This is a genomic window from Kluyvera intermedia, from assembly GCF_021440345.1.
Classification (GTDB): Bacteria; Pseudomonadota; Gammaproteobacteria; order Enterobacterales; family Enterobacteriaceae; genus Kluyvera; species Kluyvera intermedia_A.
In genome coordinates, this window is the sequence record NZ_JAKCNS010000001.1 from 1 (window position 1) to 41,569 (window position 41,569).

Below are 41,569 nucleotides of genomic sequence, written 5' to 3' on the forward strand. Positions count from 1 at the left end.
ACTGGGTTCGCTAAAAGCGAATTCTGATTCTCCCGCCCCCTGAACTTCTCCCACTCCGGGAGAAGGTTTGTTTTACCCTCCCCCCTTACCCGCAAAATTGGCCCAACCAATTTAACAACCAAATCTCTATTGGTTCACAATTCCATCATCAAACATCACATTACCATTGCCAATAAATAACATTTGGTTAACCATTTGTTGTCATTACCCCTACACAACCCAATTGGCAGGGCCAATTTTACACAAACTGTGACGCAGAGATGAGCTGAGACTCACCGCGAATCGGCGCGTAAGGCCCCCTGGAGACCTGCATGAGCCTCTGGCAACAAAACTACGATCCGGCCGGCAATATCTGGCTATCGAGCCTGATCGCATCGCTCCCGATCCTGTTTTTCTTCTTCGCACTGATTAAACTCAAGCTGAAAGGTTACGTTGCCGCCAGCTGGACGGTAGGCATCGCCCTCGCCGTCGCCCTGCTGTTCTACAAAATGCCGGTCGACCGCGCGCTGGCCTCGGTGGTTTACGGCTTCTTCTACGGCCTGTGGCCCATCGCCTGGATTATTATCGCCGCCGTCTTCGTCTACAAAATTTCGGTGAAGACCGGGCAGTTCGACATTATTCGCTCGTCGATTCTCTCCATTACCCCCGACCAGCGCCTGCAGATGCTGATCGTCGGTTTCTCCTTCGGTGCCTTCCTCGAAGGGGCAGCCGGGTTCGGCGCGCCGGTGGCGATTACCGCGGCACTGCTGGTTGGCCTCGGCTTTAATCCGCTGTACGCGGCGGGGCTGTGTCTGATCGTCAATACCGCACCGGTTGCCTTTGGCGCGATGGGGATTCCAATTCTGGTTGCCGGCCAGGTGACCGGGCTGGATAGCTTTGAAATCGGTCAGATGGTCGGCCGTCAGCTGCCGTTCCTGACCATTATCGTCCTGTTCTGGATCATGGCGATTATGGATGGCTGGCGCGGCATCAAAGAGACCTGGCCTGCAGTGATGGTAGCCGGCGGTTCGTTTGCTATCGCGCAGTATCTCAGCTCCAACTTCCTCGGCCCTGAGCTGCCGGACATTATCTCATCGCTGGTTTCGCTGGTCTGTCTGACGCTGTTCCTCAAACGCTGGCAGCCGGTGCGTATTTTCCGCTTTGGCGATATGGGTGCATCGCAGGTCGATATGGACCTCTCGCGCACCCGCTACAACGCCGGGCAGATTATTCGCGCCTGGTCGCCGTTCCTGTTCCTGACCGCCACCGTAACCCTGTGGAGCGTGCCGCCGTTTAAAGCGCTGTTCGCCCCGGGTGGCGCATTGTATGAGCTGGTGATTAATATTCCGGTTCCGTACCTCGACAAGCTTGTCGCACGCATGCCGCCGGTGGTCAATCAAGCCACTGCCTACGCTGCGGTCTATAAGTTCGACTGGCTTTCCGCCACCGGCACCGCAATCCTGTTTGCCGCGCTGCTGTCTATCGTCTGGCTGCGCATGAAGCCAAAAGATGCCATCAACACCTTCGGTTCCACGCTCAAAGAGCTGGCGCTGCCGATTTACTCCATCGGGATGGTCCTGGCATTTGCCTTTATCTCTAACTACTCGGGTCTGTCTTCAACGCTGGCACTGGCGCTGGCGCATACCGGCCACGCGTTCACCTTCTTCTCGCCGTTCCTTGGCTGGCTTGGGGTGTTCCTGACCGGTTCAGATACCTCCTCCAACGCCTTGTTCGCCGCGCTGCAGGCCACTGCCGCACAGCAAATTGGCGTCTCGGACGTGCTGCTGGTTGCCGCCAACACCACCGGTGGCGTGACCGGGAAAATGATTTCGCCACAGTCCATCGCGATTGCTTGTGCAGCGGTAGGTCTGGTGGGTAAAGAGTCCGACCTGTTCCGCTTCACCGTGAAGCACAGCCTGATATTCACCTGCATGGTGGGCGTGATCACCACGCTGCAGGCTTACGTCTTAACGTGGATGATCCCGTGATAACACTGCCCAAACGTCTGTCAGACGATGTCGCCTGCCGCGTGCGGGCGCTGATTGAAGAACAACAGCTGGAAGCGGGCATGCGTTTGCCCGCAGAAAGAAAGCTGGCAAGCAAGCTCGGCGTCTCGCGCAATTCACTGCGCGAAGCGCTGGCGAAACTGGTAAGCGAAGGATTGTTGCTGAGCCGTCGCGGCGGCGGCACCTTCGTGCGCTGGCAGCATGAAGGCTGGTCTGAACAGAATATTGTGCAACCGCTGAAAACCTTGCTGGCTGACGATCCCGACTACAGCTTCGACATTCTTGAAGCCCGTCATGCTATCGAAGCCAGCACCGCGTGGTACGCCGCAATGCGAGCGACCGACGCGGATAAAGAAAAAATCCGCCTCTGCTTTGAAGCCACCCAGAGTGATGACCCCGACCTCGCCTCACAGGCCGACGTGCGGTTTCATCTGGCGATTGCCGAGGCGTCCCACAACGTGGTGCTGCTGCAAACCATGCGCGGCTTTTTCGACCTGCTGCAATCCTCGGTGATCCAAAGCCGCGAGCGGATGTATCTGGTGCCGCCGGTCTTTGCGAAGCTCACCGAACAGCATCTGGCGGTGCTGAATGCGATTACCGCCGGTGACGCCGAAGGAGCCCGTCAGGCCATGATGGCGCACCTTGGGTTTGTCCACACCACGATTAAACGTTTTGATGAAGACCTGGCCCGCCAGGCGCGGATCACCCGCTTGCCCGACGACCACACTGATATTTCCAGGGAGAAAAAAGCATGATTATTTCCGCCGCGAGTGACTACCGCGCCGCCGCCCAGCGCATTCTGCCGCCGTTCTTGTTCCACTACATCGACGGAGGTGCCTATGCAGAACACACTCTGCGTCGCAACGTGGAAGATCTGTCGGACGTGGCGCTGCGCCAGCGGGTGCTGAAAAATATGTCTGACCTGAGCCTGGAAACCACGCTGTTTAAAGAGCAGCTCTCCATGCCGGTGGCGCTGGCCCCTGTCGGCCTGTGCGGCATGTACGCCCGCCGTGGCGAGGTTCAGGCAGCCGCCGCAGCGGATGCCAAAGGCATTCCATTCACGCTCTCTACCGTATCGGTGTGTCCGATTGAAGAAGTGGCGCCCACCATCAAACGCCCAATGTGGTTCCAGCTGTACGTGCTGCGCGACCGTGGTTTTATGCGTAACGCGCTGGAACGCGCCAAAGCGGCCGGTTGTTCCACGCTGGTGTTTACCGTCGATATGCCAACGCCGGGCGCACGCTACCGCGATGCCCATTCCGGGATGAGCGGCCCGAACGCCGCGATGCGTCGCTACTGGCAGGCGGCAACTCACCCGCAGTGGGCGTGGGATGTGGGCCTGAACGGTCGTCCGCACGATTTAGGTAATATCTCCGCCTATCTGGGCAAGCCAACCGGGCTGGAAGATTACATCGGCTGGCTGGCAAATAACTTCGATCCGTCAATCTCCTGGAAAGACCTCGAATGGATCCGCGAATTCTGGGACGGTCCAATGGTGATCAAAGGGATCCTCGATCCACAAGATGCCCGCGACGCGGTGCGCTTTGGCGCAGATGGTATCGTCGTTTCCAACCACGGCGGCCGCCAGCTTGACGGCGTACTCTCTTCCGCACGCGCCCTGCCGGCAATTGCTGATGCGGTGAAAGGCGATATTACTATTCTCGCCGACAGCGGGATCCGCAACGGGCTCGACGTGGTGCGCATGATTGCGCTGGGTGCCGATAGCGTGCTGTTGGGCCGCGCGTATCTGTATGCGCTGGCCACGCACGGCCAGGCCGGGGTGGCTAATCTGCTGAATCTGGTTGAGAAAGAGATGAAGGTCGCCATGACGCTGACCGGTGCGAAATCCATTAAAGAGATTAGCCGCGATTCACTGGTGCAGAGCGCCGAGGTGACGCAGATGTTCCAGGCCATTAAGCAGGGTAGCGCAGCGTAAGTTTGTGCGTTTTTTCCCCCTCACCCTAACCCTCTCCCCCGCAGGGGCGAGGGGATCGTTTTGCATCGTTTGAATGTTCACAGACCTGCTCTGCGTCCTCTCCCTTTTCGGGTGAGGGCCGGGGTGAGGGTTTCGCCAAATTCTGCTATCCTGCCCGCGCAATCCAAGGGGGCAGTATGCTTAACATCGTTTTATTCGAACCTGAAATCCCGCCGAATACCGGGAACATCATCCGTCTGTGCGCTAATACCGGCTTTAATCTGCATATTATCGAACCCATGGGCTTTGCCTGGGATGATAAGCGCTTGCGCCGCGCGGGGCTGGATTACCATGAATTTACCGCCGTCCAGCGCCACGCTGATTACGCCGCATTCGTGGAAAGCGCAAAACCACAGCGTTTATTTGCCCTGACGACTAAAGGTACACCGGCGCATAGTGCGGTGAGCTATCAGGACGGTGATTTTTTGCTGTTTGGCCCGGAAACCCGTGGGCTGCCAGCGACCATTCTGGACGCGCTGCCGCCTGAGCAAAAAATTCGTATTCCGATGATGCCGGACAGCCGCAGTATGAACCTGTCAAACGCGGTATCGGTGGTGGTGTACGAGGCATGGCGCCAGCTGGGATATCCCGGCGCAATCTTGCGTAGTTGATACATGATGGGCCGGATGGCACCCTAAGGTTACCTTCCGGCTAGAACATTCACGGATTAAATCCCGTCGCCGTACTCAAATCCGTGGTTAATACCATTGAAGTGCTGGTCCATATCCATCGCCGGTTTGTCCGACTCCGGCTTGCCGACGATGCGCGCCGGAACCCCTGCCGCCGTAGTATGCGGTGGCACGGGCTGCAGAACCACAGAACCGGCACCGATTTTCGCACCGCGCCCCACTTCGATATTGCCGAGGATTTTCGCCCCGGCGCCAATCATCACGCCTTCACGAATTTTCGGGTGACGGTCGCCGCTGGTTTTGCCGGTACCGCCGAGGGTCACGGACTGCAGAATCGACACGTCGTCTTCAATCACCGCCGTTTCACCCACCACGATGCCGGTCGCGTGGTCGAGCATGATGCCGCGGCCGATTTTCGCCGCCGGGTGGATATCCACCTGGAAAGAGACCGACACCTGGTTTTGCAGGAAAATCGCCAGCGCGCGACGCCCCTGTCCCCATAGCCAATGGCCGATACGATAAGCCTGTAGCGCGTGGAAACCTTTCAGATACAGCAGCGGGGTGGAATATTTATCGACCGCCGGGTCACGGGTACGCACAGCCTGAATATCACAGGCTGCAGCGGCAATCATTTCCGGGTCAGCGGCGTAGGCTTCTTCGACGACTTCACGAATGGCGATGGCGGGCATAATGGAAGAGGCCAGCTTGTTAGCCAGCATGTAGCTTAATGCACTGCCCAGATTTTCATGCTTGAGTAGCGTCGCGTGATAGAAGCTGGCGAGCATAGGCTCGCAGTCCGCCAAGGCTCGGGCTTCGGCTTTAATATTGTTCCAGACAATTTCCAGTTCTTCACACGACATTGCATACTCCAGACGTATTGGAACGATCGGCCAGTCTACGCTCGCCGGATCGTTGCGATGACAAAGGTTTCCTGCGTTTTAGTTGCCGCTATGCTCATCCTTGCGTGCACGACCTAATAAGGTCAATGCTGCCTCGCGCGCACTTTTTCCGCAATATAATACCTGATAAATTTCCTCGGTTATTGGCATTTCGACACCTACGCGGTGCGCCAACTCGCGAACTTCTTTGGTATTACGATAACCTTCGACCACCTGGCCAATTTTGTCCTGCGCTTCCTGCACCTGCGCACCCTGTCCCAGCGCCATGCCGAAACGACGGTTACGCGACTGATTGTCGGTACAGGTCAACACTAAATCACCCAGCCCTGCCATGCCCATAAAGGTCACCGGATCGGCCCCCAGCGCCACGCCAAGACGCGACATTTCGGTCAAACCGCGGGTGATCAATGCCGTACGGGCGTTCGCGCCAAAGCCGATGCCGTCGGAAATACCGGCGCCAATCGCAATCACGTTTTTCACCGCACCGCCCAGCTGGACGCCGATGAAGTCCGGATTGCTGTATACGCGGAAGCTCTTGCCGCAGTGCAGCAGTTGCTGCAAATCGTCAGCAAAGACCGGGTCGGTCGCCGCCAGCGAGATAGCCGTCGGTAAACCCGCCGCCAGCTCTTTGGCAAACGTTGGGCCTGAAATCACCGCCAGCGGGATATCATCGCCCAGCGCTTCGCGCGCGACTTCCTGCAGCAGGCGGCCGGTTTCAGCCTCCAGCCCTTTTGTCGCCCACACCACCCGTGCGTCAGGACGCAGCAGCGGCTTCATCTGGCGAAGTACATCACCAAATACGTGGCTTGGCACCACAACCAGAATATCGCGGCTGGCGGCCAGTGCGGTCGCGAGGTCGCTTTCCAGGTGCAGCGTGTCAGGGAACGGAACGTCAGGAAGGAATGCCGCGTTGCAGCGATCGTGCTGGAGCGTCGCGACATGTTTAGGATCATGGCCCCAGAGTACAACCGGGTGGCCATTTCTTGCCACGGTGATGGCAAGAGCGGTGCCGTAAGAGCCGGCACCGATCACAGTCATTGAAGCATTAAGTGCGTTCATCAGGCATCCTGATGTTGTTCTGCACCTTCGCCAGCCTGCTGCTGCAGATAGTTCATAAACAGCGCATCAAAGTTTACCGGCGCAAGGTTCAGCTGTGGGAAGGTCCCACGGGAAACCAGGCTGGTGATGCATTCACGCGCATACGGGAACAGGATGTTCGGGCAGTATGCACCCAGGCAATGGGCCATCTGAGTCCCTTCGATACCTTCAATGGAGAAGATACCCGCCTGCTGAGTTTCGCACAGGAACGCAGTTTCTTCGCCCAGAGTCGCCGTTACGGTGACACGCAGCACCACTTCATACACGCCTTCAGCCAGCTGGTTGGATGCGGTATCAAGATCAAGTTTAACCTCTGGTTGCCAATCTTTCTGGAAAACCTGAGGTGCATTTGGCGCTTCGAAAGAAACGTCTTTGGTGTAGATGCGTTGGATCTGGAAAGCCATTTCTGCGTTGTTTTGTTCTGACATGTGTAAAAACCCTTTCGTGTTGTCCTTAAAATAGGCGGTATGCCTCACGCCCGCAAAGGGCAGGCGCGAGCGCTTCTAAAGCATTAGCTCAGCAGCGGATCGAGTCCACCACGAGCATCAAGCGCATACAAGTCGTCACAGCCGCCAATGTGCTGTGCATCAATAAAAATCTGCGGAACCGTAGTACGGCCACTGCGCTGAATCATCTCTTCGCGCTTTTCTGCATTACCGTCGATAGGCAGTTCTTCAAAAGAAACGCCTTTCTCAGACAGCAGCGCTTTTGCACGGTGGCAATAAGGGCATGTCGCTTTGGTATAGATTTCAATCTTCGCCATTACAGCTCTCCTGACGTTACCCAATAAGTGAGCAGGTCTTACTTACCGCGAACCAAAGGCAGGTTTTCACCGCTCCAGCCTGCGATACCTTCTTTCAGTACGAAGACTTTCTCAAAGCCCGCTTTCAACAGCAAGGTGGCGGACTCGGTTGCCTGCATACCGGAACCATCGGTCACAATAACCGGCTTATCTTTATGCTTTTCCAGCTCGCCGACGTTGTTGGCTTTGATTTCAGTTGGCAGCAGGTTCAGGGAACCGGCGATATGCCCTTTACGGAAATCATCACGCTGGCGCAGGTCAACGACTACCGCGTCTTCTTTGTTAATCAAACGCGTCGCTTCGCCGCGATTGATGACTTTAACTTTGGACATCAGCCCTTTAAAGGTAGTGAACAGCACGGCCGCCAGCAGCGCGATCCACGCGATGCTCAGGACAGGGTGACGACCAACAAATTGCATAATCTCTTGCATGGGGGGTAACAGCTCCCGACGTGTAATGTTTAAAAACCAGGGAAGGAGTATACCTGCGGCGTGGCGCAAATACAGCCAGCGCAGGTGATGTAATGCGTTTTCTGCGGAGCGCTACAGAAAAAAAGCGGGCAAATGTGCGCTTTTCACCCACCATCTCCCCGCTTTCTTTGATCTCTCGTTGTTATTTTATCGATTCAGCTGTAGTAAAATTACGCAAATTTTCTGTCTTTAGAGCATGAGGTTGTCGCAATGTCGGTTTCTAAAAAACCTATGGTACTGGTGATCCTGGATGGCTACGGCTACCGCGAAGAGCAGCAGGATAACGCTATTTTCACTGCAAAAACTCCGGTTATGGATGCGCTGTGGGCAAAACGTCCGCATACCCTGATCCAGGCTTCTGGCCTGGAAGTGGGTCTGCCGGATGGTCAGATGGGTAACTCCGAAGTCGGTCACGTTAACCTGGGCGCGGGTCGTATCGTCTACCAGGATCTGACCCGCCTCGATGTTGAAATTAAAGAACGTACTTTCTTCGCTAACCCAGTCCTGTCCGGTGCGGTCGATAAAGCCGTTGCCGCTGGCAAAGCCGTGCACATCATGGGCCTGCTGTCTGCCGGTGGCGTTCACAGCCACGAAGATCACATCATGGCGATGGTTGAGCTGGCCGCCGAACGCGGTGCAGAAAAAATCTACCTGCACGCCTTCCTTGATGGCCGTGACACCCCGCCGCGTAGCGCTAAAGGCTCCCTGCAGCAATTCGAAGAGAAATTTGCCGCACTGGGCAAAGGTCGCGTCGCGTCCATCATTGGTCGTTACTACGCAATGGACCGTGACAACCGTTGGGATCGCGTTGAACAAGCCTACAACCTGCTGGTTGAAGCAAAAGGCGAATTCCAGGCAGAAACCGCCGTTGCCGCACTTGAAGCCGCTTATGCGCGCGACGAGAACGACGAATTCGTGAAAGCGACCGTAATCCGCGCAGCCGGCCAGGCCGATGCTGCCATGGAAGACGGCGACGCGCTGATCTTCATGAACTTCCGTGCCGACCGTGCGCGTGAAATCACCCGTGCCTTCGTGAACGCAGACTTCGACGGCTTCGCCCGTCGCAAAGAAGTGAAGCTGGGCGATTTCATCATGCTGACCGAATACGCCGCGGACATCAAAGCACCTTGCGCTTACCCACCAGCCTCACTGGAAAACACCTTTGGTGAGTGGATGGCCAAGCACGATAAAACCCAGCTGCGCATCTCTGAAACTGAGAAATACGCACACGTCACCTTCTTCTTCAACGGCGGCGTAGAAGACCCATTCAAAGGCGAAGATCGCATCCTGATCAACTCGCCGAAAGTGGCGACCTATGACCTGCAGCCGGAAATGAGCTCCGCTGAGCTGACCGAGAAGCTGGTTGCGGCCATCGAAAGCGGCAAGTACGACACCATTATCTGTAACTACCCGAACGGCGATATGGTTGGTCATACCGGCGTGATGGAAGCGGCAGTTAAAGCGGTTGAAGCCCTGGATCACTGCCTGAGTGAAGTGACCCAGGCAATCGAAAAAGTCGGCGGCCAGATGCTGGTAACTGCTGACCACGGCAACGCTGAGCAGATGCGTGACCCGGCTACCGGCCAGGCGCACACGGCGCACACCAGCCTGCCGGTTCCGCTGATCTACGTTGGCGACAAAAACCTGAAAGCGGTAGAAGGTGGCAAGCTTTCCGATCTCGCGCCAACCATGCTGTCGCTGATGGGGATGGAAATCCCGCAACAGATGACTGGTAAGCCGCTGTTCATCGTGGAATAATCCCTCCCCATGAGGGGAAAGGCGATTTATTCTATTAAATGGGCCGGAGCAACGCTTCGGTCCTCGTTCTACGCCAGCGCGCTCAGCGCTGGCGTATTGCTGTGCGCCGCGCCCGCCCATGCGGACGACCGCTCACAGCTGCAATCCATTCAGGCTGATATCGCCGCCAAAGAGCGCGCGGTGCGCCAACAGCAACAACAGCGTTCTACTCTCCTCGCCCAGCTAAAAGCTCAAGAACAGGCTATCTCCGTCGCCGCGCGCCAACTGCGTGAAACGCAAAACTCGCTGGCACAGCTCAATGCACAGATTGCGGAAATGAACGCCTCTATCGCCAAGCTGGAAAAGCAGCGACAAATGCAGGAGCGTAACCTGGCCGCACAGCTCGACGCCGCGTTTCGCCAGGGCGAACACACCGGCATTCAGCTGATCCTCAGCGGTGAAGAGAGTCAGCGCGGGCAGCGCTTACAAGCCTATTTCGGCTATCTGAACCAGGCGCGTCAGGAGACCATCGCCGAGCTCAAAGAGACGCGCGAACAGGTTGCCGCGCAAAAAACCGAGCTTGAAGAGAAGCAGAGCCAACAGCAAACGCTGCTCTATGAACAACGCGCCCAGCAAACCAAGCTGGAGCAGGCGCGTAACGAACGTCAGAAGACCCTTTCCGGACTCGAATCCTCTATTCAGCAGGGCCAGCAGCAGCTAGGCGAACTGCGCGCCAACGAATCTCGTCTGCGTAACAGCATTGCGCGTGCGGAAGCCGCGGCGAAAGCCCGCGCCGAGCGTGAAGCCAAAGAGGCTGAAGCAGTACGTGGCCGCCAGCAAGAAGCCACCCGCAAAGGCACCACCTATAAACCGTCTGAAAGCGAACGTTCGTTGATGTCACGTACCGGCGGTCTTGGCGCACCGCGCGGCCAGGCCTATTGGCCGGTTCGCGGCACCACGCTGCATCGTTATGGCGAACAGCTACAAGGTGAGCTACGTTGGAAGGGGATGGTGATTAGCGCTTCGGAAGGTACCGAGGTGAAAGCCATCGCCGACGGTCGCGTCATCCTTGCCGACTGGCTACAGGGCTACGGCCTGGTCGTGGTGGTTGAGCACGGTAAAGGCGATATGAGCCTGTATGGTTACAACCAGAGTGCGCTGGTGAGCGTGGGTACGCAGGTGCGTGCCGGGCAGCCGATTGCTCTGGTGGGCAACAGTGGCGGCCAGGGCCGGCCTTCACTCTATTTCGAAATTCGCCGCCAGGGTCAGGCGGTCAATCCACTACCGTGGTTGGGAAGATAAGTTTTGCTTCAATTTCGCCAGTTCGTTCTTCTTAGTTCACTGGCATTAGCTGCACCAGGCTATGCCGGTAAACTCGCTATCGTTATCGATGATTTTGGCTATCGCCCACACCAGGAAAACCAGGTGTTGGCAATGCCGTCCGCTATTTCCGTCGCCGTTTTGCCCAATGCGCCTCACGCGCGTGAAATGGCCACCAAAGCCCACAACAGCGGGCATGAAGTGCTGATTCACCTGCCGATGGCACCGCTTAGCAAACAGCCGCTGGAAAAAGATACTCTGCGTCCGGATATGAGCAGCGATGAAATCGAGCGCATCATCCGTGAAGCCGTGGATAAAGTGCCGTATGCCGTAGGTCTTAATAACCATATGGGCAGCGCCATGACCTCCAGCCTGTTTGGCATGCAGAAAGTGATGCAGGCGCTGGGCCGCTACAATCTCTATTTCCTCGACAGCATGACGATTGGCAATAGCCAGGCCATGCGCGCGGCGAATGGTACCAGCGTGAAGGTCATTAAGCGTCGGGTATTCCTGGACGATACGCAAAACGAAGCGGATATCCGCGTTCAGTTCAACCGGGCTATCGATCTGGCGCGGCGCAACGGCTCGGCGATTGCGATTGGTCATCCGCACCCGACAACCGTGCGGGTACTGCAGCAGATGGTCTATAACCTGCCGTCAGATATCACGCTGGTTCGTCCGAGCAGTCTGCTCAACGAACCGCAGGTTGATACTTCAAGGCCTAACAGCGGTCTACCATCACAAGTCCAGCCAACCGCACCGCGTAACCCATTCCGCGGCGTTAAGCTCTGCAAACCGAAGAAACCGCTGGAGCCGGTCTACGCCAGCCGCTTCTTCAACGTATTAAGCGAGAGCATCACCCACAGCACGCTGGTGCAATATATGCAGCTGCAGTGGCAGGGGTGGCAGAGCTAGTCTTTCAGTCCCAAGGTGAGATGGGCCAGACGACGCGGGGTGAGTGATTTATCACGCATCTTGTTGAAGCGAATGGCCCACAGCATCACCTGATACGCCAGCTTCACGCTGCAAATGTTGCTGACCATCCGCTTAAACATGCCGGAAACTTCGGCCTCAGCGACCATGCGCTCGCGGATCTTCTGATCCGGCTCTTTGCGAATGCAGTGGCACACGCGCATCGCTTCGTAAATCACCTGCTGTTTAAACTCAGGATAAATCGGAATACGCCCAGCGTAGTCGCGATTCATCTTGTCGAGCAGACGGGTAATTTTGATGTAGTGACGCTGATAGGCGAGGTTTTTAAGCCCGGTACGCGGCAGGCGGCTAACCGATGCGCCGTGCAGGAAGTATTTGTACAGCGGCACTTCGGTATAACGCGCACGTTTGGCGTTAAACATAAATTCGGTTGACCAGATGATATCCTGGTGATGCAGGCCTGGAATAAAGCTCAGCCCTGCGTCGACGATGGTTTGATGACGATAAACCCCCATCCACACCACGTGACGCCAGCGGCGGCTTGCCAACCCCTTGCGCAGCCAGTCTGGCCCGGTCATCACCTCGGTCGAGCGAATGCGTTCAGGAGGAATCGAGGCCCAGGTTTTCCCCGTTTCAGCAATGCACCAGTCGGCGTTGCACTGCGCGACGTCCAGATTGTCCGTCAGCGCCATATTCATCAGCGTTTCGTACATTTCCGGATAGGCAAGATCATCGCCATCAACGTAAGCAATGTACTCCCCCTTCGCTGTCTCCATCCCGGTATTTCGCGCCGCGGAAACACCCGCATTACGCTGGTGCAGCAGATGGACATGCGGATAGCGATCCACATACGCCTGGGCAAGCTCTGCCGAGTTATCCGTCGAGCCATCGTTAACGATGATTATCTCGATATTCTTCCAGGTTTGCGCAATCAGCGAGTCCATACAGGCAATAAACGGCTCGCCCGTATTGTAAAGCGGCATAATGACGCTCAGGAGACCGGGGGTGTAGGTCATATAAAATCCTGCCAAACAGTATAATTAACGGCAATATTTAACATATTGGAGGGTAAAAGGTCAGCGAAAGTTATTGCTGTCTTTTACGCGATAGGGCAAAAAAATCCCCGGATATTTAACGCTATTAAACATCCGGGGACAACATACACTTACCAGTAGGTTTGGACGATTAATCCCAGCTCAGCACCACTTTGCCGGACTGACCGGAACGCATGGCGTCGAAGCCCTTCTGGAAATCGTCAATGCTGAAACGGTGGGTGATGATCGGGGAAAGATCCAGACCAGACTGAATCAGTGCCGCCATCTTGTACCAGGTTTCAAACATTTCACGACCGTAGATACCTTTAATAAACAGACCCTTAAAGATAACTTTAGTCCAGTCGATCGACATATCCGACGGTGGAATACCCAGCATCGCAATACGGCCACCGTGGTTCATGGTGTCGAGCATTGTGCGGAACGCCGGTGGCGCACCGGACATTTCCAGACCCACGTCGAAGCCTTCGGTCATGCCCAGTTCAGCCATCACGTCGTTGAGGTTTTCTTTCGACACGTTGACCGCGCGGGTTACGCCCATTTTGCGCGCCAGCTCCAGGCGGTATTCGTTGACGTCGGTGATCACCACGTTACGTGCGCCAACGTGTTTGGCTACTGCCGCCGCCATCACACCAATTGGGCCAGCCCCTGACACCAGCACATCTTCACCGACGAGGTCGAAAGAGAGCGCGGTATGCACGGCGTTGCCAAACGGGTCGAAGATTGAAGCCAGTTCATCGGAGATATTGTCCGGGATTTTGAAGGCGTTGAAGGCCGGGATCACCAGATACTCCGCAAAACAACCCTCACGGTTTACGCCAACACCAATGGTATTACGGCACAGGTGCGTACGGCCGCCACGGCAGTTACGACAGTGCCCACAGGTGATGTGGCCTTCGCCAGAAACGCGATCGCCCAGCTTAAAACCGCGCACTTCCTGGCCAATACCGACGATTTCACCTACGTATTCATGACCCACCACCATCGGGACCGGAATGGTTTTCTGCGACCATTCATCCCAGTTGTAGATATGCACGTCGGTGCCGCAAATTGCGGTTTTGCGGATCTTAATCAGCAGGTCATTATGGCCCAGTTCCGGTTCCGGAACGTCGGTCATCCAGATGCCTTCTTCTGCTTTCAGTTTAGATAACGCTTTCATCTCACACCCTTAGGCAATGACGCCCAGTTGTTTACCGATGCGGGTAAAGGCTGCCACCGCACGTTCAATTTGTTCCGTCGTATGCGCCGCCGACATCTGGGTGCGAATACGCGCCTGACCTTTTGGTACCACCGGGAAGAAGAACCCGGTCACGTAGATCCCTTCTTTTTGCAATTCACGCGCAAAGTTCTGTGCGATCACCGCGTCGCCCAGCATCACCGGGATGATTGCGTGGTCGGCACCCGCGAGGGTAAAGCCCGCTGCGCTCATTTTTTCGCGGAACAGACGCGCATTGGCCCACAGCTTATCGCGCAGCTCGCTGCCCTCTTCCACCATCTCCAGCACTTTAATGGAGGCGGCAACAATCGCCGGAGCCAGCGAGTTGGAGAACAGGTACGGGCGGGAGCGCTGACGCAGCCACTCAACCACCTCTTTGCGCGCGGCGGTATAGCCGCCTGACGCGCCGCCCAGGGCTTTGCCCAGGGTACCGGTGATGATGTCCACGCGGCCCATCACTTCGCAGTATTCATGTGAACCGCGACCGTTTTCACCAACGAAACCGACAGCGTGAGAATCATCGACCATCACCAGCGCGTCGTATTTGTCCGCCAGATCACATACACCTTTCAGGTTGGCGATAACGCCGTCCATGGAGAAGACGCCGTCGGTGGCGATCAACACGTGGCGCGCACCAGCTTCACGCGCTTCTTTCAGGCGGGCTTCCAGTTCTTGCATGTCGTTGTTGGCGTAGCGGAAACGCTTCGCTTTGCACAGACGCACGCCATCGATGATCGAAGCATGGTTCAGGGCATCGGAGATAATGGCGTCTTCAGCGCCGAGCAGCGTTTCAAACAGACCGCCGTTGGCATCGAAACAAGAGGAGTACAGGATGGCATCTTCCATGCCGAGGAAACCGGCCAGCTTCTGCTCCAGCGCTTTATGGCTGTCCTGGGTACCGCAGATGAAGCGGACGGAAGCCATACCAAAGCCGTGGCTGTCCATACCCGCTTTCGCCGCCTTAATCAGTTCAGGATGGTTCGCCAGGCCAAGGTAGTTGTTGGCGCAGAAGTTGATCACGTGACTACCGTCACCGACCGTGATATCCGCCTGCTGAGCGGAAGTAATGATACGTTCTTCTTTGAACAGACCCTCGGCACGCGCGGTCTCCAGGTCGTTCGTTAACTGTTTGTAGAAATCACCACGCATTGCAACTCTCCAGATTCGGTAAAATTTGGCACATATTACCCAAAGCTATACGCTGATACGAGATGATGCATGTCTGAATGAATTATTTGCAGCATAAATCACGTGGCTTAAGCTCTCCTTATGGTGAAAGGCTGAAGGCTTAGCAATGTGATGATATGATAAGAGGTATTAGCGCCCTGGATAGTCCAGGGTCCTCACATTTCAAAGGTTACAGTTATGATCATCGTTACCGGCGGCGCTGGCTTCATCGGCAGCAACATCGTGAAAGCGCTCAATGACAAAGGCATCACCGATATTCTGGTGGTGGATAACCTGAAAGACGGCACCAAGTTCGTCAACCTGGTCGATCTGGATATCACCGATTATATGGATAAAGAAGATTTTCTAATCCAGATTATGGCCGGTGAAGAGTTCGGCGACATCGAAGCCGTGTTCCACGAAGGCGCTTGCTCCTCCACCACCGAGTGGGATGGTAAGTACGTGATGGATAACAACTATCAGTACTCCAAAGAGCTGCTGCACTACTGCCTGGAGCGTGAAATTCCGTTCCTGTATGCCTCTTCCGCTGCCACCTACGGCGGCCGCACCAGCGACTTTATTGAGTCCCGCGAATTTGAAAAACCGCTGAACGTTTACGGCTACTCCAAATTCCTGTTTGACGAATACGTCCGCCGCATCATGCCAGAAGTGGATTCCCCAATCGTTGGCTTCCGTTACTTCAACGTCTATGGCCCGCGCGAAGGCCATAAAGGCAGCATGGCGAGCGTGGCTTTCCACCTCAACACGCAGTTGAACAATGGCGAAAGTCCGAAACTGTTCGAAGGCAGCGATGGCTTCAAGCGTGATTTCGTCTACGTGGGTGATGTCGCTGCGGTGAATCTGTGGTTCTGGGAAAACAGCGTATCCGGTATCTTCAACCTCGGTACCGGCCGTGCAGAATCCTTCCAGGCCGTGGCTGACGCGACGCTGGCGTACCACAAAAAAGGCAGCATTGAGTACATTCCATTCCCGGATAAACTCAAAGGCCGCTACCAGGCGTTTACTCAGGCCGATCTGACTAACCTGCGTGCCGCAGGCTACGATAAGCCATTCAAGACCGTCGCCGAAGGCGTAACGGAATATATGGCCTGGTTGAACCGCGACGCGTAAGAAGTCAGCATGAAAATACTGGTGGTCGGCCCGTCATGGGTGGGCGACATGATGATGTCGCAAAGTCTCTATCGCACGCTCAAGGCGCGCTTTCCCCAGGCGATAATCGATGTGATGGCACCCGCGTGGTGCCGTCCGTTGTTATCACGTATGCCGGAAGTCAACGATGCGATCGCCATGCCTCTTGGGCACGGCGCGCTGGAAATTGGCGAACGGCGCAAACTCGGCCATAGCCTGCGCGAGCGGCGCTATGACCGAGCCTACGTCCTGCCTAACTCCTTTAAATCAGCGCTGGTACCATTCTTTGCCGGCATTCCGCTGCGTACCGGTTGGCGCGGAGAAATGCGCTACGGTCTGTTGAACGACGCTCGGGTGCTGGACAAAGACGCCTGGCCGTTGATGGTCGAGCGCTACGTGGCGCTGGCCTACGATAAAGGCGTGATGCGCTGCGCCAAAGATCTGCCGCAGCCGCTGCTGTGGCCGCAGCTACAGGTCAACGACGGCGAAAAATCCCTCACCTGCAATGCGTTCTCTCTGTCAAACGATCGCCCAATGATTGGCTTCTGCCCAGGCGCTGAATTTGGTCCGGCCAAACGCTGGCCGCATTATCACTACGCCGCGCTGGCGAAACAGCTGATTGATGAGGGCAACCAGATTGTTCTTTTCGGCTCCGCGAAAGATAACGATGCGGGCAATGAGATCATCGCCGCACTGAGCGAAGAACAGAAAGCCTGGTGCCGCAATCTGGCCGGGGAAACCCAGCTAGAGCAGGCGGTGATTCTGCTGGCTGCCTGTAAAGCCGTGGTCACTAACGACTCCGGCCTGATGCACGTCGCCGCCGCGCTGAACCGCCCTCTGGTGGCGCTGTATGGCCCAAGCAGCCCGGACTTTACCCCGCCGCTGTCGAATAAGGCGCGCGTCATCCGCCTTATCACCGGCTATCATAAAGTACGTAAAGGCGATTCCGCTCAGGGCTATCACCAGAGCCTTATCGACATCACCCCAGGCCGCGTGCTGGAAGAGCTTAATGCTCTTATGTCGAGTGAGGAAGTCTGACGCATGCGGGTTCTGATTGTTAAAACCTCTTCTATGGGCGATGTCCTGCATACGCTGCCGGCACTAACCGATGCGATGCGCGCCATTCCCGGCATTCGTTTTGATTGGGTGGTGGAAGAAGGCTTCGCGCAAATTCCCTCCTGGCATGAAGCCGTAGACCGCGTCATCCCGGTGGCGATTCGTCGCTGGCGCAAGGCGTGGTTTTCCGCACCGATTAAAGCCGAACGTAAAGCCTTTCGCGATGCAGTACAGTCGGTGAAATACGACGCCATCATCGATGCCCAGGGGCTGGTCAAAAGCGCTGCACTAGTCACCCGATTAGCGCACGGCATCAAGCATGGCATGGATTGGCAGACCGCCCGCGAACCGCTGGCCAGTCTGTTCTACAACCGTCGCCACCATATTGCTAAGCAACAGCACGCCGTTGAACGTACCCGTGAGCTGTTTGCTAAAAGCCTGGGATACGCCAAACCTGAATCACAGGGTGATTATGCCATCGCACAGCATTTCCTCAGCGAGAGCACACCCGATGGCACGCCTTACTGTGTCTTCCTGCATGCCACCACCCGTGATGATAAGCATTGGCCGGAAAGCCATTGGCGCGAATTGATTGGTCTATTGCAGGAAAGTGGTCTGCGCATCAAGCTGCCGTGGGGAGCTCCTCATGAAGAAGCCAGAGCACAGCGTTTAGCTCAAGGGTTTGATTATGTTGACGTGCTGCCGCGACTGAGCCTTGAGAAAATCGCGCACGTGTTGGCAGAAGCGAAATTTGTTGTTTCGGTGGATACCGGGTTAAGTCATTTAACTGCGGCGTTGGATCGCCCGAATATCACGCTGTATGGACCAACCGACCCGGGATTGATTGGCGGGTATGGGAAGAATCAGGTCGCGTGCTGTTCAGAATCAAAAGATTTATCCGACCTCAACGCGCCCGTTGTTATTCGCGAGCTGCACAAGATTATGCATTAGTAGTTCTTATTAAGGTATGTTAATGACTTCATCCAATACATTGATGCAAAAGAATTTTTGCTGGAAGTCCATTTGGAATCGTGGATTAGTATCGCTGTTTATTATCATGTTTTTCTTCGATAATATTACACGTTACAAACATATTGTCGGCGGGTTAATGCTTATCACCGCCCTCTATTATGTGGCGCAGAAAAGAAGTGCGCTGTTACAGATTTTCAAAAATAATCTCACCTACTCGCTCTTTGTTTTTGTAATTGTCTGTTTCTACGCCGTACTGATCTCAATCGACCCTTCTTATAGCTTCAAGAAATTTGCCAATACGATTCTTGAAAAACTATTGCTGACAACCCTGGTCATTCCCATTCTGTTACACGATGAGAACAAAGAAGATATAGCCAAAACACTTATCTACTCGCTTATCGCCGGGATTTTGCCATTAGCTCTCGTAGACGGCTGGCAATATTATCGTGAATATCAACAGGGCATCATGCCATTTTCTGGGTTCACGCATAAATACAAATCTGACATTTTAATCTTTATGACGCCAGCATTTTTACTGCTGTGGAATTTCAAATCCGCGAAAATACGCGTTCTTTTCTTCGCTATTGCCTGCCTCATGGGTTTGATGATCATCGGTACATTACAGCGCGGAACCTGGCTCTCAATACTGGTCGCCGCACTGATTTGGTGTATCTGTAAACGAGAATGGAAATTGCCGTTACTAGCCGCCGTCGCGCTAGGTGCCGTTCTTACTCTTGGCTATCTGAAAGATCAAAATAGCCTTCATATGCTGTTCCATAAAATGCAGCAAACCTCCAGTTCAGGCCGCTACGGGGGAGGCACTCAGGGTGCCGCCATTGACCTGATTATGGAAAACCCAGTAAAAGGTTATGGCTACGGCGAGAATATATATCACGAGGTCTATAACAGCAGGATTCAGGATTACCCGCAGTGGGTGTTTAAAAAATCCATTGGTCCACATAATATAACCCTCGATATGTGGTACTCGGCGGGTCTTTTAGGGCTCATTGCATTATGGTATTTACTCATCTCGGTTGTTGCCGAAGTAGTAAAAGGCTATAGAGCGAATGAGGGTGTAACCAAAGATGCCTGGCTTCTGATTGGGTTGATAATGGCAGGTAACCTGTTCGTTCGCGGCGCTTTCGAAACCGTCAGTATCGAAAACCTAACGATGCTCATGGGTATTGCACTGGCGCTGAAATTCAAAGCCCAGCAAAACTAAAATTGAAAAGGCTGCATAATGCAGCCTTTTTTAATTTACTGGCGGTGTAAATACTACACTTCGTCTGGGGTAATAAACGGTATCACGTCGTAGTCGATGGCCGTCGTATCAGAGAGGTTATAAACCTGAATATCCGCTACGTTCTCGCGCATAAATCGGTAGAACGGTAAGATTTTACCTAAGTCTCGACTCAATTCCGACGGCTGTTGATTGTGTTTCTCATCGTAAAAACGGCCACAGGTATCAACCAGATCCAACCCAGAGTGGATGATTTTCTGATAGCCCAAACTGTACGCAACCTGAAGTGCAGCAAACGCCACCGTATGGCATGAGCAGTAGCCATGGGTAATATCCAGACTGAACCCCGCCAGCCGTTTCTTCTTCGAGACAGGAACATCAATCAGTATTTTGTCGTCCAGTTTCGACGCAATGGTGAACTTAATTTTCTTAAAGAACCCGCCCTTTTCTCGCTGATACAGAGAGCGAATCACAAAGCCGTGATCGTCGATATAACGCTTATCTTCCTCAGAAGCCCTGTCGTATACCTCACCGTTGACGATGGCATACTTGCTTTTCTTCATAAACTCGCGGAAATCATCGTTTCGCTGCAGTGAAAAGCGGGAGTCGGTCAGCACATAAATGAATGGCCGAATATTGTTATCCAACAGATAGCGAGCGGAGCCGTTGACAGAGATAACGTCCGATGCCGCCAGCAGACTTAGCGGCGTTTTCAGCGATGATGGCCCTGAGAGGAAAATAATGCAGTTTTCAGAGGTCTTGTGACGTTTGATTTCGTTAACGTCTTCGGTTGTGATGCTGTGCAATTTACCGCTCATAAGACTGCCACCAAAAATAATATCGTTACCTGAAAGGCGGATCGGGATTGTTATTCTGAAGCTAAAATAGTCATAAAATTCAAATGACTACTTAACCACCCTTAAATAGAAATAGTAAATATAGTTCATCACGCCGGCGAACGGCTTGTTATTCTTGAAGTTATGCTTTGCGCAGTAGCGCGCATAGTTCGCATTCCCGGGTTTCTGCAACGGCAAATCTTTCCACGGCGAAACGGCTTTCGCCTGCAAAAATGGCTCTGCACTTGGGTAGCTGGCCCAGTTATGCCACGGCTTCGTCGGTCCGACATAGTGAATCAGCACCGTACCGTCGTGAATAGGGTTGATAAACGCGTCCTTCAATTCATAGTTGAGGCTGAACTGAGTATTGTATTTACCATCCATAAACGTCACTTTCCCGCAAAGAATAATGTTCAGGATATCCTGATCCATAAAGCTCAGCTTGCGCGTGACATTTTTGTCAGACAGCAGCGACATCGCCTTGCCCGAGACATCTTCACTGGCCCACGCGGGGATATTCAACAGCAGAACGCCAGAATTGAAATAGCCTTTGGCAATGGCCGGGCAGTCCAGGCTTTTGCTTCGTGATAGCCACCATTTGCCATCACGCTCAGGAACTACGCCCGCCACGGTATCCGCAAGCTCTAGCGCTAACAATTCATCAATTTCGCCCTGGCAGACAATGTCAGCATCCAGATAAAGCAGCCGGGACAGTTTGCCAATAAAGTAGTCGCCGATGATAAAGCGGAAATACATCGCTACCGACCAGTTTTTAGTGGTCGGGAAAGCCGCTAGCCGCTCGCAGTTGACGATATGGATTTGAATACAGGTGCCATTATCCTTTGCCAACTGCGCAAAATGCCGCTTTTCTTCTTCAGAAATGACATCGATGAAAACATGAAACACAAAGTCCATGCTGCGGTTATGCAGAAGAATTGAAGCAATAGAAACGCCACAGCCAAAGAGAAAGTTCTTATCAATCCCGTAGGCAATATGGAACGGTGAAACTACCGGCACCGGCTGGCCTTCATTAAAGACGATCGTCTCTTTAATCATCTCATCGGCATTCAAATACGAATAGGTCATGTCCTGCTCCCGGCAATTACAACGACTTTCTGATCGTTCTTTCTTGTATTTTGGTAGCCTTGTCTGCCGCTTTTGCCAGCAGTGGCTGCTCTTCTCGCAGCACATCTCTGATAGGTTTATCAAAATAAACTTTCATAAAGCGTAAAATATCGCGCTGCGTCAGACCGATATTCAGCGATGAGAAATAGAGCCCAATCAGGTCCTTATCGCGCCAGCGGAGCGGTACCTGATTGCGGATCTGCGCCCGATGCAGGTCAATCACCGAGACCTTCAGCGTCTCTTCCTCGCCGCTAAACGGCAGATGCAGCAGGAAGTGACAGATATAGCAGTCGCGGTGGTTAATGCCGGCCAGGTGCATTTTACGCACCATCGTAGCCACACGTTTAATCAACATGCGTTTCACCGCTGCGGAAGGGGAATTCGTCACCCAATCGGCGCAGTAATCTTCAAGGCTAATGGTCGGCGTGAGGTCTTCGGTAATGATAAATGACGTTTTGGTCAGCGGATTTAGTCCTTTCTCACCAAAACCAACGCCGTGCATGGTATCAACACCCACATCATGCAGGCGGTGAATCGCATTCCATTCCCGGTCGGCGCCCAGCACCGGCATCCGCAGTGAAATCAGGTTTTTGACGATCTCTTTGAGGGAGGTGCCACGGTGCCATTTCAGAAAATAACTGCCGCCCGCCAGCTCAAAGCGCAGCGTACGACGGGTTTCCAGTTCACGAAACACCTCACCTTGCAGGTGTTTCACCTCTTCAAAGGCATCTTTTCCGCGCCACAGCGTGGCCAGCGGTTCGTTCAGCTCAACCATCTAAATCACCTATAATGATATCTGCCGCTTTGTCCGCCAGACTGTACAAATCTTGTGTATCCGCATAGTTACGCGCATTTTCCGCCCAGGCCATGCGCAGTGCTGGCTGGGTTAGTGCTTTGAGTAAAATCTCATTCAGAGCATCTTGCTGGAAAGGTTCATTCATCACCGCACCGCAGTTTGCATCTGCAATATAGTGCGCATACCCGCATACGCTGGTCGTTAATACTGGCAAACCTGCGGTCACCGCCTCGAGCAGCACGATCCCGGCCGCTTCCTGATAGGCCGGATGCAGCAGGAGATCGGCCGCCGCCATCAATTCTGCCACATCGTTACGGCCGGAGAAGAAATGCACGTTGCGGCGAATGCCTAGTTTCTCGGCTAATGCCGCAAATTTACCCGGCTTATCCTGTCCGACAATGAACAGCTGAGTATTCTGACGCAGGCTTTCAGGTAACGAGGCCATCGCGTTAAGGGTACGGTCTACGCCTTTACGCCTAAAATCAGAACCCACCTGTAACAGCACATTCTGCGACTCCGTCAGACCATTCTTTTGGCGATAAACCTGGCGGGCATCGGGGATCTGCTGACTGTATTTTCTATCCGGGTAGATCCCCGGCGGCAAAATATGAAAACGCCCGGACTCGGTCTGATAATGCTTTTGGAAATCGGCAATTTGCTTATCCGTCAGCATCAGTAGCTGCGTATTTTTTCCCTGCTCGAAGGTCGCACGTTCAAAGGCGGCATAATGCCGATAGCGTGACGTCAGACGATAGAAGAACCCCTTTTCCTGCGCGACTTTCTCGGCGTAGCAAACATCAGCCGCATAATAGACGTCCAACCCCGGCATCTTATTGAAACCCACCACGCGCGACACTGGATGCTCACGCAGATGATGTTGCACCCACGCGTAATACTCAGCGTTACGCCCGTGGTTAGTTCGGGATTTCACCGGAACCAGAATGAGCTCAAAGGCCTTGGGATGTTCACCTTCCCAAAATTGGGTATAAACGCGCACCTGATGACCACGGGCTGCTACGGTCTGCGCAATACGCATGAAATCCCGCTGTAAACCACCGAAAGGAAAATACTTATACAGACAGAATGCAACGATCATAATTCTTCGCCTATGACGGGTTCGGCATGAGGGGCAGGCAAGATTTTATCAATCGCGGCAATGACATCCTCTGCAGGAATCACTGAGAGATACATTTCATTGCGATTGCGCTGCTCACGCGGCGGCATGGGGCGATAATCACCGGCCCAGAATTGAATCATATTGTTTGACCATGGACGCCAGAAAACATGGTTTGTCGCGCCGAACAGAGCTATCAGCGGCGTTTTGACCGCTGCCGCAATATGCCCCGGCGCAGAGTCAACGCCAATAAACAACACCGCATGGTCGATAAGCGCGCCGAGTTCAGGAAATGTCACATTCCCGGCCAGGGCCGTCACCGGCGGCTTTTTACAACCCTGGGCGATGGCGGCAATGCACGCCAGGTCATCGGCACCAGGACCGGAGGTCAGCACCACTTCCATCCCCCGCTCATGCAACGCATCAATCACCTGCGAGAATTTTTGATTCTCCCAGCATTTAAAAATCTGCCGTGCCGTAGGTTGAATCACCACATAGCGCTCGCCGACACCGGCTTTATTCAGCTCCTGACGCACGCGCTCCCAACAGACAGGGTTATAGCTCATCGTCGTTTCAGTAACATAGGAATCGAGGCCCAGCGGTGCCAGCACCGACAGATTACTCTCAACCACGTTATCGCCTTTCGACGGCGCAAGATGCGTGAAACTGTTACGCCAAAAAGCGGACTGGCGATGCTGGTAGTCCTGCGAAATACTCATTGGCACATTCAGCAGGCGTACCAAAACGGCCACCATCCACTGATCGGCCATGTTAACGACCAAGTCGTATTTATTCGAACGCAGCACCCTGATTAGATTAACGAAATTAGTGACTTTCTCTGCGGTTTTGGCTTTCTTATTTTTAAGGCCATACAGCGCATTGATTTCAGGGTTCTCGGATAAAATAGGCATCGTATCCTGGTACAGCAGGACATCAACCTTCGCGTCAGGATAATGGCGTTTAAGCGTGCTAATAACGGGAGTAGTCAGCAGCATATCCCCGTGAAAACGCATTTTAATGAGCAAAATTTTTCTAAATGGCTTTTCCACAAGTGACTCTTTGGTTGAGATTTTCCGATAAAAGTTGGAAAAAGTACGCTACCGCTCAGGCTTAACAGTGACCTGATTACTGATATTGCACTCATTTTTAACGCGATAGTGTACCACTTCTTTTGTCGCAATCCGAACAGGAAGCATTTCACGCAATTAAATCATTTTAGCCTTAAAAATCATGTCAATAGAATTATTATGACGTTCATTAATTGCGGCTAACTCTTTGCCCATTTGCTCCAGGACAAATCGCAACCGACGGCATAAAAACGGGTGATAAGCAGTGATATCCACGGCAAGCCATCATGCTGTGGATAATTTAGACCAAAAACAGCAAAAGTAATGGTAAAGCCTCAGGTAAATACATAGAATCCTCAGCACATTCATAACTCAGCTATTTATTATGCTTGAATTGCTTTACACCGCCCTTCTCTACCTTATTCAGCCTCTTATCTGGATACGGCTTTGGGTGCGCGGACGTAAGGCTCCGGCCTATCGTAAACGCTGGGGTGAACGTTACGGATTTTATCGCCAGCCGCTGAAATCTGGCGGTATTATGCTGCACTCGGTTTCCGTCGGTGAAACGCTGGCCGCTATTCCGTTGGTTCGCGCGCTGCGCCACCGTTACCCTGATTTACCCATCACTGTGACCACGATGACGCCGACAGGTTCAGAGCGCGTCCAGTCCGCCTTTGGCAAAGACGTTCAGCACGTCTATCTGCCCTATGATTTACCCGATGCGCTTAACCGTTTCCTCGATAAGATTGACCCTAAGCTGGTGTTAATTATGGAAACCGAGCTGTGGCCAAACCTGATTGCCGCGCTGCATCGCCGCCATATTCCGCTGGTCATTGCTAACGCCCGCCTTTCTGAACGCTCTGCGGCCGGCTACGCGAAACTCGGCTCCTTTGTACGCACGCTACTCCAGCGTATTACGCTGATTGCGGCGCAAAACGATGAAGACGGTAAGCGCTTTGTGGCGCTAGGTGCAAAGAGCAGCCAGGTCACCATCACCGGCAGCCTGAAATTTGATATTTCCGTAACGCCACAGCTGGCGGCTAGGGCCATCACGCTGCGTCGCCAATGGGCACCGCACCGTCCGGTGTGGATAGCCACCAGTACCCATGATGGTGAAGAGAGCATTATTATTGCCGCCCACCAGGCGCTGCTGAAGCACTATCCTGATTTACTGCTGATTCTGGTTCCTCGTCATCCAGAACGTTTCCCGGATGCCATCAACCTGACTCGTCAGGCGGGTTTAACCTACACAACACGTTCTTCCGGTGAAGTCCCGTCCGCAACGACGCAGGTCGTGATTGGTGACACCATGGGTGAATTGATGCTGCTGTACGGCATTGCCGATCTGGCATTTGTTGGCGGCTCGCTGGTTGAACGCGGTGGTCATAACCCGCTGGAAGCCGCAGCGCATGCCATCCCGGTGCTGATGGGGCCGCATACCTTCAACTTTAAAGATATCTGCGCACGTCTGGAACAGGCGAGTGGCCTGATTACAGTCACCGACGCCGCAAGCCTCGAAAAAGAGATATCCTCTCTATTAGCCGATGCGGATTACCGTAGTTTCTACGGGCGTCACGCCGTTGAGGTTCTGTACCAGAATCAGGGTGCATTGCAGCGCTTGCTGCAACTCCTGGAGCCGTACCTGCCACCGAAAACGCATTGAGGGTTATTATGCAAAAACGGGCGATTTATCCGGGCACCTTCGATCCTATTACCAATGGCCACCTCGATATCGTCACGCGTGCAGCCTGCATGTTTGACCACGTCATCCTTGCCATTGCGGCCAGCCCGAGTAAAAAACCGATGTTTGACTTGAGCGAGCGCGTTGCGCTGGCCCAGCAGGCAACGGCGCACCTCAGTAACGTTGAGGTGATGGGTTTTAGCGACCTGATGGCCAATTTCGCCCGCGCTCAGCAGGCGAATATCCTGATTCGCGGCCTGCGTGCCGTAGCTGATTTCGAATATGAGATGCAGCTGGCGCATATGAACCGCCACCTGATGCCCGAGCTGGAAAGCGTCTTTTTGATGCCGTCAAAAGACTGGTCGTTTATCTCATCATCGCTGGTGAAAGAGGTGGCGCGCCACAATGGGGATGTCACCCACTTCCTGCCCGCGAATGTGCATCAGGCACTGATGGAAAAGCTGAAGTAAACGCACAACATCCCGGCGTCGCGTAATTCTGCGACGCCCGAGAAAACCACGACTTTATTTCTGACACTGCTTGCAGTAAAACGTCGCCCGCTGCGCATGCTTACTGGCAATAATCGGCGTCCCGCAGGTACGACAAGGTTCCCCTTTACGCCCATACACCTGTAGCTCCTGGGCAAAATATCCCGGCTTGCCATCGCTTTGCAGGAAATCTTTTAGCGTCGTTCCGCCCTGCTCAATCGAGCGCTTCAGCACCGCTTTTATCGCCTCAACCAGCCGTTCACCTTCGTCTCTCGATAATGACGACGCGAGCCTATCCGGATGGATATTTGCGGCAAACAACGATTCGCTGGCATAAATATTCCCTACCCCCACCACCAACTTGTTATCCATCAGCCAGGGCTTTATAGCGGTCTTCTTCTTCGCGCTTTTTGCCAGCAGGTACTCAGCGCTGAATTCCTCACTGAGCGGTTCAGGGCCGAGATGAGCAAGCACGCTATGCCCTTCCAGCACGGAGGTCCATAACCAGGCGCCAAAGCGGCGTGGGTCGGTATAACGCAGCACTTTACCGTTACTCATGACTAAATCGACGTGGTCGTGTTTTTCCGCTGGCAATTCCTCCGGCAAGATGCGCAGGCTGCCAGACATACCGAGGTGAATGATAATCCAGCCGTCAGGAAGCTCAAGCAACAGGTATTTGGCGCGTCGCTGGACGCTCAGGACGGGTTTGTCACTCAGACGGTAGATTTCATCAGAGACGGGCCAGCGCAGGCGACCGTTGCGGATAACGGCATGCTGGATGGTTGCACCGACCAGGTGAGGTTCAATCCCCCGGCGGCTGGTTTCAACTTCGGGTAATTCAGGCATAGCGTCTCCGGCTGTAATACAGATCTCTCTATTATGGGGACGCGTAGAAAACAAAAAACCCCGCCGGAGCGAGGTTTTTTGCTACATCGAAACTGAAATTATTTAATTTTAGCTTCTTTGTACAGTACGTGCTGACGGACAACTGGATCGAACTTTTTCAGTTCCAGTTTTTCCGGCTTAGTACGCTTGTTCTTCGTGGTGGTATAGAAGTGACCAGTACCAGCAGAAGAAACCAGCTTGATTTTCTCACGAATACCTTTAGCCATGATTTATTTCCTCTAAGTACTTAGTACTTTTCGCCACGGGCACGCAGTTCGGACAGAACTGTATCGATGCCTTTCTTATCAATTACACGCATACCTTTAGCAGATACACGCAGGGTGACAAAACGCTTCTCGCTCTCAACCCAGAAACGGTGAGAGTGCAGGTTCGGCAGGAAACGGCGTTTAGTCGCGTTCAGTGCGTGGGAACGGTTGTTACCGGTCACCGGACGCTTGCCAGTAACTTGGCAGACTCGGGACATGTTTATTCTCCAAAAATCAAATTAGCTCGAGCTTCGTATGGGGTATCGGCGCCTCGTCAGGCTTTACAGCCCGGTCATCGCAGTTCTACACGTCATCACTCACGCTGCCCTAGAGCAACTTGAATGAATTGGCGTCTAAGTGAACTCTCGATTGCCAGGCCCAAATGCCAAACCCGAGATTCTCAAAGGTGGCGTAGTATACGCCGCCACGACGTTATGCTCAAGTCCCGAACAGACAAAGATCCCGGTGGATCGCGTAGAAATCCGCTAAATCCAGCCTCGTTCGGCAAAAGAAACATACTCACCACGGCCTATAACCAGATGATCGAGTACGCGTACATCCATGAATTGGCAACATTTTACCACCCTTTCAGTAATAAGTCTGTCTGATTTACTGGGTTCAGCATTTCCTGATGGATGATTATGCGCCAGGATCACTGCCGCCGCGTTGACTTTGATGGCTTCTCGTACAATTTCGCGCGGATGTACCTCAACATGGCTCAGCGTTCCGGCAAAAAGTCGGCTGTGTTTGAGGACTTTGTGTTGGTTATCGAGGAAGATAACTAAAAAAATTTCCCGCTCTTCGTCAGCCAGTTGGCTTTGTAAAAACTCAAGCGTCATCTCTGGGCTGAGCAAAGGGTCCTCTGCCAGCACCCGCAGACTAAAGTAACGACGAGCCAGCTCGGCGATCCCTTTCAGCTGTGCAAATTTGGCAAGCCCTATCCCGTCAACCTGCATAATCTCTTTCTCGGACGCCGAAAGCAGACCATACAGTGAACCGAAATGGTGCAGCAGATCGTGAGAGTAGCGCATCACTTTTTTTTCACGCGTCCCTGTTCGTAAAAACAGCGCCAATAGTTCGGTATCCGACAGTGACTCAATCCCGTACCGCTGCATTTTTTCACGCGGCATCATCACCTCTAAACTCTCCATTGCAGCCTCCTCGCCATCGATTCCGCCATGCTGTCACAGCCTTCACCACTGCGCACGATGCTGATATCACTCTTGCGTAGCGCCTCGCAAAGTGCCGCGCACGACCTCGCAAGGATTGTGATAAAATGCGCGAATTCTGATGTACCCCAAACAGGAAAGAATCATGATGAGCCTGGCCGGTAAGAAAATTGTCCTTGGCGTCAGCGGCGGTATTGCTGCTTACAAAACACCGGAACTGGTGCGCCGACTGCGCGAGCGCGGTGCAGACGTACGGGTTGCCATGACCGAAGCTGCAAAAGCCTTCATCACCCCACTGAGCCTACAGGCCGTTTCCGGTTATCCGGTTTCCGATAGCCTGCTCGATACCGCAGCAGAAGCGGCGATGGGCCACATTGAGCTGGGGAAATGGGCCGACCTTGTCATCCTGGCCCCCGCCACGGCCGATTTGATTGCTCGCATCACCGCCGGTATGGCTAATGATTTGGTCTCAACTATCTGTCTGGCCACGCCGTCTCCCGTGGCGGTCGTTCCCGCCATGAATCAGCAGATGTATCGTGCAACGGCTACTCAGCATAATCTCGCGGTGTTGGCATCCCGCAATCTGCTTATCTGGGGCCCTGATAGCGGCAGCCAGGCTTGCGGCGACGTTGGTCCTGGACGCATGCTTGACCCGCTGACCATTGTCGATATGGCCGCAGAGCATTTTTCGCCCATCAAAGATTTGCAACATCTGAACATCATGATTACCGCAGGCCCTACTCGTGAACCTTTAGATCCGGTGCGCTATATCAGCAACCATAGTTCAGGAAAAATGGGGTTTGCCATCGCAGAAGCCGCCGCACGCCGTGGCGCAAACGTCACGTTAATTAGCGGCCCGGTATCTCTAGCCACACCGGCGTTTGTGCAGCGTGTTGATGTCACCACAGCCGAAGAGATGAACGCAGCCGTTCAGGCTCGTGCAGAACAACAGCAGATTTTCATCGGCTGTGCCGCCGTTGCGGATTATCGCGCAGCGGTTATTGCTGAGGAAAAAATTAAAAAGCAGGACACACAGGGTGATGAATTCACAATAAAAATGGTGAAAAACCCTGACATCGTGGCAGGCGTTGCGGCGCTGAAAAAGCATCGACCTTATGTCGTAGGATTTGCCGCCGAAACGAATAATGTGGAAGAATACGCGCAGCAAAAGCGTAGCCGCAAAAACCTTGATCTGATTTGCGCCAATGATGTATCGCAGTCAAATCAGGGCTTTAACAGCGATAACAATGCATTACACCTTTTCTGGCAGGACGGCGAGAAGCGCTTACCTCTCGCCAGCAAGTCGCTCCTGGGCCAACTATTATTGGACGAGATCGTTACCCGTTATGATGAAAAAAATCGACGTTAAGATTCTGGACTCGCGTATTGGTCAGCAGTTCCCACTGCCAACCTATGCCACCGCTGGCTCAGCAGGCCTTGATCTGCGCGCTTGTCTTGATGAAGCCATTGTACTGGCACCGGGTGAAACCACCTTGCTGCCAACAGGCCTCGCAATTCACATTGCCGACCCTTCTCTGGCCGCCGTCATGCTGCCACGTTCTGGTCTGGGTCATAAGCACGGTATTGTTCTGGGCAACCTGGTGGGACTTATCGACTCCGACTACCAGGGTCAGCTGATGGTCTCCATCTGGAACCGTGGACAAACCACGTTCACCATTGAACCGGGCGAACGCGTCGCGCAAATGATATTTGTTCCTGTCGTACAGGCCGAATTTAATCTGGTCGAATCGTTTGAAGCCACCGACCGTGGCGAAGGTGGCTTTGGTCACTCCGGGCGTCAGTAACCCGCCCTAAGGCGCGTCACACCGACGTGGCGCGCTGGCTTTTTACGCATCTCACGGCGTCATAAATGCAAAAAGAACACAGCACGTTATGGCTGTGGTCACCGTGCGGATGCCCGCCTGACAAGTGTGTATTTTCAGGGGTATTTTAGAACATGGCAGAAAAGCAAACTGCGAAAAGGAATCGTCGCGAGGAAATACTTCAATCCCTGGCGTTGATGCTTGAATCCAGCGATGGTAGCCAACGTATCACTACTGCGAAACTGGCGGCTTCCGTAGGCGTTTCCGAAGCGGCGCTGTATCGGCATTTCCCCAGCAAGACCCGCATGTTCGATAGCCTTATCGAGTTTATCGAAGATAGCCTGATTACCCGTATCAACCTGATTCTGAAGGATGAAAAGGACACCACCGCACGCCTGCGACTGATTGTTCTGCTGGTCCTCGGCTTTGGTGAACGTAATCCAGGCCTGACCCGCATCCTGACAGGCCACGCGCTGATGTTTGAACAGGATCGCTTGCAGGGTCGCATTAACCAGCTGTTTGAGCGTATTGAAGCTCAACTACGCCAGGTGCTGCGTGAACGAAAAATGCGTGAAGGGGAAGGTTACGAAACGGATGAAACGATACTGGCAAGCCAACTGCTGGCTTTCTGTGAAGGCATGCTGTCACGCTTTGTGCGCAGCGAATTCAAATATCGTCCTACCGACGACTTTGAGGCACGCTGGCCGTTGATTCTCGCCCAACTGCAATAACTCGTTAAATAGCCCGGCTTTCACCGGGCTATTTTTTTATACGCCGTACGCTTCGCGATAGGCCCGCACTGATGCCAGGTGCTCTGCCATCTCTGGTTTTTCTTCCAGATAGGCAATCAGGTCTTTCAGGGTGATTATCGAAATCACCTCACAGCCGTAATCACGCTCCACTTCCTGGATAGCTGAGATTTCGCCGCGACCACGCTCCTGACGATCGAGGGAGATCAGCACACCGGCCAGCTTCGCGCCATTCGCCTGGATAATCTCCATCGATTCACGAATCGCCGTACCGGCAGTTATCACATCATCCACCAGCATGACACGCCCGGTTAGCGCACTGCCCACCAGATTGCCGCCTTCACCGTGGTCTTTGGCCTCTTTACGGTTAAAGCAGTACGGATAATCACGGTCGTGATGTTCCGCCAGCGCCACCGCGGTGGTCGTGGCGATTGGAATACCTTTGTAGGCTGGGCCAAACAGCAGATCGAAATCGATACCGGAATCCACCAGCGCTTCGGCATAAAAACGGCCTAACAGTGCCAGATCGCGCCCGGTATTAAACAGCCCGGCGTTGAAGAAATAGGGGCTCTTGCGCCCGGATTTCAGCGTAAATTCGCCAAACTTAAGTACCTGCTTGTTAAGCGCAAACTCAATAAACTGGCGCTGATACGGTTTCATGGATTCGCTCCTCATCTCACTTTATTACGGACAAAAAAAAGGGCGACAACGTCGCCCTTAAAATCAATTTTCCAACGCCGCCTTCTGCGTCGTGACAATAGATTCGATTCCCCCTCTGGCCAGCGCCAGTAGGGTGAGTAGTTCTTCGTGGGTGAATGGCTCGCCTTCTGCCGTCCCCTGAACCTCGATGATACGACCGTCTTCGGTCATCACCACGTTCATGTCGGTTTCCGCCGCGGAATCTTCCACGTACTCCAGGTCGCACAGCGCTTCGCCATTAACGATCCCGACGGAAACTGCCGCCACCATCCCTTTCATCGGGTTGGTTTTCAGTTTTCCTGCAGCAACCAGCTTACCCAGCGCATCGGCCAGCGCCACGCAGGCACCGGTAATAGACGCGGTACGAGTACCGCCGTCAGCCTGGATAACATCGCAGTCCAGCGTAATGGTGAATTCACCCAGCGCCTTCAGATCTACCGCTGCACGCAGCGCACGAGCGATTAAACGCTGGATTTCCATGGTGCGGCCGCCCTGCTTACCCTTCGCCGCTTCGCGAGCGTTACGAGTGTGGGTCGCACGTGGCAGCATGCCATATTCAGCGGTGATCCAGCCCTGGCCCTGACCTTTCAGGAAACGTGGCACACCCTCATCAATAGAAGCGGTGCACAGCACTTTGGTGTCACCAAATTCGACCAGCACGGAGCCTTCAGCGTGTTTTGTATAATTACGGGTCAGGGTGACGGGACGCACCTGATTGGCACTACGACCTGATGGACGCATGATAAAATCTCCGGCTTGAAACGAATGTGGCTGCGCATTATACGGATTTACGCCGCTTATTCCTATCCTGATAAGCCCCTGGAGGCTATAATCCCCCATCTCTCCTTTAAAAACAGGAACGTCTATGATCCGCAGCATGACCGCCTATGCCCGCCGAGAAATCAAGGGCACTTGGGGCAGCGCCGCCTGGGAACTGCGCTCGGTTAACCAGCGTTATCTCGAAACCTATTTTCGTCTGCCGGAGCAGTTCCGCAGCCTTGAACCCGTTGTTCGTGAACGCCTGCGTACCCGCCTGACCCGTGGGAAAGTAGAATGTACTTTGCGCTTTGAGCCTGATGCCAGTGCGCAAGGGGAGCTTATCCTTAACGAAAATCTGGCGAAGCAGCTGGTTAACGCCGCGAACTGGGTCAAAATGCAGAGTGATGAAGGGGAAATTAACCCGGTCGACATTCTGCGCTGGCCTGGCGTAATGGCCGCTAAAGAGCAAGATTTAGACGCTATCGCAACAGACATTCTGGCGGCACTGGATGGCACGCTGGACGATTTCATCGTCGCTCGCGAAACCGAAGGCCAGGCGTTGAAAGCGTTGATTGAGCAGCGGCTGGAAGGCGTCAGCGGTGAAGTGACCAAAGTACGTGCCCATATGCCAGAAATTCTGCAATGGCAGCGCGAACGTCTGGTCGCCAAACTGGAAGATGCGGAAGTACAGCTGGAAAACAACCGTCTGGAACAAGAGCTGGTGCTGATGGCACAGCGTATCGACGTTGCTGAAGAGCTGGATCGTTTAGAGGCGCACGTTAAAGAAACCTATAACATTCTGAAGAAGAAAGAGGCCGTTGGCCGCCGTCTGGACTTCATGATGCAGGAATTTAACCGCGAATCGAATACGCTGGCATCAAAATCTATTAATGCCGACGTGACGAAATCCGCTATTGAACTAAAAGTCTTAATCGAGCAAATGCGCGAACAGATCCAAAACATCGAATAATTTTACATGATTCAATGAAACAACAATGCCCGCCTTTTTGCGGGCATTTTTTAATTCAGGTAGTTTCTTTTCTCCCATCCTCGTTGCATTATTAGCCAGCCTTTCATGAAAAGGTGATTATGGAAAAAATGCGATACTACAGAACGTTATCCCTTAATTAAATTAAGCTTATGCCTTCTCCACGCTGGAGTTAGGGCAATCTGTTTATACGTTCTGATATCGAACTAATTATTTCTTAAGCATTGGTCGCTAAACTGGTGACCTTAACCTCACATTAAGCTAAACGTATGCAATTCACCGACACTCAGACGACTCCAGCCTTTAGCTGGAAAGCCCTTGGCTGGGCCGTATTGTATTTCTGTTTCTTTTCCACAGCCTTACAGCTTGTTATCTACCTGACGGGCTATAGCGGCTCCACCGGCTTACGCGACTCCATTTTGTTTAGCCTGTTATGGCTAGTCCCAGTATTCCTGTTTCCAAAACATACCCGAATTATCGGTGCCATTATCGGTATCGTGCTGTGGGGCGCGTCGCTGGCGGCAATTAGCTATTACGTTATTTACGGGCAAGAGTTCTCGCAAAGCGTTTTATTTGTGATGTTTGAAACCAACACCAATGAAGCGGGTGAGTTCTTTAGCCAGTATTTCAACCTGAAAATTGTGTTGGTCGCACTGGTTTATACGGCAATCGCCATTGCACTCTGGACGCGACTGCGCCCGGTCTATATTCCAACCCCATGGCGCTGGCTGGTCTCTTTCGCCTTGTTGTACGGACTGATCCTCAATCCTCTGGTGAATGGGATTATTATCAAGGGAAAACCGGCTGGCGATGTGCTTGATGGCATTTCTACACGCCTCGCACCTGCCGCGCCATGGCAGTTCATCACCGGTTATTATCAGTACCACCATCAATTAGATAGCCTGACCCGATTACTCAATGACAACCATGCTCTACCGCCGCTGGCGAATTTGAAAGACAGTACCGGCGATGCACCGCGCACGCTGGTTCTGGTTATCGGTGAATCAACACAGCGTGGACATATGAGCCTTTACGGTTATCCACGTGAAACTACGCCGGAACTGGATGCGCTGCATAAATCCGATCCTAACTTCACCGTTTTCAATGATGTCGTGACATCACGTCCGTATACCATCGAGATTTTGCAGCAGGCGCTGACGTTTGCTAATGAAAAGAATCCCGACCTGTATCTGACCAAACCGTCGCTGATGAATCTGATGAAACAGGCGGGCTACAAAACCTTCTGGATAACCAACCAGCAGACGATGACCTCACGCAATACCATGCTGACAGTGTTCTCTAAGCAAACCGATCAGCAGTTCTACATGAACCAGCAACGTACCCAGAGTGCACGTGAGTATGATTCGAACGTTCTGGCACCGTTTAAGCAGGTTCTGGCCGACCCAGCGCCGAAGAAATTTATTATTGTCCACCTGCTGGGGACGCATATTAACTACGAGTATCGCTATCCGGAAAACTGGAACAAATTCTCTGGCAAAACCGACACCATGCCAGCGGGTTTAACCAAGGATGAGCAGACGACTTATAACAACTATGATAACGCCAACCTCTACAACGACTTCGTTGTCTCCAGCCTGATCAAGGACTACAAGGCCACCGATCCGAACGGTTTCCTGCTGTACTTCTCAGACCATGGGGAAGAGGTGTATGACACCCCACCGCATAAAACGCAGGGACGTAACGAGCAAGCTCCTACCCGCCATATGTACACCATTCCATTCCTGCTGTGGACATCGGAGAAATGGCACGAAGCACACCCGCGTGATTTCTCACAGGACGTGAATCGTAAATACAGCAGCTCTGAGCTGATTCATACCTGGTCCGATTTGGCGGGATTAAGCTATGACGACTTTGACGCAACCCGCGCTCTCACCAACCCACAGTTTGTCGAATCCACCCGCTGGATTGGCAATCCGTACAACAAAAACGCGCTAACTGATTACGATAAACTGCCTTACGGCGAGCAGATCGGTAATCAGTAATCCTCTCAGGCCGCTTCAACTCGAAGCGGCTTTTTTCCCTCTCTAAAGATCTCCCTCTGGGTCAAAATTAATTATATTTTCTAATCATAAATAATGATTTCAATGCCATTAAAACCCGTAATAGCCGCACGCCTAACGAATCATTGAATTAGATTTTATAATCCAAACAAGTTTGCCTTAGAAAATCTCAATCGTGACAGAGCGCACAAATCGCTAACCTCCAGCCATTCATACCGGGAGCGAATATGTTACTGCACATCCTTTACCTTATCGGCATCACCGCTGAAGCTATGACCGGCGCGCTGGCGGCCGGACGTCGTCGCATGGATACCTTTGGCGTGATTATTATCGCTACGGCCACCGCGTTGGGTGGGGGGTCGGTACGCGATATGCTGCTTGGCCACTATCCGTTAGGTTGGGTAAAGCACCCGGAATACATCATCATCGTAGTTATTGCTGCGGTACTGACAACGATTGTTGCTCCAGTCATGCCGCATCTGCGCCGCCTGTTTCTGGTACTGGATGCCGTAGGTCTTATCGTCTTTTCCATCATCGGCGCTCAGATTGCGTTAGATATGGGAGAAGGCCCGGTTATCGCCATTATTGCGGCGGTTATCACCGGCGTATTCGGCGGGATACTGCGCGATATGTTTTGCAAACGCATCCCGCTGGTGTTTCAAAAAGAGCTATATGCAGGCATCTCCTTTGCCGCCGCGGTGCTGTACGTGGCTTTGCAACATTACGTCAGCAATCATGATGTGGTCGTCATTTCAACGCTGTTATTCGGTTTCACCGCCCGTATGCTGGCCTTGAGGCTGAAACTAGGGCTGCCGGTGTTTTACTACCGCCACGAAACGCACTAACGAAAGCCCCGACTCCCAATGCCCGTAGCTGACCGGTCAGTTCGACAATAGTGGGATGATGAATAAACGCCACCAGGTTGCGGGCTTTTTCTGGGCCTACGCCTGGGAGGTTTTGCCAGTGCAGCTCATCACGTGCCTCTAATTGCTTCCAGGACCCGTCGCTGAGCGCCTTCATCGCGCTAGAAGGAAGAGGCAACCCCAGCGCTTTTAGCCAAAGCGGAAAGGGCTGTCGCCGCGCCATGTCAAAACGCTGAAAAATCTGTTGCGCCCGTGCCGTCGTTATCCCCGGAGTGTCATTGAGTTGCATAGGCGTCAGCTCCAGCCAGGAGAAGATATGGGCAAAAGAATGTGCCATAACGAGCGTCTTCCACCCCGCCTCTCCAATCCCCTCAATATTTAATACCTGCGATGCCCCCAGCCAATTAAGACGAGCCAGAAATTGCTCCCGACATTCTGGCGAGCGGTAGAAACAGGTTAGCGAATGATAACGAGGTGTGGGCGGCATCGGTTTGGCCCTATCCAGCCCTCGCCAGACCACGCTTTCCAGACGGGGGATTCCCTGCCCGGCCAGGCTCACCAATAGCTGATCGCCAATGGTGATATCCAGATTCTGCCAACGCAGCACAGATCCGATGCTCACCCGCTGTACCTGTTTATCATCCAACTGAATGGGTACCAGTTCGGCCACCACCGCAATCTTCCCGGTGCGTCCAATGGTAAAACGGATGCCGCTTACCTCAGCAACCTGCGAAACCGGTCGATACTTCCATGCCGCTACCCATGCTCCCTGCCCTGGCAGCCAATATCTACCTTCCGGCTCTTTGGCTGTACGGATGACGACCCCATCGGTCGCAAAGGGGAGTGGTGAGGTAAACCAACGCTCGCGCCAGTCGGCTACTTCTTTAATTTGCGTAATGGGATAGGAATAGCGTTCAGCAAGTTCAAAGCCAGAGGCAGACAACTGAGTCAACCGTTCACGCATTGTTGCTGGGCCGTCCGGCCAAGCCCAGACAAAGACCGACAGTTGGGATAACGACTGGCTGTCACCCTGCCGCATCAGCATTCCTGCTACCTGCGAACGCGCATTCATGCCGCCCATTTTTTGCTGTACGTGAGCATCCGCACTTAGAAAAATCTCCCCCTGCAGAACGCTATTGGCCAGCGCACCGTCAACTTTATGCGGCAGCGAAGGGATACGCCGGGCCTTCTGCGTCCAGTCTTCCCCGAGTAACCCATCACCCCGGCTGATTACCCGCTGCAAATGTCCCTGCTGATAGACCAGCGTCACTGCGACGCCATCGACCTTCGGCTGTACCCATAGCTCGTTTTTGCCCTGCATCCACTGTTGAACCGCCTGTGCATCGGCAAGTTTACGTACGCCAGTGTGCGCAACGGGATGCCTTATTGCCCCTTGCCGAGGAGGTAAACTGGCATTCTCCGTTGATACGGCTCCAAAACAACGTTGCCATAACGCCAGACGCGCCGAGAGCTGGTCATAAACACCGTCGCTGACATCGCTCACCCCCTGACGCCAGTATGTTTCGTTCCATTCCGCAAGCTGTTCCTGTAATTGTGCAATCTCTTGCCCGGCACGTTCAGGCGACCAGACCGGGCACGTCGCCCGCGCATGTGCCACGAGAAGTAGCGCAGCAACTATCAACCATCGACTCATCATTACCCCCCTCCGATGCGGATAACCTTTTGTATCGCAGCCATATTGGTGGCACGAGGGGCAATATTTCAGTTCCCGAGCGAGCTTCAGAGGAAAAGAGTTCGTTGCAGCAATACACTGTGAATTCAGGAAAACGGTACGCAAAATGAAATAAACTGACGCAAAAAGTGTGACAAAGGCTACGTCGCGTAGCGGCGCCGTGTATAATAGGCTCGTATGTAAGTTCTCTTTCGATAATCACATACAAAAGACACTCATGGCTCAAGGCACGCTCTATATTGTTTCCGCCCCTAGTGGCGCGGGTAAATCCAGCCTGATTCAGGCTTTATTGAAAACCCAACCGCTGTACGACTCCCAGGTATCTGTTTCACATACCACGCGCGCGCCGCGTCCGGGTGAAGTGCACGGCGAACATTATTTCTTTGTGAATCACGACGAATTCCGCACGATGATTGGCGAAGAGGCATTTCTTGAACACGCTGAAGTCTTTGGTAACTACTACGGTACCTCGCGTAAAGCGATTGAGCAGGTTCTGACGACCGGCGTTGATGTCTTCCTCGATATCGATTGGCAGGGCGCACAGCAGATCCGTAAAAGCATGCCGAGCGCACGCAGCATCTTTATTTTACCGCCGTCCAAAATTGAACTGGACCGCCGTCTGCGCGGCCGCGGTCAGGATAGCGAAGAGGTGATTGCAAAACGTATGGCTCAGGCAGTTGCAGAAATGAGCCATTACGCGGAATATGATTACCTTATCGTCAATGATGATTTTGATACCGCACTGGGCGATCTGAAAACGATCATCCGCGCTGAGCGCCTGCGTATGAGCCGCCAAAAGCAGCGACATGACGCTTTAATCAGCAAATTATTGGCAGACTGAACCCACTTTCAGTATCATGCCCCGTTATTTCTTCATCTGTGGAGCACTAAAGTATGGCACGCGTAACTGTTCAGGACGCTGTAGAGAAAATTGGTAACCGTTTTGACCTGGTACTGGTCGCCGCGCGTCGCGCTCGTCAGATGCAGGTTGGCGGAAAAGATCCGTTAGTACCGGAAGAAAACGATAAAACCACCGTTATCGCACTGCGCGAAATCGAAGAGGGTCTTATCAACAACCAGATCCTCGACGTGCGTGAGCGCCAGGAACAGCAAGAGCAGGAAGCCGCTGAATTACAAGCTGTTACCGCTATTGCTGAAGGTCGTCGTTAATTAGATTGCGGGTCGCCCTTGTATCTGTTTGAGAGCCTGAATCAGCTGATTCAACACTACCTGCCGGAAGACCAGATCAAGCGTCTTCGGCAGGCCTATCTCGTTGCACGTGACGCTCACGAGGGGCAGACACGTTCAAGCGGTGAACCCTATATCACGCACCCGGTAGCGGTAGCCTGCATTCTGGCCGAGATGAAACTCGACTACGAAACGCTGATGGCCGCTCTGCTGCATGACGTGATTGAAGATACCCCCGCAACCTACCAGGATATGGAACAGCTCTTTGGTAAGAGCGTCGCCGAACTGGTAGAGGGGGTGTCGAAACTTGATAAGCTCAAGTTCCGCGATAAGAAAGAGGCGCAGGCCGAAAACTTTCGCAAGATGATTATGGCGATGGTGCAGGATATCCGCGTCATCCTCATTAAGCTTGCTGACCGCACCCACAACATGCGCACGCTGGGCTCATTACGCCCGGACAAACGTCGCCGCATCGCCCGTGAAACGCTCGAAATTTACAGTCCGCTGGCGCACCGTTTAGGTATCCATCACATCAAAACCGAGCTCGAAGAGCTGGGCTTTGAAGCGCTGTACCCTAACCGCTACCGCGTCATTAAAGAAGTGGTGAAAGCCGCGCGCGGGAACCGTAAAGAGATGATTCAAAAAATCCTCTCGGAGATCGAAGGGCGTTTGCAGGAAGCGGGAATTGCGTGCCGCGTGAGTGGTCGCGAAAAGCATCTGTATTCGATTTACTGCAAAATGGTGCTCAAAGAGCAGCGTTTTCACTCGATCATGGACATCTACGCCTTCCGCGTAATCGTTCACGATCTCGATACCTGCTACCGCGTTCTGGGGCAGATGCACAGCCTGTATAAACCCCGTCCGGGTCGCGTCAAAGACTACATCGCCATTCCTAAGGCGAACGGATATCAATCCCTGCATACTTCAATGATTGGGCCGCACGGCGTGCCGGTTGAAGTCCAGATCCGTACTGAAGATATGGATCAGATGGCAGAGATGGGTGTGGCGGCGCACTGGGCCTACAAAGAACACGGCGGTGAAAGCAGCACGACCGCACAAATCCGCGCACAGCGCTGGATGCAGAGCCTGCTGGAGCTGCAGCAAAGCGCCGGTAGCTCGTTTGAATTTATCGAAAGCGTTAAATCCGATCTCTTCCCGGATGAGATTTACGTTTTCACCCCGGAAGGCCGTATTGTCGAACTTCCTGCTGGCGCGACGCCGGTGGACTTTGCCTACGCCGTGCATACCGATATCGGCCACGCCTGCGTGGGTGCGCGCGTAGATCGCCAGCCTTACCCGCTGTCGCAACCGCTCTCCAGCGGCCAAACCGTTGAAATCATTACCGCGCCGGGCGCACGCCCGAACGCCGCATGGCTCAACTTTGTCGTCAGCTCGAAAGCGCGCGCCAAAATTCGCCAAATGCTGAAAAACCTCAAGCGCGATGACTCCGTCAGTCTGGGTCGCCGACTGCTGAATCACGCGTTAGGCGGTAGCCGCAAGTTAGCAGAGATTTCACCAGACCATATTCAGCGCGAGCTGGATCGCATGCGCCTGACTTCGCTCGACGACCTGCTGGCGGAAATTGGCCTCGGCAACGCGATGAGCGTGGTGGTGGCGAAGAACCTGCAGCATGGCGAAGCCACGCCGCTGGCGCCGGGA

42 protein-coding genes are annotated in these 41,569 nt (G+C 53.5%); 22 read left to right on the forward strand and 20 right to left on the reverse strand.

Translation table 11 applies throughout. The annotated features are described in order from the left end of the window. The first annotated feature begins 311 nt into the window (after positions 1-311). From lldP to trmL, 4 genes are all read left to right on the forward strand, one after another. A complete protein-coding gene (lldP, locus tag LZ634_RS00005; protein WP_234501715.1) occupies positions 312-1,967 on the forward strand; it encodes an L-lactate permease in 1,656 nt (551 codons plus the stop codon). Further along, on the forward strand, positions 1,964-2,740 hold the full coding sequence (gene lldR, locus LZ634_RS00010) for a transcriptional regulator LldR (RefSeq protein WP_234501716.1): 777 nt from the start codon (positions 1,964-1,966) through the stop codon (positions 2,738-2,740). The genes lldP and lldR overlap by 4 nt, the downstream gene beginning before the upstream one ends. Next, positions 2,737-3,921 carry an FMN-dependent L-lactate dehydrogenase LldD gene (gene lldD, locus LZ634_RS00015; protein ID WP_234501717.1) on the forward strand — a complete coding sequence of 395 codons (1,185 nt, stop codon included), beginning with the start codon at positions 2,737-2,739 and terminating at the stop codon, positions 3,919-3,921. Before lldR ends, lldD begins: the two co-directional genes overlap by 4 nt. 176 nt (positions 3,922-4,097) lie before the next feature. Then, on the forward strand, positions 4,098-4,571 hold the full coding sequence (gene trmL, locus LZ634_RS00020) for a tRNA (uridine(34)/cytosine(34)/5-carboxymethylaminomethyluridine(34)-2'-O)-methyltransferase TrmL (protein ID WP_234501718.1): 474 nt from the start codon (positions 4,098-4,100) through the stop codon (positions 4,569-4,571). Between the two features lie 56 nt (positions 4,572-4,627). On the opposite strand, the gene cysE is transcribed toward trmL, so the two are convergent. From cysE to LZ634_RS00045, 5 genes are all read right to left on the reverse strand, one after another. Further along, complete coding sequence (gene cysE / locus LZ634_RS00025) at positions 4,628-5,449, reverse strand: serine O-acetyltransferase (protein WP_234501719.1); 822 nt, start codon at positions 5,447-5,449, stop codon at positions 4,628-4,630. Between the two features lie 78 nt (positions 5,450-5,527). Then, positions 5,528-6,547, reverse strand: a complete 1,020-nt coding sequence (gpsA, locus tag LZ634_RS00030) for an NAD(P)H-dependent glycerol-3-phosphate dehydrogenase (protein WP_052282754.1) — start codon at positions 6,545-6,547, stop codon at positions 5,528-5,530. Further along, on the reverse strand, positions 6,547-7,014 hold the full coding sequence (secB, locus tag LZ634_RS00035; RefSeq protein ID WP_052282753.1) for a protein-export chaperone SecB: 468 nt from the start codon (positions 7,012-7,014) through the stop codon (positions 6,547-6,549). Before secB ends, gpsA begins: the two co-directional genes overlap by 1 nt. An 83-nt stretch (positions 7,015-7,097) precedes the next feature. Continuing rightward, positions 7,098-7,349, reverse strand: coding sequence for a glutaredoxin 3 (gene grxC, locus LZ634_RS00040; RefSeq protein WP_234501720.1), 252 nt, complete (start codon positions 7,347-7,349; stop codon positions 7,098-7,100). A 38-nt stretch (positions 7,350-7,387) separates the two neighbouring features. Beyond that, positions 7,388-7,819: a rhodanese-like domain-containing protein gene (locus LZ634_RS00045; protein WP_234501721.1), complete on the reverse strand. Its 432-nt coding sequence runs from the start codon at positions 7,817-7,819 to the stop codon at positions 7,388-7,390. 249 nt (positions 7,820-8,068) lie between these two features. Between LZ634_RS00045 and gpmM the strand changes: the two genes are divergently transcribed. The 3 genes from gpmM to LZ634_RS00060 are packed head-to-tail and all read left to right on the forward strand — an operon-like array spanning position 8,069 to position 11,830. After that, on the forward strand, positions 8,069-9,616 hold the full coding sequence (gene gpmM / locus LZ634_RS00050) for a 2,3-bisphosphoglycerate-independent phosphoglycerate mutase (protein WP_234501722.1): 1,548 nt from the start codon (positions 8,069-8,071) through the stop codon (positions 9,614-9,616). A gap of 9 nt (positions 9,617-9,625) precedes the next feature. Further along, positions 9,626-10,897, forward strand: coding sequence for a murein hydrolase activator EnvC (gene envC / locus LZ634_RS00055; protein WP_234501723.1), 1,272 nt, complete (start codon positions 9,626-9,628; stop codon positions 10,895-10,897). A gap of 3 nt (positions 10,898-10,900) precedes the next feature. Next, positions 10,901-11,830 (forward strand): divergent polysaccharide deacetylase family protein, encoded by a 930-nt coding sequence (locus LZ634_RS00060; protein ID WP_234501724.1) that lies wholly within the window; start codon positions 10,901-10,903, stop codon positions 11,828-11,830. On the opposite strand, the gene LZ634_RS00065 is transcribed toward LZ634_RS00060, so the two are convergent. The 3 genes from LZ634_RS00065 to kbl all read right to left on the reverse strand — a co-directional run bounded on the left by LZ634_RS00065 (position 11,827) and on the right by kbl (position 15,265). Next, entirely contained in the window at positions 11,827-12,864 is a 1,038-nt protein-coding gene (locus LZ634_RS00065; protein WP_234501725.1) for a glycosyltransferase, read from the reverse strand. The two genes, LZ634_RS00060 and LZ634_RS00065, sit on opposite strands and share 4 nt — an antisense overlap. A 169-nt stretch (positions 12,865-13,033) precedes the next feature. Continuing rightward, positions 13,034-14,059, reverse strand: coding sequence for an L-threonine 3-dehydrogenase (gene tdh / locus LZ634_RS00070; protein ID WP_234501726.1), 1,026 nt, complete (start codon positions 14,057-14,059; stop codon positions 13,034-13,036). 9 nt (positions 14,060-14,068) lie between these two features. Next, positions 14,069-15,265 (reverse strand): glycine C-acetyltransferase, encoded by a 1,197-nt coding sequence (gene kbl, locus LZ634_RS00075; protein ID WP_234501727.1) that lies wholly within the window; start codon positions 15,263-15,265, stop codon positions 14,069-14,071. Positions 15,266-15,481: 216 nt separating this feature from the next. Here kbl and rfaD point away from each other — a divergent pair, with 216 nt between their 5' ends. The 4 genes from rfaD to rfaL are packed head-to-tail and all read left to right on the forward strand — an operon-like array spanning position 15,482 to position 19,682. After that, complete coding sequence (rfaD, locus tag LZ634_RS00080; protein WP_234501728.1) at positions 15,482-16,414, forward strand: ADP-glyceromanno-heptose 6-epimerase; 933 nt, start codon at positions 15,482-15,484, stop codon at positions 16,412-16,414. A gap of 9 nt (positions 16,415-16,423) precedes the next feature. Continuing rightward, positions 16,424-17,470, forward strand: a complete 1,047-nt coding sequence (gene rfaF, locus LZ634_RS00085) for an ADP-heptose--LPS heptosyltransferase RfaF (RefSeq protein WP_234501729.1) — start codon at positions 16,424-16,426, stop codon at positions 17,468-17,470. Between the two features lie 3 nt (positions 17,471-17,473). Continuing rightward, complete coding sequence (rfaC, locus tag LZ634_RS00090; protein ID WP_234501730.1) at positions 17,474-18,439, forward strand: lipopolysaccharide heptosyltransferase RfaC; 966 nt, start codon at positions 17,474-17,476, stop codon at positions 18,437-18,439. Between the two features lie 22 nt (positions 18,440-18,461). Next, positions 18,462-19,682, forward strand: coding sequence for an O-antigen ligase RfaL (gene rfaL / locus LZ634_RS00095; protein WP_234501731.1), 1,221 nt, complete (start codon positions 18,462-18,464; stop codon positions 19,680-19,682). Positions 19,683-19,735: 53 nt separating this feature from the next. On the opposite strand, the gene waaZ is transcribed toward rfaL, so the two are convergent. The 5 genes from waaZ to rfaQ form a co-directional block, all read right to left on the reverse strand. Then, complete coding sequence (gene waaZ, locus LZ634_RS00100) at positions 19,736-20,518, reverse strand: 3-deoxy-D-manno-oct-2-ulosonate III transferase WaaZ (RefSeq protein WP_234501732.1); 783 nt, start codon at positions 20,516-20,518, stop codon at positions 19,736-19,738. Positions 20,519-20,605: 87 nt separating this feature from the next. Beyond that, entirely contained in the window at positions 20,606-21,622 is a 1,017-nt protein-coding gene (gene waaO / locus LZ634_RS00105) for a lipopolysaccharide 3-alpha-galactosyltransferase (protein ID WP_234501733.1), read from the reverse strand. A 16-nt stretch (positions 21,623-21,638) separates the two neighbouring features. Then, positions 21,639-22,436 carry a lipopolysaccharide core heptose(I) kinase RfaP gene (gene rfaP / locus LZ634_RS00110; protein WP_234501734.1) on the reverse strand — a complete coding sequence of 266 codons (798 nt, stop codon included), beginning with the start codon at positions 22,434-22,436 and terminating at the stop codon, positions 21,639-21,641. Beyond that, entirely contained in the window at positions 22,429-23,553 is a 1,125-nt protein-coding gene (locus LZ634_RS00115) for a glycosyltransferase family 4 protein (protein WP_234501735.1), read from the reverse strand. The genes rfaP and LZ634_RS00115 overlap by 8 nt, the downstream gene beginning before the upstream one ends. Then, complete coding sequence (gene rfaQ, locus LZ634_RS00120) at positions 23,550-24,620, reverse strand: lipopolysaccharide core heptosyltransferase RfaQ (RefSeq protein WP_234501736.1); 1,071 nt, start codon at positions 24,618-24,620, stop codon at positions 23,550-23,552. The genes LZ634_RS00115 and rfaQ overlap by 4 nt, the downstream gene beginning before the upstream one ends. A gap of 403 nt (positions 24,621-25,023) precedes the next feature. On the opposite strand from rfaQ, the gene waaA reads away from it, so the two are divergent. Continuing rightward, the gene (gene waaA / locus LZ634_RS00125) at positions 25,024-26,301 is read left to right on the forward strand and encodes a lipid IV(A) 3-deoxy-D-manno-octulosonic acid transferase (protein ID WP_234501737.1); all 1,278 of its coding nucleotides are present in this window, start codon (positions 25,024-25,026) and stop codon (positions 26,299-26,301) included. Positions 26,302-26,309: 8 nt separating this feature from the next. Next, positions 26,310-26,789, forward strand: coding sequence for a pantetheine-phosphate adenylyltransferase (gene coaD / locus LZ634_RS00130; RefSeq protein WP_234501738.1), 480 nt, complete (start codon positions 26,310-26,312; stop codon positions 26,787-26,789). Positions 26,790-26,843: 54 nt separating this feature from the next. Here the strand turns inward: coaD and mutM are convergent, their stop codons facing one another. The 4 genes from mutM to radC all read right to left on the reverse strand — a co-directional run bounded on the left by mutM (position 26,844) and on the right by radC (position 29,109). After that, a complete protein-coding gene (gene mutM / locus LZ634_RS00135) occupies positions 26,844-27,653 on the reverse strand; it encodes a bifunctional DNA-formamidopyrimidine glycosylase/DNA-(apurinic or apyrimidinic site) lyase (protein WP_234501739.1) in 810 nt (269 codons plus the stop codon). 98 nt (positions 27,654-27,751) lie between these two features. Next, on the reverse strand, positions 27,752-27,919 hold the full coding sequence (rpmG, locus tag LZ634_RS00140; protein ID WP_003024094.1) for a 50S ribosomal protein L33: 168 nt from the start codon (positions 27,917-27,919) through the stop codon (positions 27,752-27,754). Positions 27,920-27,939: 20 nt separating this feature from the next. Next, positions 27,940-28,176, reverse strand: coding sequence for a 50S ribosomal protein L28 (gene rpmB, locus LZ634_RS00145; protein WP_002436699.1), 237 nt, complete (start codon positions 28,174-28,176; stop codon positions 27,940-27,942). 267 nt (positions 28,177-28,443) lie between these two features. Further along, positions 28,444-29,109, reverse strand: coding sequence for a RadC family protein (gene radC, locus LZ634_RS00150; RefSeq protein WP_234501740.1), 666 nt, complete (start codon positions 29,107-29,109; stop codon positions 28,444-28,446). 166 nt (positions 29,110-29,275) lie between these two features. On the opposite strand from radC, the gene coaBC reads away from it, so the two are divergent. From coaBC to slmA, 3 genes are all read left to right on the forward strand, one after another. After that, a complete protein-coding gene (gene coaBC / locus LZ634_RS00155) occupies positions 29,276-30,496 on the forward strand; it encodes a bifunctional phosphopantothenoylcysteine decarboxylase/phosphopantothenate--cysteine ligase CoaBC (RefSeq protein WP_234501750.1) in 1,221 nt (406 codons plus the stop codon). Beyond that, positions 30,474-30,932, forward strand: a complete 459-nt coding sequence (dut, locus tag LZ634_RS00160) for a dUTP diphosphatase (RefSeq protein WP_234501741.1) — start codon at positions 30,474-30,476, stop codon at positions 30,930-30,932. The genes coaBC and dut overlap by 23 nt, the downstream gene beginning before the upstream one ends. Positions 30,933-31,084: 152 nt before the next feature. Continuing rightward, positions 31,085-31,681 carry a nucleoid occlusion factor SlmA gene (gene slmA, locus LZ634_RS00165; protein ID WP_234501742.1) on the forward strand — a complete coding sequence of 199 codons (597 nt, stop codon included), beginning with the start codon at positions 31,085-31,087 and terminating at the stop codon, positions 31,679-31,681. A gap of 36 nt (positions 31,682-31,717) precedes the next feature. Here the strand turns inward: slmA and pyrE are convergent, their stop codons facing one another. Continuing rightward, complete coding sequence (pyrE, locus tag LZ634_RS00170) at positions 31,718-32,359, reverse strand: orotate phosphoribosyltransferase (RefSeq protein WP_234501743.1); 642 nt, start codon at positions 32,357-32,359, stop codon at positions 31,718-31,720. 63 nt (positions 32,360-32,422) lie between these two features. Then, positions 32,423-33,139, reverse strand: a complete 717-nt coding sequence (gene rph, locus LZ634_RS00175) for a ribonuclease PH (RefSeq protein ID WP_234501744.1) — start codon at positions 33,137-33,139, stop codon at positions 32,423-32,425. Between the two features lie 124 nt (positions 33,140-33,263). Here rph and LZ634_RS00180 point away from each other — a divergent pair, with 124 nt between their 5' ends. From LZ634_RS00180 to LZ634_RS00190, 3 genes are all read left to right on the forward strand, one after another. Further along, positions 33,264-34,127, forward strand: a complete 864-nt coding sequence (locus tag LZ634_RS00180) for a YicC/YloC family endoribonuclease (protein WP_234501745.1) — start codon at positions 33,264-33,266, stop codon at positions 34,125-34,127. A gap of 287 nt (positions 34,128-34,414) precedes the next feature. Next, the gene (locus LZ634_RS00185; protein ID WP_234501746.1) at positions 34,415-36,148 is read left to right on the forward strand and encodes a phosphoethanolamine transferase CptA; all 1,734 of its coding nucleotides are present in this window, start codon (positions 34,415-34,417) and stop codon (positions 36,146-36,148) included. Between the two features lie 245 nt (positions 36,149-36,393). Then, positions 36,394-37,011, forward strand: coding sequence for a trimeric intracellular cation channel family protein (locus tag LZ634_RS00190; protein ID WP_234501747.1), 618 nt, complete (start codon positions 36,394-36,396; stop codon positions 37,009-37,011). Here the strand turns inward: LZ634_RS00190 and ligB are convergent. After that, positions 36,938-38,683: an NAD-dependent DNA ligase LigB gene (gene ligB / locus LZ634_RS00195; RefSeq protein ID WP_234501751.1), complete on the reverse strand. Its 1,746-nt coding sequence runs from the start codon at positions 38,681-38,683 to the stop codon at positions 36,938-36,940. The two genes, LZ634_RS00190 and ligB, sit on opposite strands and share 74 nt — an antisense overlap. A gap of 256 nt (positions 38,684-38,939) precedes the next feature. Here ligB and gmk point away from each other — a divergent pair, with 256 nt between their 5' ends. The 3 genes from gmk to spoT form a co-directional block, all read left to right on the forward strand. Beyond that, positions 38,940-39,563 carry a guanylate kinase gene (gene gmk / locus LZ634_RS00200; RefSeq protein ID WP_234501748.1) on the forward strand — a complete coding sequence of 208 codons (624 nt, stop codon included), beginning with the start codon at positions 38,940-38,942 and terminating at the stop codon, positions 39,561-39,563. A 53-nt stretch (positions 39,564-39,616) separates the two neighbouring features. Continuing rightward, positions 39,617-39,892 (forward strand): DNA-directed RNA polymerase subunit omega, encoded by a 276-nt coding sequence (gene rpoZ, locus LZ634_RS00205; RefSeq protein WP_000135058.1) that lies wholly within the window; start codon positions 39,617-39,619, stop codon positions 39,890-39,892. An 18-nt stretch (positions 39,893-39,910) separates the two neighbouring features. Continuing rightward, positions 39,911-41,569 (forward strand): bifunctional GTP diphosphokinase/guanosine-3',5'-bis pyrophosphate 3'-pyrophosphohydrolase (gene spoT / locus LZ634_RS00210; protein ID WP_234501749.1); only part of this gene is annotated, 1,659 nt, incomplete at its 3' end.

What these genes read in the sequence shown, in the direction of transcription:
- lldP (WP_234501715.1), top strand. Translation starts at nt 312, where the DNA reads ATGAGCCTCTGGCAACAAAACTACGATCCGGCCGGCAATATCTGGCTA.
- lldD (WP_234501717.1), top strand. Translation starts at nt 2,737, where the DNA reads ATGATTATTTCCGCCGCGAGTGACTACCGCGCCGCCGCCCAGCGCATT.
- trmL (WP_234501718.1), top strand. Translation starts at nt 4,098, where the DNA reads ATGCTTAACATCGTTTTATTCGAACCTGAAATCCCGCCGAATACCGGG.
- cysE (WP_234501719.1), bottom strand. Translation starts at nt 5,449, where the DNA reads ATGTCGTGTGAAGAACTGGAAATTGTCTGGAACAATATTAAAGCCGAA.
- gpsA (WP_052282754.1), bottom strand. Translation starts at nt 6,547, where the DNA reads ATGAACGCACTTAATGCTTCAATGACTGTGATCGGTGCCGGCTCTTAC.
- secB (WP_052282753.1), bottom strand. Translation starts at nt 7,014, where the DNA reads ATGTCAGAACAAAACAACGCAGAAATGGCTTTCCAGATCCAACGCATC.
- grxC (WP_234501720.1), bottom strand. Translation starts at nt 7,349, where the DNA reads ATGGCGAAGATTGAAATCTATACCAAAGCGACATGCCCTTATTGCCAC.
- LZ634_RS00045 (WP_234501721.1), bottom strand. Translation starts at nt 7,819, where the DNA reads ATGCAAGAGATTATGCAATTTGTTGGTCGTCACCCTGTCCTGAGCATC.
- gpmM (WP_234501722.1), top strand. Translation starts at nt 8,069, where the DNA reads ATGTCGGTTTCTAAAAAACCTATGGTACTGGTGATCCTGGATGGCTAC.
- envC (WP_234501723.1), top strand. Translation starts at nt 9,626, where the DNA reads ATGAGGGGAAAGGCGATTTATTCTATTAAATGGGCCGGAGCAACGCTT.
- LZ634_RS00065 (WP_234501725.1), bottom strand. Translation starts at nt 12,864, where the DNA reads ATGACCTACACCCCCGGTCTCCTGAGCGTCATTATGCCGCTTTACAAT.
- tdh (WP_234501726.1), bottom strand. Translation starts at nt 14,059, where the DNA reads ATGAAAGCGTTATCTAAACTGAAAGCAGAAGAAGGCATCTGGATGACC.
- kbl (WP_234501727.1), bottom strand. Translation starts at nt 15,265, where the DNA reads ATGCGTGGTGATTTCTACAAACAGTTAACGAACGACCTGGAGACCGCG.
- rfaD (WP_234501728.1), top strand. Translation starts at nt 15,482, where the DNA reads ATGATCATCGTTACCGGCGGCGCTGGCTTCATCGGCAGCAACATCGTG.
- rfaF (WP_234501729.1), top strand. Translation starts at nt 16,424, where the DNA reads ATGAAAATACTGGTGGTCGGCCCGTCATGGGTGGGCGACATGATGATG.
- rfaC (WP_234501730.1), top strand. Translation starts at nt 17,474, where the DNA reads ATGCGGGTTCTGATTGTTAAAACCTCTTCTATGGGCGATGTCCTGCAT.
- rfaL (WP_234501731.1), top strand. Translation starts at nt 18,462, where the DNA reads ATGACTTCATCCAATACATTGATGCAAAAGAATTTTTGCTGGAAGTCC.
- waaZ (WP_234501732.1), bottom strand. Translation starts at nt 20,518, where the DNA reads ATGAGCGGTAAATTGCACAGCATCACAACCGAAGACGTTAACGAAATC.
- waaO (WP_234501733.1), bottom strand. Translation starts at nt 21,622, where the DNA reads ATGACCTATTCGTATTTGAATGCCGATGAGATGATTAAAGAGACGATC.
- rfaP (WP_234501734.1), bottom strand. Translation starts at nt 22,436, where the DNA reads ATGGTTGAGCTGAACGAACCGCTGGCCACGCTGTGGCGCGGAAAAGAT.
- LZ634_RS00115 (WP_234501735.1), bottom strand. Translation starts at nt 23,553, where the DNA reads ATGATCGTTGCATTCTGTCTGTATAAGTATTTTCCTTTCGGTGGTTTA.
- waaA (WP_234501737.1), top strand. Translation starts at nt 25,024, where the DNA reads ATGCTTGAATTGCTTTACACCGCCCTTCTCTACCTTATTCAGCCTCTT.
- coaD (WP_234501738.1), top strand. Translation starts at nt 26,310, where the DNA reads ATGCAAAAACGGGCGATTTATCCGGGCACCTTCGATCCTATTACCAAT.
- mutM (WP_234501739.1), bottom strand. Translation starts at nt 27,653, where the DNA reads ATGCCTGAATTACCCGAAGTTGAAACCAGCCGCCGGGGGATTGAACCT.
- rpmG (WP_003024094.1), bottom strand. Translation starts at nt 27,919, where the DNA reads ATGGCTAAAGGTATTCGTGAGAAAATCAAGCTGGTTTCTTCTGCTGGT.
- rpmB (WP_002436699.1), bottom strand. Translation starts at nt 28,176, where the DNA reads ATGTCCCGAGTCTGCCAAGTTACTGGCAAGCGTCCGGTGACCGGTAAC.
- radC (WP_234501740.1), bottom strand. Translation starts at nt 29,109, where the DNA reads ATGGAGAGTTTAGAGGTGATGATGCCGCGTGAAAAAATGCAGCGGTAC.
- coaBC (WP_234501750.1), top strand. Translation starts at nt 29,276, where the DNA reads ATGAGCCTGGCCGGTAAGAAAATTGTCCTTGGCGTCAGCGGCGGTATT.
- dut (WP_234501741.1), top strand. Translation starts at nt 30,474, where the DNA reads ATGATGAAAAAAATCGACGTTAAGATTCTGGACTCGCGTATTGGTCAG.
- slmA (WP_234501742.1), top strand. Translation starts at nt 31,085, where the DNA reads ATGGCAGAAAAGCAAACTGCGAAAAGGAATCGTCGCGAGGAAATACTT.
- pyrE (WP_234501743.1), bottom strand. Translation starts at nt 32,359, where the DNA reads ATGAAACCGTATCAGCGCCAGTTTATTGAGTTTGCGCTTAACAAGCAG.
- rph (WP_234501744.1), bottom strand. Translation starts at nt 33,139, where the DNA reads ATGCGTCCATCAGGTCGTAGTGCCAATCAGGTGCGTCCCGTCACCCTG.
- LZ634_RS00180 (WP_234501745.1), top strand. Translation starts at nt 33,264, where the DNA reads ATGATCCGCAGCATGACCGCCTATGCCCGCCGAGAAATCAAGGGCACT.
- LZ634_RS00185 (WP_234501746.1), top strand. Translation starts at nt 34,415, where the DNA reads ATGCAATTCACCGACACTCAGACGACTCCAGCCTTTAGCTGGAAAGCC.
- LZ634_RS00190 (WP_234501747.1), top strand. Translation starts at nt 36,394, where the DNA reads ATGTTACTGCACATCCTTTACCTTATCGGCATCACCGCTGAAGCTATG.
- ligB (WP_234501751.1), bottom strand. Translation starts at nt 38,683, where the DNA reads ATGAGTCGATGGTTGATAGTTGCTGCGCTACTTCTCGTGGCACATGCG.
- gmk (WP_234501748.1), top strand. Translation starts at nt 38,940, where the DNA reads ATGGCTCAAGGCACGCTCTATATTGTTTCCGCCCCTAGTGGCGCGGGT.
- rpoZ (WP_000135058.1), top strand. Translation starts at nt 39,617, where the DNA reads ATGGCACGCGTAACTGTTCAGGACGCTGTAGAGAAAATTGGTAACCGT.